At 68.0% G+C, this 57,671-nt stretch carries 47 protein-coding genes and 2 tRNA genes (2 of these 49 running past the window's edge); 30 read left to right on the top strand and 19 right to left on the bottom strand.

Features of this window, described 5'->3' with window-relative positions:
* Together ACZ43N_RS11840 and ACZ43N_RS11835 are read right to left on the bottom strand one after the other, a co-directional pair.
* Positions 1 to 578 carry the 5' portion of a glycosyltransferase family 87 protein gene (locus ACZ43N_RS11840; RefSeq protein ID WP_468096897.1) on the bottom strand. It extends 931 nt beyond the left edge of the window, so 578 of the gene's 1,509 nt are visible here — the first part of the coding sequence; its start codon is at positions 576 to 578; its stop codon lies beyond the left edge, outside the window.
* 185 nt (positions 579 to 763) lie between these two features.
* Positions 764 to 3,427 (bottom strand): transglycosylase domain-containing protein, encoded by a 2,664-nt coding sequence (locus ACZ43N_RS11835; protein WP_468096895.1) that lies wholly within the window; start codon positions 3,425 to 3,427, stop codon positions 764 to 766.
* A gap of 373 nt (positions 3,428 to 3,800) precedes the next feature.
* Here ACZ43N_RS11835 and ACZ43N_RS11830 point away from each other — a divergent pair, with 373 nt between their 5' ends.
* From ACZ43N_RS11830 to ACZ43N_RS11820, 3 genes are all read left to right on the top strand, one after another.
* The gene (locus ACZ43N_RS11830) at positions 3,801 to 4,478 is read left to right on the top strand and encodes a PadR family transcriptional regulator (RefSeq protein WP_468096894.1); all 678 of its coding nucleotides are present in this window, start codon (positions 3,801 to 3,803) and stop codon (positions 4,476 to 4,478) included.
* 44 nt (positions 4,479 to 4,522) lie between these two features.
* Entirely contained in the window at positions 4,523 to 5,605 is a 1,083-nt protein-coding gene (locus ACZ43N_RS11825; RefSeq protein ID WP_468096893.1) for an inositol-3-phosphate synthase, read from the top strand.
* Positions 5,606 to 5,706: 101 nt separating this feature from the next.
* Entirely contained in the window at positions 5,707 to 7,023 is a 1,317-nt protein-coding gene (locus ACZ43N_RS11820; RefSeq protein WP_468096892.1) for an MFS transporter, read from the top strand.
* 129 nt (positions 7,024 to 7,152) lie between these two features.
* On the opposite strand, the gene ACZ43N_RS11815 is transcribed toward ACZ43N_RS11820, so the two are convergent.
* Positions 7,153 to 8,598: a CCA tRNA nucleotidyltransferase gene (locus tag ACZ43N_RS11815; RefSeq protein WP_468096890.1), complete on the bottom strand. Its 1,446-nt coding sequence runs from the start codon at positions 8,596 to 8,598 to the stop codon at positions 7,153 to 7,155.
* 235 nt (positions 8,599 to 8,833) lie between these two features.
* Here ACZ43N_RS11815 and ACZ43N_RS11810 point away from each other — a divergent pair, with 235 nt between their 5' ends.
* The 7 genes from ACZ43N_RS11810 (at position 8,834) to trxA (ending at position 18,555) form a co-directional block, all read left to right on the top strand.
* Entirely contained in the window at positions 8,834 to 11,260 is a 2,427-nt protein-coding gene (locus ACZ43N_RS11810) for a DUF6049 family protein (protein ID WP_468096889.1), read from the top strand.
* Between the two features lie 47 nt (positions 11,261 to 11,307).
* Positions 11,308 to 13,533, top strand: a complete 2,226-nt coding sequence (gene murJ / locus ACZ43N_RS11805; protein ID WP_468096888.1) for a murein biosynthesis integral membrane protein MurJ — start codon at positions 11,308 to 11,310, stop codon at positions 13,531 to 13,533.
* A 118-nt stretch (positions 13,534 to 13,651) separates the two neighbouring features.
* Positions 13,652 to 15,376, top strand: coding sequence for a protein kinase family protein (locus ACZ43N_RS11800; protein WP_468096886.1), 1,725 nt, complete (start codon positions 13,652 to 13,654; stop codon positions 15,374 to 15,376).
* 24 nt (positions 15,377 to 15,400) lie between these two features.
* Positions 15,401 to 16,114, top strand: coding sequence for an RNA polymerase sigma factor SigM (gene sigM / locus ACZ43N_RS11795; protein ID WP_468096885.1), 714 nt, complete (start codon positions 15,401 to 15,403; stop codon positions 16,112 to 16,114).
* Entirely contained in the window at positions 16,111 to 17,043 is a 933-nt protein-coding gene (locus ACZ43N_RS11790; protein WP_468096883.1) for a hypothetical protein, read from the top strand. The genes sigM and ACZ43N_RS11790 overlap by 4 nt, the downstream gene beginning before the upstream one ends.
* Before the next feature lie 166 nt (positions 17,044 to 17,209).
* The gene (gene trxB, locus ACZ43N_RS11785) at positions 17,210 to 18,181 is read left to right on the top strand and encodes a thioredoxin-disulfide reductase (protein ID WP_468096882.1); all 972 of its coding nucleotides are present in this window, start codon (positions 17,210 to 17,212) and stop codon (positions 18,179 to 18,181) included.
* A gap of 41 nt (positions 18,182 to 18,222) precedes the next feature.
* A complete protein-coding gene (trxA, locus tag ACZ43N_RS11780; RefSeq protein WP_045558506.1) occupies positions 18,223 to 18,555 on the top strand; it encodes a thioredoxin in 333 nt (110 codons plus the stop codon).
* Positions 18,556 to 18,662: 107 nt separating this feature from the next.
* Here the strand turns inward: trxA and ACZ43N_RS11775 are convergent, their stop codons facing one another.
* The 9 genes from ACZ43N_RS11775 to rpmH form a co-directional block, all read right to left on the bottom strand.
* Entirely contained in the window at positions 18,663 to 19,280 is a 618-nt protein-coding gene (locus ACZ43N_RS11775) for a GNAT family N-acetyltransferase (RefSeq protein WP_468096881.1), read from the bottom strand.
* Between the two features lie 324 nt (positions 19,281 to 19,604).
* Complete coding sequence (locus ACZ43N_RS11770) at positions 19,605 to 20,705, bottom strand: ParB/RepB/Spo0J family partition protein (RefSeq protein ID WP_468096880.1); 1,101 nt, start codon at positions 20,703 to 20,705, stop codon at positions 19,605 to 19,607.
* Complete coding sequence (locus ACZ43N_RS11765; protein ID WP_468097082.1) at positions 20,702 to 21,775, bottom strand: ParA family protein; 1,074 nt, start codon at positions 21,773 to 21,775, stop codon at positions 20,702 to 20,704. Before ACZ43N_RS11765 ends, ACZ43N_RS11770 begins: the two co-directional genes overlap by 4 nt.
* A gap of 315 nt (positions 21,776 to 22,090) precedes the next feature.
* On the bottom strand, positions 22,091 to 22,807 hold the full coding sequence (rsmG, locus tag ACZ43N_RS11760) for a 16S rRNA (guanine(527)-N(7))-methyltransferase RsmG (RefSeq protein WP_468096879.1): 717 nt from the start codon (positions 22,805 to 22,807) through the stop codon (positions 22,091 to 22,093).
* Positions 22,808 to 22,922: 115 nt separating this feature from the next.
* Positions 22,923 to 23,435 carry a Jag family protein gene (locus tag ACZ43N_RS11755; RefSeq protein ID WP_468096878.1) on the bottom strand — a complete coding sequence of 171 codons (513 nt, stop codon included), beginning with the start codon at positions 23,433 to 23,435 and terminating at the stop codon, positions 22,923 to 22,925.
* Between the two features lie 15 nt (positions 23,436 to 23,450).
* On the bottom strand, positions 23,451 to 24,728 hold the full coding sequence (gene yidC / locus ACZ43N_RS11750; RefSeq protein ID WP_468096876.1) for a membrane protein insertase YidC: 1,278 nt from the start codon (positions 24,726 to 24,728) through the stop codon (positions 23,451 to 23,453).
* Positions 24,729 to 24,731: 3 nt separating this feature from the next.
* Complete coding sequence (yidD, locus tag ACZ43N_RS11745; RefSeq protein WP_468096875.1) at positions 24,732 to 25,085, bottom strand: membrane protein insertion efficiency factor YidD; 354 nt, start codon at positions 25,083 to 25,085, stop codon at positions 24,732 to 24,734.
* Positions 25,082 to 25,453, bottom strand: coding sequence for a ribonuclease P protein component (gene rnpA / locus ACZ43N_RS11740; protein ID WP_079049646.1), 372 nt, complete (start codon positions 25,451 to 25,453; stop codon positions 25,082 to 25,084). The genes yidD and rnpA overlap by 4 nt, the downstream gene beginning before the upstream one ends.
* 21 nt (positions 25,454 to 25,474) lie before the next feature.
* The gene (gene rpmH, locus ACZ43N_RS11735) at positions 25,475 to 25,612 is read right to left on the bottom strand and encodes a 50S ribosomal protein L34 (RefSeq protein ID WP_015659252.1); all 138 of its coding nucleotides are present in this window, start codon (positions 25,610 to 25,612) and stop codon (positions 25,475 to 25,477) included.
* A 419-nt stretch (positions 25,613 to 26,031) separates the two neighbouring features.
* Here rpmH and dnaA point away from each other — a divergent pair, with 419 nt between their 5' ends.
* From dnaA to ACZ43N_RS11690, 9 genes are all read left to right on the top strand, one after another.
* Positions 26,032 to 28,014 (top strand): chromosomal replication initiator protein DnaA, encoded by a 1,983-nt coding sequence (dnaA, locus tag ACZ43N_RS11730; protein ID WP_468096872.1) that lies wholly within the window; start codon positions 26,032 to 26,034, stop codon positions 28,012 to 28,014.
* A 952-nt stretch (positions 28,015 to 28,966) separates the two neighbouring features.
* Positions 28,967 to 30,097, top strand: a complete 1,131-nt coding sequence (dnaN, locus tag ACZ43N_RS11725; protein ID WP_468097081.1) for a DNA polymerase III subunit beta — start codon at positions 28,967 to 28,969, stop codon at positions 30,095 to 30,097.
* A 215-nt stretch (positions 30,098 to 30,312) separates the two neighbouring features.
* Positions 30,313 to 31,188: a phosphogluconate dehydrogenase (NAD(+)-dependent, decarboxylating) gene (gene gnd / locus ACZ43N_RS11720; RefSeq protein WP_468096871.1), complete on the top strand. Its 876-nt coding sequence runs from the start codon at positions 30,313 to 30,315 to the stop codon at positions 31,186 to 31,188.
* Between the two features lie 109 nt (positions 31,189 to 31,297).
* Positions 31,298 to 32,422 (top strand): DNA replication/repair protein RecF, encoded by a 1,125-nt coding sequence (gene recF / locus ACZ43N_RS11715; protein WP_468096869.1) that lies wholly within the window; start codon positions 31,298 to 31,300, stop codon positions 32,420 to 32,422.
* Entirely contained in the window at positions 32,419 to 32,952 is a 534-nt protein-coding gene (locus tag ACZ43N_RS11710) for a DciA family protein (protein WP_468096868.1), read from the top strand. The genes recF and ACZ43N_RS11710 overlap by 4 nt, the downstream gene beginning before the upstream one ends.
* 383 nt (positions 32,953 to 33,335) lie before the next feature.
* Positions 33,336 to 35,405: a DNA topoisomerase (ATP-hydrolyzing) subunit B gene (gene gyrB, locus ACZ43N_RS11705; protein WP_468096867.1), complete on the top strand. Its 2,070-nt coding sequence runs from the start codon at positions 33,336 to 33,338 to the stop codon at positions 35,403 to 35,405.
* A gap of 42 nt (positions 35,406 to 35,447) precedes the next feature.
* Positions 35,448 to 38,045 carry a DNA gyrase subunit A gene (gene gyrA, locus ACZ43N_RS11700; protein ID WP_468096865.1) on the top strand — a complete coding sequence of 866 codons (2,598 nt, stop codon included), beginning with the start codon at positions 35,448 to 35,450 and terminating at the stop codon, positions 38,043 to 38,045.
* 18 nt (positions 38,046 to 38,063) lie between these two features.
* The gene (locus ACZ43N_RS11695; protein ID WP_468096863.1) at positions 38,064 to 38,894 is read left to right on the top strand and encodes a DUF3566 domain-containing protein; all 831 of its coding nucleotides are present in this window, start codon (positions 38,064 to 38,066) and stop codon (positions 38,892 to 38,894) included.
* Between the two features lie 143 nt (positions 38,895 to 39,037).
* Positions 39,038 to 39,114, top strand: a tRNA-Ile gene (locus tag ACZ43N_RS11690).
* Positions 39,115 to 40,063: 949 nt separating this feature from the next.
* On the opposite strand, the gene ACZ43N_RS11685 is transcribed toward ACZ43N_RS11690, so the two are convergent.
* On the bottom strand, positions 40,064 to 40,429 hold the full coding sequence (locus tag ACZ43N_RS11685; protein ID WP_468096862.1) for a DUF6344 domain-containing protein: 366 nt from the start codon (positions 40,427 to 40,429) through the stop codon (positions 40,064 to 40,066).
* A gap of 327 nt (positions 40,430 to 40,756) precedes the next feature.
* Between ACZ43N_RS11685 and ACZ43N_RS11680 the strand changes: the two genes are divergently transcribed.
* Together ACZ43N_RS11680 and ACZ43N_RS11675 are read left to right on the top strand one after the other, a co-directional pair.
* Positions 40,757 to 40,885, top strand: a complete 129-nt coding sequence (locus ACZ43N_RS11680) for a DLW-39 family protein (RefSeq protein ID WP_003999697.1) — start codon at positions 40,757 to 40,759, stop codon at positions 40,883 to 40,885.
* A gap of 313 nt (positions 40,886 to 41,198) precedes the next feature.
* Entirely contained in the window at positions 41,199 to 42,695 is a 1,497-nt protein-coding gene (locus ACZ43N_RS11675) for a hypothetical protein (RefSeq protein ID WP_468096860.1), read from the top strand.
* Positions 42,696 to 42,725: 30 nt separating this feature from the next.
* Here the strand turns inward: ACZ43N_RS11675 and ACZ43N_RS11670 are convergent, their stop codons facing one another.
* Positions 42,726 to 44,591, bottom strand: coding sequence for a serine/threonine-protein kinase (locus ACZ43N_RS11670; protein WP_468096859.1), 1,866 nt, complete (start codon positions 44,589 to 44,591; stop codon positions 42,726 to 42,728).
* A gap of 351 nt (positions 44,592 to 44,942) precedes the next feature.
* The gene (locus ACZ43N_RS11665; protein ID WP_033530590.1) at positions 44,943 to 45,491 is read right to left on the bottom strand and encodes a helix-turn-helix domain-containing protein; all 549 of its coding nucleotides are present in this window, start codon (positions 45,489 to 45,491) and stop codon (positions 44,943 to 44,945) included.
* Positions 45,492 to 45,673: 182 nt separating this feature from the next.
* Here ACZ43N_RS11665 and ACZ43N_RS11660 point away from each other — a divergent pair.
* Positions 45,674 to 45,746 (top strand) — tRNA-Ala (locus ACZ43N_RS11660).
* Between the two features lie 396 nt (positions 45,747 to 46,142).
* Here the strand turns inward: ACZ43N_RS11660 and ACZ43N_RS11655 are convergent.
* The gene (locus ACZ43N_RS11655) at positions 46,143 to 46,844 is read right to left on the bottom strand and encodes a DUF5324 family protein (RefSeq protein WP_468096858.1); all 702 of its coding nucleotides are present in this window, start codon (positions 46,842 to 46,844) and stop codon (positions 46,143 to 46,145) included.
* Positions 46,845 to 47,207: 363 nt separating this feature from the next.
* Between ACZ43N_RS11655 and ACZ43N_RS11650 the strand changes: the two genes are divergently transcribed.
* The gene (locus ACZ43N_RS11650; protein ID WP_468096856.1) at positions 47,208 to 47,741 is read left to right on the top strand and encodes a peptidylprolyl isomerase; all 534 of its coding nucleotides are present in this window, start codon (positions 47,208 to 47,210) and stop codon (positions 47,739 to 47,741) included.
* 153 nt (positions 47,742 to 47,894) lie between these two features.
* Positions 47,895 to 48,788, top strand: coding sequence for a rhomboid family intramembrane serine protease (locus tag ACZ43N_RS11645; protein WP_468096855.1), 894 nt, complete (start codon positions 47,895 to 47,897; stop codon positions 48,786 to 48,788).
* A gap of 300 nt (positions 48,789 to 49,088) precedes the next feature.
* Here the strand turns inward: ACZ43N_RS11645 and crgA are convergent, their stop codons facing one another.
* A complete protein-coding gene (gene crgA, locus ACZ43N_RS11640) occupies positions 49,089 to 49,343 on the bottom strand; it encodes a cell division protein CrgA (RefSeq protein ID WP_468096853.1) in 255 nt (84 codons plus the stop codon).
* 141 nt (positions 49,344 to 49,484) lie between these two features.
* Between crgA and ACZ43N_RS11635 the strand changes: the two genes are divergently transcribed.
* Genes ACZ43N_RS11635 through ACZ43N_RS11610 form a run of 6 tightly spaced genes read left to right on the top strand, consistent with a single transcriptional unit; the run spans position 49,485 to position 53,970 of the window.
* Entirely contained in the window at positions 49,485 to 50,330 is an 846-nt protein-coding gene (locus tag ACZ43N_RS11635) for a DUF881 domain-containing protein (protein WP_468096851.1), read from the top strand.
* Between the two features lie 33 nt (positions 50,331 to 50,363).
* Complete coding sequence (locus tag ACZ43N_RS11630; RefSeq protein WP_468096850.1) at positions 50,364 to 51,050, top strand: class E sortase; 687 nt, start codon at positions 50,364 to 50,366, stop codon at positions 51,048 to 51,050.
* Between the two features lie 53 nt (positions 51,051 to 51,103).
* Entirely contained in the window at positions 51,104 to 51,265 is a 162-nt protein-coding gene (locus ACZ43N_RS11625) for a hypothetical protein (RefSeq protein WP_468096848.1), read from the top strand.
* The gene (locus tag ACZ43N_RS11620; protein WP_468096847.1) at positions 51,262 to 51,912 is read left to right on the top strand and encodes an aminodeoxychorismate/anthranilate synthase component II; all 651 of its coding nucleotides are present in this window, start codon (positions 51,262 to 51,264) and stop codon (positions 51,910 to 51,912) included. Before ACZ43N_RS11625 ends, ACZ43N_RS11620 begins: the two co-directional genes overlap by 4 nt.
* Complete coding sequence (locus tag ACZ43N_RS11615) at positions 51,909 to 53,201, top strand: class E sortase (RefSeq protein ID WP_468096845.1); 1,293 nt, start codon at positions 51,909 to 51,911, stop codon at positions 53,199 to 53,201. The genes ACZ43N_RS11620 and ACZ43N_RS11615 overlap by 4 nt, the downstream gene beginning before the upstream one ends.
* Before the next feature lie 25 nt (positions 53,202 to 53,226).
* Positions 53,227 to 53,970 carry a class E sortase gene (locus ACZ43N_RS11610; RefSeq protein WP_468096843.1) on the top strand — a complete coding sequence of 248 codons (744 nt, stop codon included), beginning with the start codon at positions 53,227 to 53,229 and terminating at the stop codon, positions 53,968 to 53,970.
* Between the two features lie 106 nt (positions 53,971 to 54,076).
* Here the strand turns inward: ACZ43N_RS11610 and pknB are convergent, their stop codons facing one another.
* Together pknB and ACZ43N_RS11600 are read right to left on the bottom strand one after the other, a co-directional pair.
* Positions 54,077 to 56,089 carry a Stk1 family PASTA domain-containing Ser/Thr kinase gene (gene pknB / locus ACZ43N_RS11605; protein ID WP_468096841.1) on the bottom strand — a complete coding sequence of 671 codons (2,013 nt, stop codon included), beginning with the start codon at positions 56,087 to 56,089 and terminating at the stop codon, positions 54,077 to 54,079.
* 169 nt (positions 56,090 to 56,258) lie between these two features.
* Positions 56,259 to 57,671, bottom strand: partial view of a peptidoglycan D,D-transpeptidase FtsI family protein gene (locus ACZ43N_RS11600; protein ID WP_468096839.1) — the 3' portion only. 60 nt of this gene lie beyond the right edge of the window; 1,413 of the gene's 1,473 nt are visible here — the last part of the coding sequence; the start codon falls outside the window, past its right edge — the gene reads right to left on this strand; it ends in the stop codon at positions 56,259 to 56,261.

The raw sequence follows: 57,671 nt of genomic DNA, 5'->3' as shown, positions 1-57,671 counted from the left end.
GCGAAGGCCGGCGCCAGGGCCACCAGCAGGCCGTCCCAGGGGCGCCGGCGGTGGATACGCGCGGAACACACGGCGATGACCGCCGCGCACGCCATCAGCATGCCCGCGTTGACCATCCAGTACCACTGCTCTTGCTCCTGGATGGTCCCGCTGCCCGGGGTGAGCCATGCGGCGACCTCCATGAACACACCGGTCAGCACCGGGTACTCGAGGTACTCCATATCGCCGGGGATCTTGTCGAAGTAGGGCACCAGCCCGTCGGCGAAGCCGCGCCCCTGGTAGAGGTGAGGGATGTCCGAGTAGCAGGCGTGGGTGTACTGGGAGCTGGCCCCGAAGAACCAGGCGCCGTCGTAGCACGGCAGCTTCTGCACCATGCCGATCGCGAACATGCCGATCGCGACGAGGGCGACGACCCGTACCGGGGCCCACCAGGACGTCCCGAGCAGTGCACGTCGCCCGATGGGGCCGCCGATCAGCTCGCTGCCGGCCGCAGCGACCTCGTCCTCCTTGGTCGGCCGCACCGGCTCCGGCTCGTCCACGCTCATTCGCGTCGTCTCCGCACTGGGCATGCCGCACATCCTGCCGTACGTGCCTGGGAATACATCGAGGGCCGCCGCATCCAGCTGCCGCGACGACGGGGGTTTCACGTGAAGCAACCTCTCTGCCGCCCGCCCACATGTCGGCACACACGAGAAGGGCCGCCACACCTCAGCGGTGCGGCGGCCCCTGTTTCACGTGAAACACCCTCTACCGGGACGAAGAGCTATCCGGTGGGTCCTCCGAAGAGTCCCCCGTTCTGATTGCCTTTCGTATCGTCCTCTGGTGCGGTCGGGGTTGGTGTCACCCCGCCGTCAGTGCCACCGGTGTCCGTTCCCCCGGTGTCCGTACCGCCGGTGTCCGCACAGGTCGGGTCGAACGGGTTCTTGCAGGGTTTGTCACTGGGCTTGGGTGACGGAACGGGGGGCTCACTCTCGGACGGCGACGGGGACGGGTCCGGGCTCTCTTCCGGGGACTCGGCCGCCGAGGGAGTCGGCGTCGGGTCCGGGTCGTCATTGACGATCACACCGATGGGCTGCGGCTCCGGGAACGCCTTCGGCGGTACGTTCTTGAGCGCGTCCTCCATGTAGTCGTGCCAGATCTCGGCCGGGAACGAAGCACCATGGATCGTCTCCTGGCCACCCGTGCCGTACATCTCCAAGAACGTGCGGTTCTTGTTGGATTCGTCGTCGTCCATGCGGTACATGCTGATCGCGGTGGACAGCTGCGGGGTGTACCCGACGAACCAGGCCGACTTGTTGCCGTCGGTGGTACCGGTCTTACCGGCCACCTCGCGGCCGGCCAGCTGGGCCGAGGTACCGGTTCCCTTGTCGACGACGGTCTTGAGGACATCGGTGACGTTGTCGGCGACGTCCGCGGTGAATGCCTCCTTGGGGGCAGCGATGTCGTCGTGGTCGAACTTCGTCAGGCCCTCGTACTCGACCTTGCTGACGGAGAACGGGTCGTTCTGCTTGCCGCTGGCGGCGAAGGTCGCGTACGAGCCCGCCATGCGGATGGCGCTGGGGTCGGAGATACCGATCGAGAAGGAGGGATAGCTGGTGCCCGTGAGGCTGTCCTTCTTGAGGCCCGCCTCGATGGCCGCCTCCTTCACCCGGTCGAGACCGACGTCCATGCCCAGCTGCACGAAGGCGGAGTTCACCGAGACCCGCATCGCCTCGCGAAGGTCGATCTGGTACTTCGGTGCCTTGCCGTACGACGCATCGCCGTCATTGGCCTGCAGCCACTCCTTGCCCTCTTCGTTGGTCCAGATCGAGCCGTCGTAGTCCCTGATCTTGAGGTCGTTCTTGCCGCTGTAGAGGCTCTTCGGCGAGACGATGGTGCGCTCGTCCTGGGCCTGGTCCGGATCCAGATCGGGGTCGCGCTTGCCCCAGGTCATGGCCGCCGCCAGGACGAAGGGCTTGAACGTCGAACCAACCTGTGCGCCGGTCACATCGGCGTTGTTGGTGAAGTGCTTGGTGGCGTCCTCACCGCCGTAGATCGCCTCGATGGCGCCCGACTTCGGATTCACCGACGCCCCACCGAACTGCACATGCGTGTCCGTCTTCGGGCGCAGCTTGGGCTTGATGTGCTCCTTGCGCACCTTGTTCACGGCCGCCTCGAGTTCCTTGACCTTGTCCTTGTCGAAGGTCGTGTGGATCTCGTAGCCGCCCCGCTCGAGCTGCTTCGGCGTGATGTCGGTGTTGTTGAGGATGTAACCCTTGGCGGTGTCGACGAGATAGCCGATCTGCCCACCCAACTGAGCGTTGGACCGAGGCCGCTGGATCTTGGGGAATGCGGTGTACTTGGCCCGCTCGGCCGCCGAGAGGCGCTTGTCCTTGACCATCTCGTTGAGGATCCAGCCCCAGCGTTCCATGGCCCGCTTGGTGTTCGCCTCGGGCGTGGCTGCTGGGTCGATCGACGTCGCGCCGGCCGGGTCGTAGTACGTGGCGCCCTTGAGGACGGCGGCGAGGAAGGCACACTGACTCGGATCGAGATCCTCCGCGTCCACGCCGAAGTACGTGCGGGCGGCTGCCTGAAGGCCATAGGCACCACGGCCGAAGTAGGCCGTGTTCAGGTAGCCGCGCATGATGTCCTCCTTCTCGACGGAGGCGCCCACCTTCACCGAGATGAAGAGTTCCTTGACCTTCCGGGAGAGGGTCTGCGACTGGTCGTCGAGCATGGCGTTCTTGACGTACTGCTGGGTGATGGTCGATCCACCCTGCGTCTGACCGCCCTTGGCCATGTTGACGACGGCGCGGGCGATACCCATGGGGTCGACGCCGCTGTCCGTCTCGAACGTCTTGTTCTCGGCCGACATGACCGCGTAGCGCATCGCCTTGGGGATCTTCTCGTAGGCGATGATCTGGCGGTTGATCTCACCACCCGTCGCGACCATCTGCGTGCCGTCGGACCAGTAGTAGACGTTGTTCTGCGCGGTCGCGGCCTCGGCCGGGTTGGGGACCGCCACGACGGCGTACCCGATACCGGCGGCCGCCACCAGACAGCCGAAGAAGCCGATGAACAGCCCCGTCACCTGACGCCAGGACGGCACCCACCGCATGGCCCCGTACTTGCCCGCGCGCGGATAGTCGATGAAGCGCTTCTTGCCCGGGGGAGCGGGCCGCCCTCGTCCCCGGCCCGGTCCGCGTCCCGCGGGCTCTGCCGTTCTACGGCGCCCGCCGCCGGTGCCGGTACTTCTCTGCGCCGCCCGTCGAGCCGCTGCACGGCCCTCGTACGGGGTGTCATCACCTCCCGCCCCATAGGTCTGGGAAAGTGACCCGGTCGTGCCCCGCGGTGCAGCGCGGCGGCCGGAGGACGCCGATTGGCCGCGTCTGGCCGCGGCACGTCCGCCTCCCTGCGGCTGCGGCGGTTTGCGACGGTGCTCGCTCATCGAACGACTACTCCTCGGGCAGGCGCACCCGTGCGCGCCTGGAAACGGCGGCTGGTTTCCGGTCCCCCCGAAGTACGGATGCGGTCGTGTTGGCATTCATCCGTACGGCACTCAGGACGACGACGTGCTCTAACGTCACTCGGCTCCCGGTGGTGTGCATGCCGCACAGACTACGCACCGTCAAACCCCACTGAGCACCGAACTTCATACCAAATCCGGCAACTTGCTTCCTACTAATCGGTGATGTGACCCCGTTCACCGTGCCCCCACTTGTCGCATACGTAGGGGCGTTCTATCGTCGTGATGTATCGAGTCGATACATCAGCTCGGCATAGAGGGTGCCGGGGAGGCCAGCGGGAGAGAGGAGGCGACGATGAGCCGGCGCTCCGGAATCCTCGAGTTCGCCGTACTCGGCCTGCTGCGCGAAGCCCCGATGCACGGCTATGAGCTGCGCAAACGACTCAACACTTCACTGGGTGTGTTCCGCGCCTTCAGTTACGGGACGCTGTACCCCTGCCTCAAGACGCTGGTCGCGAACGGCTGGTTGATCGAGGAGTCGGGGGGTGCCCAGGACGACGCTCCTGCCGCCCTCACGGGCCGCCGCGCCAAGATCGTCTACAGGTTGACGGCGGAAGGCAAGGAGCACTTCGAGGAACTGCTCTCGCAGACGGGCCCCGACGCGTACGAGGACGAGCACTTCGCCGCTCGCTTCGCGTTCTTCGGGCAGACCTCCCGTGATGTGCGCATGCGCGTCCTGGAGGGCCGTCGCAGCCGTTTGGAGGAACGGCTGGAGAAGATGCGTGCCTCCCTGGCACGCACCCGCGAGCGCCTCGACGACTACACGCTTGAGCTCCAGCGCCACGGGATGGAGTCCGTGGAGCGCGAGGTGCGCTGGTTGAACGAGCTCATCGAGAGCGAGCGGGCGGGCCGCGATCTGAAAGGTCGCGCCCATGGAGAACCCGCTCGCGACACCACAGAGGGAGCGCCGGGCGCCCTGCCCCGGCCCGGGGACACCCCCGGTCCGGATGCGCCCGGCGACACCGCCACGTGAGGTCCCTGCCAGGACCTCACTCGTACACACAGGGAGCAACCGGAATGGGTTCGGTTCGCGTAGCCATCGTCGGCGTGGGCAACTGCGCCGCGTCGCTGGTGCAGGGAGTCGAGTACTACAAGGACGCCGACCCGGCGTCCAAGGTCCCCGGCCTCATGCACGTGCAGTTCGGTGACTACCACGTTCGGGACGTGGAGTTCGTCGCGGCCTTCGACGTCGACGCGAAGAAGGTCGGCCTCGACCTCGCGGACGCCATCGGCGCCTCCGAGAACAACACCATCAAGATCTGCGACGTGCCGAGCACCGGTGTGACCGTCCAGCGCGGCCACACCCTCGACGGTCTCGGCAAGTACTACCGTGAGACCATCGAGGAGTCCGCCGAGGCCCCGGTCGACGTCGTCCAGGTCCTCAAGGACAAGCAGGTCGACGTCCTCGTCTGCTATCTGCCCGTCGGTTCCGAGGACGCGGCGAAGTTCTACGCCCAGTGCGCCATCGACGCCAAGGTCGCCTTCGTCAACGCCCTGCCGGTCTTCATCGCCGGCACCAAGGAGTGGGCGGACAAGTTCACCGAGGCGGGCGTCCCGATCGTCGGCGACGACATCAAGTCGCAGGTCGGTGCCACCATCACGCACCGCGTCATGGCGAAGCTGTTCGAGGACCGAGGCGTCGTCCTGGACCGCACGATGCAGCTGAACGTCGGCGGCAACATGGACTTCAAGAACATGCTCGAGCGTGACCGCCTGGAGTCCAAGAAGATCTCCAAGACCCAGGCCGTCACCTCCCAGATCCCCGACCGGGAGCTCGGCGAGAAGAACGTCCACATCGGCCCGTCCGACTACGTGGCCTGGCTCGACGACCGCAAGTGGGCCTACGTCCGTCTTGAGGGCCGTGCCTTCGGCGACGTTCCGCTGAACCTGGAGTACAAGCTCGAGGTCTGGGACTCCCCGAACTCCGCCGGCGTCATCATCGACGCCCTGCGCGCCGCGAAGATCGCCAAGGACCGCGGTATCGGCGGTCCGATCCTGTCGGCGTCGTCGTACTTCATGAAGTCCCCGCCGGTCCAGTACTTCGACGACGAGGCGCGGGAGAACGTCGAGAAGTTCATCCAGGGCGAGGTCGAGCGCTGACCGGACGAGGTGCGGTGCGCTAAGTCCGCTCGTTCTTCGGGCCGTTGAGGGTCCCCGGGTCGTACACCCGGGGACCCTTCCCGTATGTGAGGCTGTGCTCCATGGCTGTCGTACGAGACCTGCGGGTGCTCCTGCGCTTCCGGGACTTCCGGCGTCTGCTCGCCGTACGGCTGCTCTCACAGGGAGCGGACGGGGTCTACCAGGTCGCGCTCGCCACCTACGTCGTCTTCTCCCCGGAGAAACAGACGTCCGCCGCGGCGATCGCCTCGGCCATGGCTGTCCTGCTCCTTCCGTACTCATTCGTCGGACCCTTCGCCGGTGTCCTGCTGGACCGCTGGCGGCGCCGTCAGGTGCTGCTGTACGGCAATCTGCTGCGCGCCCTGCTCGCGTCCGTGACGGCCGTCCTGATGGTGATCCACGTTCCCGACTGGCTGTTCTACATCTCCGCGCTCTGCGTCACGGCGGTCAACCGCTTCGTGCTGGCCGGCCTCTCCGCCGCACTGCCCCATGTGGTCGACGCCGACCGCCTGGTGGTCGCCAACTCCCTCTCTCCCACCGCCGGCACGCTCGCCGCGACAGCGGGCGGTGGACTCGCCTTCGTCATACGTCTGGTGGGCTCGGACTCGGACGCCGTGGTGGTCCTTCTCGGCTCGGCTCTGTATCTGTGCGCGGCCCTCACCTCACTGCGCATCGCCCGGGACCTGCTAGGCCCGGAACCTGCTTGGGCGCAGCCACGTCTGGGTGCCGCGATCGCCGGCACGGCCCGGGGACTGGTCGCGGGGGTACGACATCTCGTCACGCCGGCGCGGCGGCCTGCGGCCTGGGCGCTGGTGTCGATGACGATGATGCGGTTCTGCTACGGCGCCTTCACGGTCATGGTGCTGATGCTGTGCCGGTACGCCTGGCCATCCGCACCCGCCGGAGCGCCTGATTCGGAGGAAGGGCTCGCCCTGCTCGGCCTTGCTCTCGGGATCTCAGGGGCGGGGTTCTTCACCGCCGCCGCGCTGACGCCATGGGCGGCCGGACGGCTGGGGACGGCCCTCTGGATCGTTACGTGCGCCGCTACGGCCACGGTGCTGGAACCCGCTCTCGGACTGCCCTTCACGGAGGGGTCCATATTGATCGCCGCGTTCGTCCTGGGGCTCGTCACTCAGGGAGCGAAGATCTCGACGGACACGATGGTGCAGTCCGCCGTCGACGACGGCTACCGCGGCCGCGTCTTCTCCCTCTACGACGTTCTGTTCAATGTGGCGTTCGTCGGTGCCGCCGCCGTCGCCGCTCTGATGTTGCCTCCCGACGGCCGCTCCGTCGCGCTGGTGGTCACAGTGGCGGTGATCTATGGAGCCGTCGCCGTGGGGATGGCACGCTTCGGGATGCCGAGACAGTCCCCTGAGACAGGTCCACGCTCGATGACGTGAGCCCGATGTTTCACGTGAAACATCGGGCCGTCGAGTGGAGCCAGGAGAGGCCGACGGCTCCTGACACAGCAGTGGGGCGCGATGTTTCACGTGAAACATCGCGCCCCGTCCAGAGAAGTCCTGCGGTCACTAGGTCTGGGGCAACTGCGCCGACCACTCCTTGAGCGCCGCCACCGCCTCGTCGTGCTCCATCGGTCCGTTCTCCAGCCGTAGCTCCAGCAGGAACTTATAGGCCTGCCCGATGACCGGGCCCGGACCGACACCCAGGATCTCCATGATCTGGTTGCCGTCGAGGTCCGGACGGATGGCGTCCAGCTCTTCCTGCTCCTGAAGCTGCGCGATGCGCTCCTCCAGACCGTCGTACGCACGGGACAGCGCGCTCGCCTTGCGCTTGTTCCGCGTGGTGCAGTCGGAGCGGGTCAGCTTGTGGAGCCCGTCGAGGAGCGGACCGGCGTCGCGTACGTAGCGGCGGACGGCGGAGTCCGTCCACTCCCCGGTGCCATACCCGTGGAAGCGCAGATGGAGCTCGACCAGCCGCGAGACGTCCTTGATCAGGTCATTGGAGTACTTGAGGGCCGTCATGCGCTTCTTGGTCATCTTGGCCCCCACCACCTCGTGGTGATGGAAGGAGACCCGGCCGTCCTTCTCGAAACGCCGTGTACGGGGCTTGCCGATGTCATGCAGAAGCGCAGCGAGACGGAGGGTGAGGTCGGGCCCGTTGTCCTCGAGCGCGATCGCCTGCTCGAGGACGATCAGCGTGTGGTCGTAGACGTCCTTGTGCCGGTGGTGTTCGTCACGCTCCAGCCGCAGCGCGGGAAGCTCGGGCAGAACGTGCTGGGCGAGACCGGTGTCCACCAGCAAGGTCAAACCCTTACGCGGGTGAGCGGAGAGGATCAGCTTGTTCAGCTCATCCCGCACCCGCTCCGCCGAGACGATCTCGATCCGGCCGGCCATGTCGGTCATCGCCGAGACGACCTCCGGCGCGACCTCGAAGTCGAGCTGCGCGGCGAACCGCGCGGCGCGCATCATCCGCAGCGGATCGTCCGAGAAGGAATCCTCCGGCGTACCGGGGGTGCGCAGAACTCGCCCGGCGAGATCCTCCAGCCCGCCGTGCGGGTCGATGAACTCCTTCTCGGGCAGCGCCACCGCCATCGCATTGACGGTGAAGTCACGCCGCACGAGGTCTTCCTCGATGGAGTCGCCGTACGACACCTCCGGCTTGCGGGAGGTCCGGTCGTAGGCCTCCGACCGGTAGGTCGTGACCTCGATCTGGTAGCCGTCCTTCTGGGCCCCCACCGTGCCGAAGGCGATTCCGACCTCCCAGACGGCATCGGCCCAGGGGCGCACGATCTTCAGCACGTCCTCGGGTCGGGCGTCCGTCGTGAAGTCCAGGTCGTTGCCGAGCCGGCCGAGCAGCGCGTCCCTGACCGATCCACCGACCAGGGCGAGCGAGAACCCCGCCTCCTGAAAGCGACGGGCAAGATCATCGGCGACAGGGGCGACGCGCAGCAGTTCACTCACCGCGCGGCGCTGCACCTGGCTCAGGGCGCTGGACTGTTCGTTGGCGTTCGGCACAACAGAAAAGGGTACGTGGCCGCCGGGACAGTGGTCGCCTCCATTGAACGTGCACAACGGCTTCGCGCAGATGACCCCGTCCCGACCCCCTTGATACGTGCACATAGGCGACAGTCCGGGCCTCATTTCCCGATCTTGTGGAACGGACCGCGGCACTTCACCTCAGCGCACATCGTTACCATGCGTGGACGCACATTCCGACGACCACTGACGACGACGAGGGACGGGCGAGCGCGTGGCCGAGGCGGCAGACTTCCAGGGGACCGGTCCCTCACCTGCCCGCCGCTGGCTGCTGCGCGCGGGAGCACTGATCGCCGGGGCACCGCTGCTGGCCGGTCTGCTCCAGCTCTCCGCCGCTCCGGAGGCCCTCGCGGCGCCGAAGGCCGCGCCGGCCGATGCCACGGGCACGAACACCGTTGCTGTGTCCTTGGACTCCCTCAGCCCCAGCGTGCCTACCGATGGCGACACGGTCACCGTCTCCGGCACGGTCACGAACAAGGGCAAGCAGACGATCACGGATGCCCATGTGGGCCTGCGGGTGGGCTCGGCGCCCCTGACGACCCGTTCCTCCATCGACAGCGCGGCCAAGCGCAACGGCTTCGACCAGTTCACCGACGGGACGGAGGTCGGCGGGAAGTACGTGCAGAAGTTCTCCAAGCTGGCGTCGGGCGTGGCCCAGCCCTTCACGATCTCGGTGCCCGTCAAGAAACTGGACCTCGGTTCTGACGGCGTCTACCAGCTCGGCGTCTCCCTTTCCGGCCGGACCCCTGCGGCCCAGTACGACCAGATTCTCGGCATCCAGCGCACGTTCCTCCCCTGGCACCCCGACGAGGCGGACACGAGTACGAGGACGACGTACCTCTGGCCGTTGATCTCCACCAGCCATCTCACGGCCGAGACGGGGCCGGGCGAGCGTCAGACGCCCACCTTCCTCAACGACGACCTCGCCAAGGAGATCTCCGCGGGCGGCCGCCTGGAGCAGATGCTGGCGCTGGGCAAGGATCTCGACGTCACCTGGGTGGTCGACCCCGATCTGCTGGCGTCCGTCGTCGCGATGACCGAGAGCTACAGCGTCCAGAGCGGGAACACCACCGTCCCCGGCCGGAGCCAGGCCGTCGCCAAGGCGTGGCTGGCGGAACTCGAGACCGCGGTCCAGGGCAAGGAGGTGGTCGCGCTCCCCTTCGCAGACCCCGATCTGGCGTCGCTGGCGCAGAACGGCAAGGCCGTCACGGGCTCCCTCAGCCGCTTGAAGGACGCCACCGACGTCGCCGCGGACACTGTGGAGAACATCCTCCGCGTGGAGCCGAACACCGAGTTCGCCTGGCCCGTGAACGGCGCCGTCGACCCGTCGATCATCAAGGTCGCCACCTCGGCGGGGGCTGACAAGGTGATCGCGCGCAGCGACAGCCTGGAGGAGAGCCGCGGACTGACCTACACGCCCACCGCAGCACGCCCCATCGGCGGTGGCACCACGGCCGTGGTCGCGGACGCCCAGCTGTCCATGGGGTTCCAGGGCGACATGACGAAGGCGGAGAGCTCCACGCTGGCGGTGCAGAGGTTCCTCGCTCAGAGCCTGATGACGAATCTGCAGACCGACAAGCAGCGCAGCATCGTGATCGCCCCGCAGCGCATGCCGTCGGCCAGCCAGGCCCGGGCGATGGCGCAGGCCCTGACAGCGCTCCAGGGCGGTACCTGGTCACAGTCCCAGGACCTGTCCGCCGCCGCCGAGGCGAAGCCCGACCCGAATGCCAGCACCCGTATCCCGTCCGCCTCGGCGTACCCCAAGTCGCTGCGCAAGCAGGCGCTGCCGAAGTCGGCGTTCGAGGAGATCCACGGCACCCAGAGCGACCTCGACCGCTTCAAGGTGATCCTGAACCGCCAGTCGCGCGTGGTCACTCCCTTCGGCCGGACCATGGACCGGGAGATGTCCACGTCCTGGCGAGGTCACGCCGCGGACGCACGGGCCTACCGCGACGGCGTGCAGTCGTACCTCGACACGCTCACCAGCCAGGTCCGGCTGATCGAGAAGTCCGAGACGAAGCTCTCGGGCCGTAGCGCCAAGATCCCGGTGACCGTGCAGAACAACCTCGTGCAGGGCGTCGACAATCTGACGCTGCGCCTCACGTCGAAGCTGCCGAAGCGTCTGAAGATCGGTGACAAGGCCTACGACGAGCAGTCCATCGACATCTCGGGCGGACACAGCGAGTCCGTGAAGTTCACCACCAATGCCGAGGCCAACGGCAAGGTCGACGTCGTCGCCCAGCTCTACACGAAGGACGGCCAGAAGTACGGCGGCCCCGTCGTCTTCACCGTGAGCGTCACCGAGATCACCCCCACGGTCATGCTGGTCATCGCAGGCGGTGTTCTGCTCCTCGTCCTCGCCGGGTTCCGCATGTACACCCAGCGCAAGCGCGCCGCCGCCCGCCAGGAGACGGAGAACACCTCGCAGGACGAGACCCCGGCGGAGAGCACTTCCCCGGGCGGGGAGGCGAACACCGAGGCGGCCTCGGTCGTACACACTGACGAAGTCGTACACACTGACGAAGGGGAGTCCCCGACCGAGTCCGGGACAGACGCGCCGGAGCACCCGAGTGACCCGGCCACGGACACCGCACCGGAAAACACCGGCCGGTCCGGAACGGGTGAGAGAGTGGACCGTTGAGCGATTGTCGTGGCCGGTGGGCCCGGGGACGATGAGGTGGGGTAACCATGAACGCGCCGTACGACGGTGACCACGGCCAGGGCGCGGCCGACTCGGGCTACCCCGACGGCTCGCTGCCCGCGTCGGCCCAGGTGCCGCCGCAGCCCCCCGCGGACATGTACCTCCAGGACGCCTACGACCAGGACCCCTACCGCGCGAGGGATCTGTCCGCGCAGGACCCCGTGGCCGAGGCGCTCTACGACCGTGCCGCGCACCCTCCACCGCCTCCGGGCGCCCACCAGCCGCAGCAGCCGCTCTACGGGCAGCCCACGCCGTCGCAGTACGCCCCGGACCCGCGTGTGTGGGCCCAGACGCCCGCGCCCGAGCCGGACGGCCCCTCGCGGCATCTGCCGTACGGCGACAACGCCCGTACGACCCAGTTCGTGGGAGTGGACGACCTGGTCACACAGGCCGGCGAGGAGCGTCACGAACCCGACGCGTTCGCCCATCTCTTCCGGGACCAGCAGCAGAGCGGCCATGGCGCCCCCGGACAACCCTCCGTGCCCGGCCCGACCCCCGCTCCGGCCCCGGGCCGCCCGCAGCACGAAGAGCCCTCGCAGGCCCCCGCGGCCGCGCAGGCGGCCGCGCAGGCCCCGAAGAAGGGTGGGCGGGCCTCGGGTCTGCTGAAGTCGAGCGCCGTGATGGCGGCGGGCACCATGGTCTCGCGCCTCACCGGGTTCATCCGCTCCGCGATGATCGTCTCGGCGCTGGGACTCAGTCTCCTCGGCGAGTCCTTCCAGGTGGCCTACCAGCTGCCGACGATGATCTACATCCTGACCGTCGGCGGCGGCCTCAACTCCGTCTTCGTGCCGCAGCTCGTGCGGGCCATGAAGGAGGACGACGACGGCGGGGAGGCATACGCCAACCGACTGCTGACCCTGGTCATGGTCGTCCTCGGCGTCCTCACCGCTCTCGCCATGTTCGCCGCGCCACTCCTCGTCCGCGCGCTGTCGACGCCCCTCGCCGGCAACGCCGAGGCCAATGACGTCGCTGTCACCTTCACCCGGTACTTCCTGCCCTCCATCTTCTTCATGGGCATCCATGTGGTGATGGGACAGATCTTGAATGCCCGTGGCCGATTCGGCGCGATGATGTGGACCCCGGTCCTGAACAACATCGTCATCATCGTGACCCTCGGCGCTTTCCTCTGGGTCTACGGCAGCGCGGCCGACTCACACATGACGGTCGCGAACATCCCGCCGGAGGGTGAGCGGCTGCTGGGTGTGGGTATCCTCTTGGGCCTCGTGGTCCAGGCACTCGCGATGATCCCGTACCTGCGGGAGACCGGGTTCCGGATGCGGCTCCGTTTCGACTGGAAGGGCCACGGCCTCGGCAAGGCCGCGATGCTCGCCAAGTGGACGATCCTCTTCGTGCTCGCCAACCAGGCCGGCGCCCTCGTGGTCACTCAGCTGGCAACCGCGGCGGTCACCGAAACGAAGATCTCCGGTACCGGATTCAGCGCCTACGCCAACGCCCAGCTCATCTGGGGTCTGCCCCAGGCCATCATCACCGTCTCGCTCATGGCCGCCCTGCTGCCACGCATCTCGCGTTCGGCCGCCGAAGACGACGCCGGCGCAGTTCGTGACGACATCTCGCAGGGCCTGCGCACCACGGCCGTCGCCATCGTGCCGATCGCTTTCGGCTTTGTGGCACTCGGTATTCCCATGTGCACCTTGATCTTCGGCTCATCGGGGACCGACGCAGCCACCAACATGGGCTTCATGCTGATGGCCTTCGGTCTCGGCCTGATCCCCTACTCCGTGCAGTACGTCGTCCTGCGCGCCTTCTACGCGTACGAGGACACCCGGACGCCCTTCTACAACACGGTCATCGTGGCCGCCGTCAACGCCGGCGCCTCCGCGATCTGCTTCCTGGTGATCCCGGCCCGCTGGGCGGTGGTCGGCATGGCCGCCTCATACGGGCTCGCCTACATGATCGGTGTGGGCGTCGCCTGGCGGCGGCTGAAGAAGCGGCTGGGCGGTGACCTGGACGGCTCCAGGGTCATGCGGACGTACGCGCGGCTGTCCATCGCGTCGCTGCCCGCGGCGCTGGTCAGCGGCGCGGCCTGTTACGGGATCAGCCGGAGTCTGGGACAGGGCGTCGGCGGCTCGATGCTCGCACTCGTCGGGGGAGGAATCGTTCTGCTTGGTGTCTTCTACGTCGCCGCGCGGCGCATGCGCATCGAAGAGCTCAACTCGATGGTCGGCATGGTCCGCGGACGACTGGGACGCTGAAGCGGGGTTAGGCGCACAACCATCGTCCGTCGTCGTGTGTCGCTCATAGCGGCGGACTGTGGGCACAATTGGCTTTGGCGTCGTAGAGCGCGCAACGGATGGGGAGGCAGGAACGACGGTGGCGGAACGGAGCACGGCTGCCGTCGACGTGGCAGACAACAGTGGCGACGAGCCGCTGACCGCGCAGGCGGACCAGTCCACGGCCGACGGGGAGGCCCAGAACCGGGAGCGGGACACGGAAAGCTCAGCGAGCAAAGAGGCACACGGAAGCGGCGGCACCGAGAGCCCTTCCAAGACGACGCCGCCCGAACTGCACAGCGGTCACAAGCTCGCCAGGCGCTACCGCCTCGAAGAGTGCGTCACCCGTCTGGACGGTTTCAGCAGTTGGCGTGCCGTGGACGAGAAACTGCGTCGTGCGGTCGGAGTCCATGTCCTTCCGGCCGACCACGCACGCGCCCGTGCCGTTTTGGCGGCGGCGCGTTCCTCGGCGCTGCTGGGTGACCCCCGCTTCGTCCAGGTGCTGGACGCCGTGGAGGAGAACGACCTCGTCTACGTGGTGCACGAGTGGCTTCCCGACGCCACGGAACTGACGACGCTCCTCGCCTCCGGTCCACTGGAACCGCATGACGCGTACCAGATGGTCAGCCAGGTCTCGCACGCCATGGCCGCCGCGCACCGCGAGGGCCTGTCCCACCTCCGGCTCAACCCCAGTGCCGTCCTGCGCTCCGCGGCGGGCCAATGGCGCATCCGCGGCCTCGCGGTGAACGCGGCGTTGCGTGGCATCGGCTCCGACACCCCCCAGCGCGCGGACACGGAAGCGATCGGCGCGCTGCTCTACGCGTCGCTCACCCAGCGCTGGCCGTACGAGAACGACGCGCACGGCCTCTCCGGTCTCCCCAAGGACGTCGGGCTCATCGCTCCCGACCAGGTGCGGGCGGGCGTCCACCGAGGACTGTCGGAGCTCGCCATGCGCGCGCTCGCCAATGACGGCGCCACCGCCTCGCGCCACGAGTCTCCGTGCACGACCCCGGAGGAGTTGGTGAAGGCGATCGGCGAGATGCCTCGCATCCGCCCGCCGGAGTCGGCGTTCACCGCGCCGCCCGACTACCAGCGCACGACGTACCAGCAGGGTACGTACGGCCGTCAGGCGCCCCACCCGGGCGTCACGCAGCCCATTCCGGCTCCTCCGCCGCCCCTGCAGAGCCGTACCGGCAAGGTCCTCAAGTGGGCTGTGTCGGCGCTGTTGATCGCGGCACTCGGCCTGGGCAGCTGGCAGCTGGCAGACGCACTGATGAGCCGCGGTGACCAGTCCGACGACACGGACACGGGCCAGACGACGGACAACGACAAGGGCGACAAACCCGCCAAGCCGCCCACGAGGCTCAGCATCAGCGACGCCGTGGAGTACTACCCGGACGGTAAGCCGCAGCACGCGAACGACGTGAAGCTGACCTACGACAAGAGCAGTTCCACGTACTGGCGGACGTACTCCTTCAATGACGGACCCACACTCGCGCCCTACAAGCAAGGTGTCGGCATCGTCTATGACCTGGGCTCCGCCCAGGAGGTGTCGGCGGCCTCAATAGGGCTGTACTACGTCGGGGACCACACCTCGGCCACGCTCTACGCGGCCGACTCCCTCTCGTCGTCCGCCCCCCTCGACTCGATGACGAAGATCGCCTCGAGCACGACCAGCGGGACCAACTTGAAGATCTCCGCCAAGAAGCCGGTGAAGACCCGGTACGTTCTGGTCTGGCTCACCGCCGTGCCCAGTTCGGGGCCCGACCAGTTCAGTGGAGCCGGCTACAAGCAGGCGATCACCGACGTGAAGTTCATGGGCTGAGAGTTCTTCGAGGAAGGGGGCCCGATGGCGCCAGGTGCTGATCACAGCGGAACGAGCGATCAGGATCTCCTGGCCCAGCATGTCGAGGGTGACCCCGATGCCTTCGCGGAACTCGTGCGGCGCCACCGGGACCGGCTGTGGGCGGTGGCGCTGCGGACCCTGGGAGACCGTGAGGAGGCCGCTGACGCCGTCCAGGACGCGCTGGTCTCCGCCTATCGGGCCGCGCACACCTTTCGGGGCCAGTCGGCCGTCACGACCTGGCTGCACCGCATCACGGTGAACGCCTGCCTGGACCGCGCCCGCAAGGCCGCCTCCCGCAAGACCGCCCCGGTCGACGACACCGAGCGCCTGGAGCAGTTGCTGGAGCCGCACGAGTCGGCATCCGCGCCCGCCGAGCGCAACGACGTGCACCGTCAGCTCGTGGAAGCCCTGGGCACACTGCCGCAGGACCAGAGGGCGGCCCTCGTCCTCGTGGACATGCAGGGCTATCCGGTGGCGGAGGCCGCACGCATCCTTGATGTCCCGACCGGCACAGTGAAGAGCCGCTGCGCCCGTGGCAGAGCCAGACTCCTGCCGCTCCTGACCCATCTGCGCAATGACGGAGGGGGTGACGGCGGCGAAAAGTCGGGGCGCGGAAGGAACCGGACGCAGGGGACATCCGTCCCACCCGCAGCAGGACCACATGATGCAGGGCCAAGCGATTCAGCTGCTGTGAAGGGCGGAGGTGGGCGAGCGTGACTTCCACGACCGACGCAGCCGGGCACCCGGACGTCGAGGAGATCTCCGACCTCACCGAAGGTCTCCTGCCGCCGTCCCGCACCGAGGACGTCCGACAGCATCTGGACGAGTGCTCCCTATGCGCCGAGGTGTACGCCTCGCTGGAGGAGATCCGCGGCTTGCTGGGCACCCTGCCGGGCCCTTCGCGCATGCCGGACGACGTGACAGGACGGATCGACGCCGCGCTGGCTGCTGAAGCATTGCTGAACGCCACGGCATCCGACCCGGGGGCCACGGAGACCTCCGGAGCATCCAGCCCGTCTCGTGTGACGTCGCACGCGGGCGACCGTAGGCATGTTTCACGTGAAACATCGACCGCGAAGGATCGTCCCGCCGGCCATGGACACGGGACTACCGGCCCCGGCCGCTCCACGCCCAAGCGGCACGCTCGCCGGATCAGGCTCCTCACCGCTGTCTTCGCGACCGCCGCTCTGGGGCTCGGCGCGCTGATCGTCCAGTCGATGAGCGACAGCGACTCCGGCGACAACCCGCCGAGCGCCCAGAGCCCGGCCTCCGATGTGTTCTCCGGGGTCAAGCTGCAGAGGAAGGTGGACGACCTTCTCGGCAGGCAGACGACGAAGGACGCACCGGGCCGGGATTCGGTCGGCGCCAACACGGCCCCCGGCGATCCGGAGGCCTCCGACACGAACCCCACCACGAAGCTCACAAAGGACGTGCCCCCCTGTATCGCCAAGGGCATCGGCGACGCGACGGGAGCCATCGCGTCGGAACCCGGGACCTATCAGGGAACGGATGCCTATCTCGTCCTGGTGCCCGTCCCGGACGACGCTTCGCACGTCACGGCTTACGTGGTCGACGCCTCCTGCGTGGGCAAGGCCTCCGCACCCGCCGGAGAGGTTCTGCTGAAGCAGTCCTACGCCCGTCCCTGAGACCGCGCGCCGCACCACCTCTGGCATCCCCGTGCGGTGTCACGTCTGCGTGTGCCCGGACACACCGGGAATGCACGCCCCTTAGGATCCGTTGGGTGGGGTGAGAGTTCCGAGAGCAGCTCCCACCGGCAGTACGCAGCAGTCTCCAGAGACGAGGAATCAAGCCGTGAGCGACGTCCGTAACGTGATCATCATCGGCTCCGGGCCCGCCGGCTACACGGCAGCGCTCTACACCGCGCGCGCGTCGCTGAAGCCGCTTGTGTTCGAGGGAGCCGTCACCGCAGGCGGCGCTCTCATGAACACCACCGAGGTGGAGAACTTCCCCGGTTTCCGGGACGGCATCATGGGCCCCGACCTCATGGACAACATGAGGGCCCAGGCCGAGCGCTTCGGTGCGGAGCTGGTTCCGGACGACGTCGTCGCCGTCGACCTGACCGGCGAGATCAAGACGGTCACGGACACCGCGGGCACCGTGCACCGCGCCAAGGCCGTCATCGTCACCACGGGCTCGCAGCACCGCAAGCTCGGGCTGCCCAATGAGGACGCTCTCTCCGGACGTGGTGTCTCCTGGTGCGCCACCTGTGACGGGTTCTTCTTCAAGGACCAGGACATCGCCGTGATCGGTGGCGGTGACACCGCCATGGAGGAGGCCACCTTCCTCTCCCGGTTCGCGAAGTCCGTGACCGTCGTCCACCGCCGGGACACCCTGCGCGCCTCCAAGGCGATGCAGGAGCGAGCGTTCGCCGACCCGAAGATCTCCTTCATCTGGGACAGCGAGGTCGCGGAAATCCAGGGCGACCAGAAGCTCGCCGCATTGAAGCTGCGCAACCTCAAGACGGGCGAGACGTCCGACCTGCCGGTGACGGGCCTGTTCATCGCGATCGGCCACGACCCGCGCACGGAACTCTTCAAGGGTCAGCTCGACCTGGACGACGAGGGCTACCTGAAGGTCGCCTCCCCGTCGACCCGGACGAACCTCACCGGTGTCTTCGGCGCCGGCGATGTCGTCGACCACACGTACCGCCAGGCGATCACCGCGGCCGGCACCGGCTGCTCCGCCGCCCTCGACGCCGAGCGCTTCCTCGCCGCCCTCGCGGACGGCGAGCAGACTGCCGAGCCCGAGAAGACCACCGTCTGACCCCCGTCCGCCCCACCGCACCAACCAGTTAGGAGCCCGCCGTGGCCGGCACCCTGAAGAATGTGACCGACGACTCCTTCGAGCAGGACGTCCTGAAGAACGACAAGCCCGTCCTGGTGGACTTCTGGGCCGCGTGGTGCGGTCCGTGCCGCCAGATCGCGCCGTCCCTCGAAGCGATCGCCCAGGAGTACGGCGACAAGATCGAGATCGTCAAGCTCAACATCGACGAGAACCCGGCCACGGCAGCCAAGTACGGCGTCATGTCCATCCCGACCCTGAACGTCTACCAGGGCGGGGAGGTCGCCAAGACCATCGTGGGTGCCAAGCCGAAGGCCGCGATTGTCCGCGACCTTGAGGACTTCATCGCCGAGTAGGTACCGCTGCCGTCGCACAGCGACGATGTTTCACGTGAAACATGACGGGGCCGACCCACTGGGGTCGGCCCCGTCGCTTGCACACGACCACTCTGCTTCGATCGCTCTCAGAGCGGTCGAAGCGCAGGTTCCTTCTGGACCGCTCCCAGAAGCCGGTCGAGCGCCAACTCGACGTCCTCCTTCCAGGAGAGCGTCGTCCTCAGCTCCAACCGCAGCCGGGGGTACGTGGGGTGAGGACGGACCGTTTTGAAGCCCACAGCGGTCAGATGATCGGCGGGCAGTACACAGGCCGGTTCCTTCCAGCGTGCGTCACCGAAGGCCTCGATCGCCTTGAAGCCCCGCCTCAGTAGATCCTTGGCCACCGTTTGCACCATCACCCGGCCGAGCCCCTGTCCCTGAAAGCCCGGCACGATGAAGGCGGTCATCAACTGAACCGCGTCCGGGGAGACCGGGCTGGTGGGGAACGCCGTGGAGCGTGGCACGTAGGCCGGCGGTGCGTAGAGCACGAAGCCCGCCGGGACGTCGTCCACATAGATGACCCGCCCGCAGGATCCCCAGTCCAGAAGAACAGCGGAGATCCAGGCTTCCTTCTCCAGCGCGGGAGTACCGGCCTTTACTGCTGCCTCACCGCTGACTGGGTCCAACTCCCAGAAGACGCACGAACGGCAGCGCTTGGGAAGGTCCTGAAGGTTGTCCAGCGTGAGCGGTACGAGCCGACGCCCCATGAAGGCTGTTCCTCGCTTCCTTCGCCCGCAGCGTCGCGAGCGGCTGTCAGAGCGCTTCGCTCCCTGAGCAGGCTGCCGACGAAGCCGCCGACCGCGCCCAGTCCCAGACCCACGGTCACCAGACCGGAACGGCTCACGGTTCGCATTGCCCCCGCCTCCCATGAAGGTGCCACAAGGTGGATGCGCCATACCCAACCGCATCGTATCGACGATGTGATGGCCTAGATACTGCCCGCAAGCAAAGAGCGGGCTGTGTCCGGTATACATCGGACACAGCCCGCTCAGGCAGTCGACCAGCCGAAAGGCGTCCCACCCTTCGAAGATTCAGGCTTCCTTCTCCTCACCGTCGTCATCCAGCAGACTCCGCTGCAGAACGGGCCCTTCACCGGGGGCAAGCGAGGACAGAATGCGTTCCAGGTCCTCCATCGAGGCGAACTCGACGGTGATCTTGCCCTTCTTCTGACCCAGGTCGACCTTCACCCGGGTCTCGAAGCGGTCCGAGAGCCGGGTCGCCAGATCGCTGAGCGCGGGGGAGACACGCGTACCGGCTCGAGGCCCCTTGGCGCGGGAGGCCGTCTTGGGACGCGAGCCCATGAGGGTGACGATCTCCTCGACGGCTCGCACCGACAGCCCCTCGGCCACGATCCGGTGGGCCAGCTTGTCCTGCTCCTCAGAGTCCTCGACCGAGAGCAGCGCCCGCGCATGCCCGGCGGAGAGCACACCGGCGGCCACACGACGCTGGACAGCCGGCGAAAGCTTCAGCAGACGCAGGGTGTTGGAGACCTGAGGGCGTGACCGGCCGATGCGGTCCGCCAGCTGATCGTGGGTGCAGTTGAAGTCCCTGAGCAGCTGGTCATAGGCAGCCGCCTCTTCCAGCGGGTTCAGCTGAGCCCGGTGAAGGTTCTCCAGGAGCGCGTCCAGAAGAAGCTTCTCGTCGTCCGTGGCCCGCACGATCGCCGGGATCGCCTCCAGGCCGGCCTCTCGGCAGGCGCGCCAGCGCCGCTCACCCATGATGAGCTCGTAGCGGGCAGGCCCCATGTGCCGTACGACGACGGGCTGGAGAAGACCGACTTCCTTGATGGAGGTGACCAACTCCTGGAGGAGGTCCTCATCGAACACCTCACGGGGCTGCCGCGGGTTCGGCGTGATGGAGTCGAGGGGCAGCTCGGCAAAGTGGGCCCCGATGGGGGCAGCAGGCGCCTCGAAGCCGCCGTTCGGAGGCAACTCCTCTGTTTCACGTGAAACATCGGGCAGCGTAGCCACCCTCGCGGCAGCCACCCCACGTTCCTGGGGAAAGACCGGTACCGCTGCCGGTGGAGGGGAGGCGGGTCCTCCGATGGCCGGCGGTGCGGCCTTCTCCCCCGTCGGGGCTGCTGGGATCAGTGCGCCGAGACCACGACCCAACCCCCTCCGTCGCTCGCTCACTGGATCCCCTCCACCATGCTCTGGTTGTTCTGTGCGCCGATGTGGGCGTGCGTCGGGTCGTAGCCCACGCCGACACCCTTCAGCGCGATTTCTCGTGCCGCCTCAAGGTAAGAGAGGGCACCACTCGATCCTGGATCGTAAGTCAGCACGGTCTGCCCGTAGCTGGGTGCCTCCGAGATACGGACAGAGCGCGGAATGCTCGTCCGCAGCACCTCGTCGCCGAAGTGGTTGCGCACCTCGTCGGCGACCTGGGAGGCAAGGCGCGTCCGGCCGTCGTACATGGTGAGCAGGATGGTCGACACATGAAGCGCGGGGTTGAGATGTCCCCGCACCAGGTCAACATTGCGGAGCAGCTGTCCGAGGCCTTCCAGCGCGTAGTACTCGCACTGGATCGGGATGAGGACTTCCTGGCCGGCGACCAATGCGTTGACCGTCAGCAGGCCGAGCGAGGGGGGGCAGTCGATCAGGATGTAGTCCAGCGGCTGCTCGTACGCCTGAATCGCTCGCTGGAGCCGGCTCTCCCGGGCGACCAGGGACACCAGCTCGATCTCCGCACCGGCGAGATCGATCGTGGCGGGAGCACAGAAGAGCCCCTCGACATCAGGAACAGGCTGGACGATCTCCGCCAGCGGCCTGCTCTCGACCAGCACGTCGTAGATGGACGGCACCTCGGCATGGTGGTCGATCCCCAGTGCGGTGGACGCATTGCCCTGGGGGTCCAGGTCGATCACCAGGACACGGGCGCCATGCAGAGCCAGCGAAGCGGCGAGGTTGACCGTCGTCGTGGTCTTGCCCACGCCGCCCTTCTGGTTGGCGACCACCATGACTCGGGTCTGCTCAGGCCGGGGCAGCCCCTCCCCGGCGCGGCCCAGAGCCTCTACCGCCAGTTGGGCAGCACGACCGATGGGAGTGTCGTCCATCGGGGGCGGTGTTTCACGTGAAACATCCTCCCCCATCGATTCGGTACGGGGACCGGGGACCGGATCGGTCATCGGTCCCGCGATGTTGGCGTCGGACCGCACGGATTCACTCTCCTCGACTTCAGGCTCGCAATGAACAGAGCCTCCCATGTCTTCGGGGTCGCGAACCAGTGAGGCCTGGGGTTCTGTGGAGAAATCCACCTCTGTGGAAACCTCCGCTACCTCTCTGAGTGACCCGAGAGGCTTCCGGTCGCGCGGTTCGGCCGCGGCGCGGCCACGGCCGATGATGCCGTGTAGCAGTGAGCGACGTTTCACGTGAAACACGATGCCTAGCCACTCAGGCCACCACCGCGCGACACTCCGGGATGCGCAGGTTTGGGGGCTTGTGTGGAGTATGCCTCACCGTCAGGGCGGATCAGTCAACGTTCAGGTCAACGACGTCAGTGATCAGGTGAAGCGCTGCCCTCAACGACGCCGACGCACGCGCCCCGTCCGGGCAGCCTTCGCTCGCTTCGCCGCGAAGCGCACGCCGCCCGGGCTTTCGCCGACTTCCACGCGGACGACCGTGGACAACGGATCCACGACGCCCTCCCCGACATGAAGGATCGAGGTCTCCACTGCGCCGAGCTTGCTCAGTGCTGTGGCCGCACTCTTCAGCTCCTCCTCAGCGGTGTCACCCTTGAGTGCCAGCATCTCTCCGTACGGACGCAGGAGCGGGATGCCCCAGGTGGCCAGTCGGTCCAGTGGTGCCACGGCCCGTGCTGTCACCACATGGACCGGATGCAGCGTGCCGAGGACCTCTTCGGCACGGCCCCGTACCACCGTGACATGGTCGAGGCCCAGCAGCTCCACGACCTCGGTCAGGAAGTTCGTGCGCCGCAGCAGCGGTTCCAACAACGTGATCTTCAGGTCGTCCCGGACGAGCGCCAGCGGGATGCCGGGCAGTCCTGCACCGGAGCCGACGTCGCAGACCGTCACTCCCTCGGGCACGACCTCCGAGAGCACCGCGCAGTTCAGCAGGTGCCTCTCCCACAGGCGAGGCACTTCCCGTGGGCCGATGAGCCCCCGCTGCACTCCCGCTTCCGCCAGCAGTTCGGCGTACCGGACCGCGTCCGCGTAGCGATCACCGAATACGTCGCGCGCCTGCTCGGGCGCAGGGGGAAGCTCCGCTGCCTCCGTCACGGGGACCGTCCTTCCGTACCGCAAGAGCGCACTGGGCGCTGACACCAGAACAACAGGCTGACAAAGTACGGCCCCGCCTGCGGGCAGACGGGGCCGGAGAAACGTACGTACCGAATCAGACGGGCAGCACGACGACGAAGCGCTGCGGCTCCTCGCCCTCGGACTCGCTGCGCAGGCCCGCGGTCTTGACCGCGTCGTGCACGACCTTGCGCTCGAAGGGCGTCATCGGCTTCAGCTTGACCGGCTCGCCGGTGCTCTTCGCCTCGGCCGCGGCCTTGGCGCCCAGCTCGGAGAGCTCGGCCCGCTTCTTGGCTCGGTAGCCGGCGATGTCGAGCATCAGGCGGCTACGGTCACCGGTCTCGCGGTGCACGGCCAGGCGGGTGAGCTCCTGGAGCGCTTCGAGCACCTCGCCTTCCCGGCCGACGAGCTTCTGCAGATCACGGCTGCCGCTGTCGCTGATGATCGAGACAGAGGCACGGTCGGCCTCGACGTCCATGTCGATGTCGCCGTCGAGATCGGCGATGTCCAGCAGACCTTCCAGGTAGTCCGCCGCGATCTCACCCTCCTGCTCCAGGCGGGTGAGGGTGTCTCCACCCTCGGAGGCGGCGGAGGTGGTGCCTTCCGTCACGGGATGGGCTCCTTCTTACTTCTTGGACGGGGACTTGGGGCGCTGCTGACCCTTGCGCTGACCGGACTGTGCCTTGCTGCGGCCGCCGGTTCCGGGCTTGGGCGCCGCCTTCTTGGCTGGAGCCGCGGGCTCGGCGTCCTCGGGCTCGTCGGACTTGGTGAGCGAGGTGGGCGCGCTCTTCTGTTCGGCGTCGTCGGTGGTCTTCACAACACCGGACTGACGCTGGGCCTTGGTCTGACGCTTGGGCTGCTGCCGCCGGGCAGGAGTCGACGTACCGTCCTCGGCTGTGGCGACGGCCGAGGCCTCGGCCTTGATCACGGTTCCGTCGGCCTGGGCCGCGAGGCCCTCCTTGCTCAGACCGTTGATGAACTTCCGCTCGTACTCGTTGCGGTCACGGCCCTTGACGACGATCGCCTTGACGATGGCGCGCTCACGCCGGTTGCGGGTCTTGCCGTGGCGCGTGACGTGCTTGACGAGACGCTCCAGGTACGCGGCCTGGGCCTTGGAACCCGGGGTCGGGTTGTTGTGGATGACGTACATCTGCTGGCCCATGGTCCACACGTTGGTGGTCAGCCAGTAGACGAGGACACCGACCGGGAAGTTGATGCCGAAGACGGCGAACATGATCGGGAAGATGTACATCAGCATCTTCTGCTGCTGCATGAACGGCGTCTTCACCGTGGTGTCGACGTTCTTCGTCATCAGCTGACGCTGCGTGTAGAACTGCGACAGCGACATCAGGACGATCATGATCGCGGTCACGATGCGGACCGTGGTGATCGAGGCGTCGAGCGCCGACGCTTCCGCCGCGCTGTCCGTGAAGGTCGCGGCCAGCGGGGCGCCGAAGATGTGCGCCTTCTGCGCGCTCTGCAGCAGGCTCTCGTTGATGACACCGATGGTGTCGTTGTTCGCGATGCTGTTGAGCACGTGGTACAGGGCGAAGAAGAACGGCGACTGCGCCAGGATGGGAAGGCACGAGGAGAGCGGGTTGGTGCCCGTCTCCTTGTACAGCTTCATCATCTCTTCGGACTGACGCTGCTTGTCGTTCTTGTAGCGCTCCTGGATCTTCTTCATCTCGGGCTGGAGCGTCTGCATGGCCCGGGTCGCCTTGATCTGCTTCACGAAGAGCGGGATCAGGCAGATCCGGATCAGGATCACCAGGGACACGATGGACAGGCCCCAGGCCCACCCGGTGTCATCGCCGAAGAGGGCGCCGTACACCGTGTGGAACTGGACGATGACCCAGGAGACGGGTGTCGTGATGAAGCTGAAGAGACTGGCAATCGTGTCCACTAATCATGCTCCTTGGGCATGGGACGGGCTCTCGGCGGCCGGGCTCGAAGGAACGTGCCCCTCGGTGGCCGGTTCGGCGGCGGAGGACCCGCCCTTGCGTGCGCGCCACGCACCACGCACCATCTCGTGCCACCGCGGACGCTTGCGCGGCGGGACATGATCCACACCGCCGAGCGACCACGGGTTGCACCGCAGGATGCGCCAGGCCGTGAGGGCTGTGCCCTTGATCGCACCGTGGCGGTCGATGGCTGTGTAGCCGTAGTGGGAGCACGACGGGTAGTACTTGCACACCGGCCCGAGCAGCGGACTGATCGTCCACTGGTACAGCTTGATCAGTGCCAGCAGCGGGTACTTCATCGTGCGCCCCCTCCCAGCAGCCGTCGTATGGCGGCATCCAGGTCTTGGGCCAGTTGTACGTGGTCGGCGTCGCCCGCACCGGGCAGCGCTCGTACGACTACCAGGCTACCGGGGGGAAACTGGGCGACTCGATCGCGCATGAGATGGCGAAGCCTGCGCTTCACCTTGTTGCGGACGACCGAACCGCCGACGGCCTTGCTCACGACGAAACCCGCACGCGTCGGGGGAGCGCTCTCCCCAGGCGCGTGCGGGTCCATGGAACCGCTACGTAGGTGAACGACGAGGAGCGGGCGTCCGGCCCGACGCCCTCGTCGTACCGCGGTCGCGAAGTCCTCGCGCCGCCTCAGCCGGTTCTCGGTGGGCAGCACGACGGCATGACCTGACCGGGATCAGGCGGACAGGCTCGCGCGACCCTTGGCACGACGGTTCGCGAGAATCGCGCGACCGGCACGGGTACGCATCCGCAGACGGAAGCCGTGGGTCTTCGCGCGACGACGGTTGTTCGGCTGGAAGGTGCGCTTGCTCACTCGGGGGCTCCAGAAATAAATCGGTAGTTGCGGGGTGCCGTCCTGGCTGTCACCGTGCGCCCACGAGTAGCTCGTATTAACGCCCGAGTGCACCGCTTTCCGATCACCTGACGCGATCTGTGCCCATCGGAGGCAGGCGGCAGCAGCCATCGACAACTCGACCTGGTTACGGTACGCGCGGCTGCGCCGTCCGGTCAAACCAGAGGTCACGGAGAGACACTATCCACAGGCTGGGGACAACAACTTGAACCGTACCGGCCGCCGTGACTACCGTGACGGAACTTCGATTCGTTCCCTTTCCCCGGCTGCTGGGTGACCGACCCGCCCACCAGACCTGGTCCCGAGCGCACCACCCGAGTTCCGTCCCGACCCCCGTCCCTGAACCACACGTTCGTGGGACCCGTGAGAGAGCGTGCCCTGTGGCTGACGTACCTGCCGATCTTGCCGCAGTGTGGCCACGAGTACTGGAACAACTCCTGGGTGAGGGCCGCGGCCAGGGGGTCGAGGTCAAGGACGAGCGCTGGATCAGACGCTGCCAGCCACTCGCGCTGGTCGCGGACACCGCTCTGCTCGCCGTTCCCAACGAGTTCGCGAAGGGCGTACTCGAAGGCCGGCTCGCGCCGATCGTCAGTGAGACCCTGAGCCGGGAATGCGGCCGCCCGATCCGAATCGCGATCACCGTCGACAGCTCCGTCGGCGAGACGCCGACGCCGCCGGTCCAGTCCCGCTTCGAGGAGCCCGAACTCCCCTCGGGCCCGTCCCAGAGCCGCGACGGCTACGACAGCAGGGACACATACGACGGCGGGCGGGACGCGCGCGGTCCGTACGACAACCAGAACTCCTACGAGAGCCAGGGCCGCGACCCGTATGAGGGTTACGGCCGCCACCGCGCCGACGACCGGGGCAACGGTGGGGTGGGCGACCAGCTGCCGCCGCCCCGCACGGAGCAGCTGCCCGCCGGCCGCGCGGACCAGCTCCCCACCGCACGCCCCGCCTACCCCTCGGAGTACCAGCGCCCCGAGCCGGGCGCCTGGCCCCGGCCGTCGCAGGACGACTACGGCTGGCAGCAGCAGCGACTCGGCTTTCCGGAGCGGGACCCGTACGCCTCGCCGTCGTCGGACTACCGTCCGCAGTCGATGGAGCGGCCGCCGTACGACCAGCGCCCGGAGTACGACTCGCCGCGCGCCGACTACGACCAGTCCCGTAACGACTACGACCGGCCGGGCGGCGACTACGACCAGCGGCCGGACCGGCGTGAGCTTCCCGAGCCGTCGCCCGGGGGCCCCGGTGTGCGCCGGGGCGGTCCGGGCGGCGGTGCCCCGGGTCCGCTGGCCGCGCAGCCCGCGCCGGCGACCGGTCCGGGCGAGCCCACGGCCCGCCTGAACCCCAAGTACCTCTTCGACACGTTCGTCATCGGTGCCTCGAACCGCTTCGCGCACGCCGCCGCGGTGGCCGTCGCCGAGGCGCCGGCGAAGGCGTACAACCCCCTCTTCATCTATGGCGAGTCGGGGCTCGGCAAGACGCACCTGCTGCACGCGATCGGGCACTACGCGCGCAGCCTCTACCCGGGCACACGGGTGCGGTACGTGAGCTCGGAGGAGTTCACCAACGAGTTCATCAACTCCATCCGCGACGGCAAGGGCGACAGCTTCCGCAAGCGCTACCGCGAGATGGACATCCTGCTCGTCGACGACATCCAGTTCCTGGCGGACAAGGAGTCGACGCAGGAGGAGTTCTTCCACACCTTCAACACGCTCCACAACGCGAACAAGCAGATCGTGCTCTCCAGCGACCGGCCGCCCAAGCAGCTGGTGACCCTGGAGGACCGGCTGCGGAACCGCTTCGAGTGGGGTCTGATCACCGACGTCCAGCCGCCGGAGCTGGAGACGCGTATCGCGATCCTCCGCAAGAAGGCGGTGCAGGAGCAGCTGAACGCCCCGCCGGAGGTGCTGGAGTTCATCGCCTCCCGTATCTCGCGCAACATCCGCGAGCTGGAGGGCGCGCTGATCCGGGTGACGGCGTTCGCGTCGCTCAACCGGCAGCCGGTGGACCTCGGCCTGACGGAGATCGTCCTGAAGGATCTGATCCCCGGCGGCGAGAACGCGTCCCCCGAGATCACCGCGACGGCGATCATGGCGGCCACGGCCGACTACTTCGGGCTCACGGTCGAGGACCTGTGCGGCACCTCACGCGGGCGCGCCCTGGTGACCGCCCGGCAGATCGCCATGTATCTGTGCCGTGAGCTGACCGATCTGTCGCTGCCCAAGATCGGCGCGCAGTTCGGCAACCGGGACCACACCACCGTGATGCACGCCGACCGCAAGATCCGCGCGCTGATGGCCGAGCGGCGCTCCATCTACAACCAGGTGACCGAGCTGACGAACCGCATCAAGAACGGCTGAGGCACGGGCGGCCGGCACACCGGCCGACGGGCGCGTCGTACGCCGTCATGCGCCGCCGACAAGCCCCCTTACCCACGCCGCAGAGGGCGCCCCGGGACGAGTTCCCGAGGGCGCCTTCGTCGTTTCCGGGGGTCTTCGCGGGGCGCCCGGCGTCGCCGAGTCGTCAGCCGGTGTTCGAATAGTCGCCGGGTTACGGCCGTCCTCCACAGATTCGGGGACTTTCTCCCGTCCACACCCTGGGGACCGGGAAGTTATGCAGATCATGTCCACAGGGCGGTCCGTCGAGGGATCATCAGGCCAGGTCAACAGCCTGTGGATTGGTGGACGAACGATCTCCACAGACTGTGGACGAAGCGAAGATCCACAGACTGTGGACAGAGTTGTCCACCGGCAACCCACAGGCTGTGGCTGGTTGTCCCCAGTGATCCCCAGCTTCTCCACATGCCTGTCCACTGTTCGGCAAGGAAACCGGCCTTCTCACTGTGTCGAGTGAAAGCCGTCACATGAAGTTGCCCGGTTGGGCTGTGGGAAAGGTGGGTAAACCTGGGGACACGGTTGGGGAGAAGTGCCGCCCGGCTGTGCACGGGGTGTGCAGAACTTTCTGTTCTCCACAGACAGGCGTGGTTGTCCACCGCCTCCGCCCACAGGCCCCGTGGACAAAATCTCCTGCCTGAGCTGCGCAAACGCAGTTATCCACGGTTTCCACAGGCCCTACTACTACTCCCAACTAGAGAGAGCTGGGAATTCGTTTCGAAGGGGGCCCTGTGCACAACTCGCTCTCGGCTGCCCGACCGCGCCTCGTCACGACTTGACCCCGGAAGGCCCCGAGTGTCAGTGGCGTGCGTCAGACTGTTCCCCGGTGTCCTTCCCCCTCACAGGAGCCAGCGACACCGCGACAGACGACGAAGCCAGGCAGGGCGAGAAGCGCCGGCAACAGCAGGAGGCGGCAACAGTGAAGATCCGGGTGGAACGCGACGTACTCGCGGAGGCCGTGGCCTGGGCGGCGCGCAGCCTCCCGGCCCGTCCGCCGGCGCCTGTCCTCGCCGGCCTCCTTCTGAAGGCCGAGGAAGGCCAGCTGAGCCTGTCCAGCTTCGACTACGAGGTCTCGGCCCGGGTGTCCGTGGAGGCGGAGGTCGAGGAGGAGGGCACCGTCCTCGTCTCGGGCCGTCTCCTCGCGGACATCTGCCGAGCCCTCCCCAACCGCCCGGTGGAGATTTCCACAGACGGTGTACGGGCGACCGTGGTCTGCGGCTCCTCGCGGTTCACCCTCCACACACTGCCTGTGGAGGAGTACCCGTCCCTGCCCCAGATGCCGAACGCGACGGGCACCGTCCCCGGTGAGGTCTTCGCCTCGGCCGCCGCCCAGGTGGCCATCGCCGCCGGGCGCGACGACACGCTGCCCGTCCTCACCGGTGTGCGCATCGAGATCGAGGGCGACACGGTCACGCTGGCCTCCACCGACCGCTACCGCTTCGCGGTGCGCGAGTTCCTGTGGAAGCCGGAGAACCCGGACGCCTCCGCGGTCGCCCTGGTGCCCGCCAAGACGCTCCTGGACACGGCCAAGGCGCTCACCAGCGGCGACAGCGTCATCCTGGCGCTCTCGGGCTCGGGCGCGGGTGAGGGTCTGATCGGTTTCGAGGGCGCCGGACGCCGGACGACCACCCGCCTTCTCGAGGGCGACCTGCCGAAGTACCGCACGCTTTTCCCGACGGAGTTCAACAGCGTGGCCGTGATCGAGACCGCCCCCTTCGTGGAGGCCGTCAAGCGCGTGGCCCTGGTCGCCGAGCGCAACACCCCGGTGCGGCTCAGTTTCGAGCAGGGCGTGCTGACCCTGGAGGCGGGCTCCAGCGACGACGCCCAGGCTGTGGAAAGGGTCGACGCCCAGCTCGAGGGCGACGACATCTCGATCGCCTTCAACCCGACGTTCCTGCTGGACGGTCTGAGCGCCATCGACTCCCCGGTCGCCCAGCTGTCCTTCACGACGTCCACCAAGCCCGCGCTGCTCAGCGGAAAGCCGGCGGTGGACGCCGAGGCGGACGAGGCCTACAAGTACCTGATCATGCCGGTGCGGCTCAGCGGCTGACCCGTCGAGCGACCAGCCGTAGCCGCCGTCGGGCGGCCGGAGGTCGTCCACAGCGCACCGAGGGCCCGGTGGATCACCGGGCCCTCGGTGCGAAAGCGCAGGTCGGGGCGTACGTATGAGCGGGTATGCCCACAGGTGTGCGTGAGCGTCCGGGTTTAGGCTCGTGCATGGGTACGCAGTGCCCTCATGCCACGTCGCAACCTAAGGAACAACTGATGGAGCTCGGTCTCGTCGGCCTCGGCAAGATGGGCGGCAACATGCGCGAGCGGATACGCCGCGCGGGCCACACCGTCATCGGATACGACCGGAACCCGGATCTCGCCGATGTCCACAGCCTCGAAGAGCTTGTGGGCAAGCTCAAGGGCCCCCGCGTCGTGTGGGTGATGGTCCCGGCCGGGGCCCCCACCCAGTCGACCATCGACGAGCTGGCCGAGCTTCTGGAGCCCGGTGATGTCGTCGTGGACGGCGGCAACTCGCGCTGGACGGACGACGAGAAGCACGCCGAGGAGCTGGCGGCCAAGGGCATCGGCTTCGTCGACTGCGGTGTCTCCGGCGGCGTCTGGGGCCTGGAGAACGGCTACGCGCTGATGTACGGCGGCGCCGCGGAGAACGTGGCCAAGGTCCAGCCGGTCTTCGACGCGCTGAAGCCCGAGGGCGACTCAGGTGCGGTGCACGCCGGCAAGGTCGGCGCCGGGCACTTCGCGAAGATGGTCCACAACGGCATCGAGTACGCGATGATGCAGGCGTACGCCGAAGGCTGGGAGCTGCTGGAGAAGGTCGACTCCGTCACGGACGTCCGTGAGGTCTTCCGCTCCTGGCAGGAGGGCACGGTCATCCGCTCCTGGCTGCTCGACCTGGCCGTGAACGCACTGGACGAGGACGAGCACCTGGACGGGCTCCGGGGGTACGCGCAGGACTCGGGCGAGGGCCGCTGGACCGTGGAGGCCGCCATCGACCACGCCGTGCCGCTGCCCGCGATCACGGCCTCCCTCTTCGCACGGTTCGCGTCGCGCCAGGAGGACTCCCCGCAGATGAAGATGATCGCGGCGCTGCGGAACCAGTTCGGCGGCCACGCGGTCGAGAAGAAGTAACCCACACCCCACGGCCCGCAGAACGCACGAACACCACTACGGTCGACGAGAAGTCATCCACAGGACCGCGCGGCGGTCCACAACCCCTGGGGGAGGTCGGCACCCGACCATGCACGTCACGCATCTGTCGCTGGCCGACTTCCGCTCGTACGCCCGGGTCGAGGTCCCGCTCGACCCGGGCGTCACCGCGTTCGTCGGTCCCAACGGACAGGGCAAGACGAACCTGGTCGAGGCGGTCGGGTACCTGGCGACCCTCGGCAGCCACCGCGTCTCCTCCGACGCGCCCCTGGTGCGCATGGGCGCCGACCGGGCGGTCATCCGGGCCCAGGTGCGCCAGGGCGAGCGCCAGCAGCTGGTCGAGCTGGAGCTGAACCCCGGCAAGGCCAACCGCGCCCGCATCAACAGGTCGTCGCAGGTCAGGCCGCGTGACGTGCTCGGCATCGTACGGACGGTGCTGTTCGCGCCGGAGGACCTCGCCCTGGTGAAGGGCGACCCCGGGGAACGGCGGCGCTTCCTCGACGAACTGATCACCGCGCGGGCGCCGCGCATGGCGGGCGTGCGCTCCGACTACGAGCGGGTTCTCAAGCAGCGCAACACCCTCCTGAAGACCGCCGCGCTGGCCCGCCGCCACGGCGGTCGCACGATGGACCTGTCCACACTCGACGTCTGGGACCAGCACCTCGCGCGCGTCGGCGCCGAACTGCTCGCCCAGCGCCAGGACCTGGTCGCCGCGATCCAGCCGCTGGCCGACAAGGCGTACGAACAGCTGGCACCCGGTGGCGGCCCCATCGGTCTGGAGTACAGACCCTCCTCCCCGGCGATCGTCGGCCACGCGCGTGAGGAGCTGTACGAGCAGCTGATGGCCGCCCTCGCCGAGGGCCGCAAGCAGGAGATCGAGCGGGGCGTCACCCTCACAGGCCCCCATCGCGACGATCTGGTTCTCAAACTCGGACAGCTGCCGGCCAAGGGATACGCCTCCCACGGGGAGTCCTGGTCGTACGCCCTGGCGCTGCGCCTCGCCTCCTACGACCTGTTGCGGGCCGAGGGCAACGAGCCCGTGCTGATCCTCGACGACGTGTTCGCCGAGTTGGACGCGCGGCGGCGCGAGCGGCTGGCCGAGCTGGTCGCTCCGGGCGAGCAGGTCCTGGTGACGGCCGCGGTCGACGACGACGTGCCGGGCGTACTGACGGGGACGCGGTTCGCCGTGGCCGACGGGACGGTGGAGCGCGTATGAGCGGATCCGACGGGAGCCCGAGGATTCCCGAGCCGTCCGGTGTGGATCTCGCGCGCGTGGCGCTGCGCGCCGCCAAGGAGGCCGCACGCGCGCGTGGGGACGCCGCGCAGCAGCAGAGTCAGGCGCGGCGCGGCGGTGGTCTGCGTTCCGGCGCCCGCACCGACGGCCGGGACCCGATGGCCCTGGGCTCCGCCATCAACCGTCTGATCACCGAGCGGGGCTGGGAGACGCCGGCCGCCGTCGGCGGGGTGATGGGCCGCTGGCCGCAGATCGTCGGGGAGGATCTGGCCAGGCGCTGCGTTCCTGAGCGGTACGACGAGGACGAGCGGGTCCTGCACGTGCGGTGCGACTCCACGGCCTGGGCGACGAACCTGCGCCTGCTCGCCCCGCAGCTGGTCGCCCGGCTCAACGAGGACCTCGGCCATGGCACCGTCCGGCTGCTCAAGGTCCACGGACCCGGCGGTTCCGCCCATCGCTACGGCCCGCTGCGGGCCCCCGGAAGCACCGGCCCCGGCGATACCTACGGGTGACCGTAGTCACATTTTGACGCTCGTCCGGAGGCCGTCGGCCGCTCGGTCACACGCTCCTGTGACGTGGCGTGCACATTCGCACGCGGTTGCGAACATCGACCTGACCCGGGGGTAGCAAAGGGTTGACACCCGGAAGCGCTGAGTGCCTCCGTGAGCCTCTTGGAGCCCCGCTCCGCATATGGGGAGTCGGGAGAGACCGGTTGAGGGCGGCACATGCGGACTCAGGTACCGGCAAACCCCCATCACTGTCGGCGCTACCGGTAGACTGGAAGCAATCCCGCCCCATTCGTGGGGACCGCTTCGGAAACACTGTGCAACGCTGACAAAGGCTTCCACCGCAACATGCCGCAGCCGCTCCGGCACACCCGCCGGGAGCCTGGCTTGTGCTGTGCCAGAAAGGGCGCTTCGTGGCCGATTCCGGCAACCCCAACGAGAACATCCCGTCCACCGAGGCCCTGGCCGGAACGGCCGAGGCCTCAACCTCGGCGTACGACGCCAGCGCCATCACCGTCCTCGAAGGGCTGGACGCGGTCCGCAAGCGGCCCGGCATGTACATCGGCTCGACCGGTGAGCGTGGCCTGCACCACCTGGTGCAGGAGGTCGTCGACAACTCCGTCGACGAGGCCCTGGCCGGGCACGCCGACACGATCGACGTGACGATCCTGCCCGACGGCGGCGTCCGCGTCGTGGACAACGGCCGTGGCATCCCCGTGGGCATCGTCCCGTCGGAGGGCAAGCCGGCCGTCGAGGTCGTGCTGACCGTCCTGCACGCGGGCGGCAAGTTCGGCGGCGGCGGCTACGCGGTCTCCGGTGGTCTGCACGGCGTCGGCGTCTCCGTCGTCAACGCCCTGTCGACCAAGGTGGCCGTCGAGGTCAAGACCGACGGTCACCGCTGGACGCAGGACTACAAGCTCGGCGTCCCGACGGCCCCGCTGGCCAAGCACGAGGCCACGGAGGAGCACGGCACCTCGGTGACCTTCTGGGCCGACCCGGACATCTTCGAGACCACCGACTACTCCTTCGAGACGCTCTCGCGGCGCTTCCAGGAGATGGCGTTCCTCAACAAGGGTTTGACGATCAAACTCACTGACGAGCGCGAGTCCGCAAAGGCCACCGCCGGGGCGGACGAGGCCGGCGAGGACGAGAAGCACGAGGTCAAGACGGTCACGTACCACTACGAAGGCGGCATCGTCGACTTCGTCAAGCACCTCAACTCCCGCAAGGGGGACGTGGTGCATCCCTCCGTCGTCGACTTCGAGGCGGAGGACAAGGAGAAGCACCTCTCCGTCGAGATCGCGATGCAGTGGAACAGCGGTTACAGCGAGGGTGTGTACTCCTTCGCCAACATCATCCACACGCACGAGGGCGGTACGCACGAGGAGGGCTTCCGTGCGGCGCTCACCGGTCTGATCAACCGCTACGCGCGCGACAAGAAGCTGCTGCGGGAGAAGGACGACAACCTCACGGGTGACGACATCCGCGAGGGTCTGACCGCGATCATCTCGATCAAGCTGAGCGAGCCGCAGTTCGAGGGCCAGACCAAGACCAAGCTGGGCAACACCGAGGCGAAGACCTTCGTGCAGAAGGTCGTGCACGAGCACCTCACCGACTGGCTGGACCGCAACCCGAACGAGGCCGCGGACATCATCCGCAAGTCCATCCAGGCGGCCACCGCGCGCGTGGCGGCCCGCAAGGCCCGTGACCTCACCCGTCGCAAGGGCCTGCTGGAGACGGCCTCGCTGCCGGGCAAGCTGAGCGACTGCCAGTCGAACGACCCCACCAAGTGCGAGATCTTCATCGTCGAGGGCGACTCCGCCGGCGGCTCGGCCAAGTCCGGCCGCAACCCGCAGTACCAGGCGATCCTCCCGATCCGCGGCAAGATCCTCAACGTCGAGAAGGCGCGGATCGACAAGATCCTGCAGAACCAGGAGATCCAGGCGCTGATCTCCGCCTTCGGTACCGGGGTCCACGAGGACTTCGACATCGAGAAGCTCCGCTATCACAAGATCATCCTGATGGCGGACGCCGACGTCGACGGCCAGCACATCAACACCCTGCTGCTGACCTTCCTGTTCCGCTTCATGCGGCCGCTGGTCGAGGCCGGACACGTCTTCCTGTCGCGTCCGCCGCTGTACAAGATCAAGTGGGGCCGGGACGACTTCGAGTACGCCTACTCGGACCGCGAGCGCGACGCCCTGATCGAGCTCGGCAGGCAGAACGGCAAGCGCATCAAGGAAGACTCGATCCAGCGCTTCAAGGGTCTCGGCGAGATGAACGCCGAGGAACTGCGCATCACGACCATGGACCAGGACCACCGTGTCCTCGGCCAGGTCACGCTCGACGATGCCGCCCAGGCCGACGAACTGTTCTCGGTGCTCATGGGCGAGGACGTCGAGGCCCGGCGCCAGTTCATCCAGCGCAACGCCAAGGACGTCCGCTTCCTCGACATCTGAGTCGGTCTCAGCTGACCGCACCAGGAAGGATTCCCACCAGCAATGGCCGACGAGATCACCCCAGTCACGCCTGAGCCCTCCGAAGGCGAGACCACCGTGCGCATCGAGCCCGTCGGGCTCGAGACGGAGATGCAGCGCTCGTACCTGGACTACGCGATGTCCGTCATCGTGTCCCGCGCGCTGCCCGACGTGCGCGACGGTCTCAAGCCCGTCCACCGCCGTGTCCTGTACGCCATGTACGACGGCGGCTACCGGCCCGAGAAGGGCTTCTACAAGTGCGCCCGCGTCGTCGGCGACGTCATGGGCAACTACCACCCCCACGGCGACTCCTCGATCTACGACGCGCTGGTCCGCCTCGCGCAGCCGTGGTCGATGCGGATGCCGCTGGTGGACTCCAACGGCAACTTCGGCTCTCCGGGCAACGACCCGGCGGCGGCCATGCGCTACACCGAGTGCAAGATGGCGCCGCTGTCGATGGAGATGGTCCGTGACATCGACGAGGAGACCGTCGACTTCACGGACAACTACGACGGCCGCTCCCAGGAGCCGACCGTCCTGCCGGCCCGCTTCCCGAACCTGCTGATCAACGGTTCGGCCGGTATCGCGGTCGGCATGGCCACCAACATCCCGCCGCACAACCTCCGCGAGGTCGCGGCCGGCGCCCAGTGGTACCTGGAGAACCCGGAGGCCTCCCACGAGGAGCTCCTGGACGCCCTGATCGAGCGCATCAAGGGCCCCGACTTCCCGACCGGCGCCCTGGTCGTCGGCCGCAAGGGCATCGAGGAGGCGTACCGCACGGGTCGCGGCTCCATCACGATGCGCGCGGTCGTCGAGGTCGAGGAGATCCAGAACCGCCAGTGCCTGGTGGTCACGGAACTGCCGTACCAGGTCAACCCGGACAACCTCGCGCAGAAGATCGCCGACCTCGTCAAGGACGGCAAGATCGGCGGTATCGCCGACGTCCGCGACGAGACGTCCTCCCGTACGGGCCAGCGCCTGGTCATCGTGCTGAAGCGGGACGCGGTCGCCAAGGTCGTGCTGAACAACCTGTACAAGCACACCGACCTGCAGACGAACTTCGGCGCCAACATGCTGGCGCTCGTCGACGGCGTGCCCCGCACGCTCTCCCTGGACGCGTTCATCCGCCACTGGGTCACGCACCAGATCGAGGTCATCGTCCGCCGTACGCGCTTCCGGCTGCGCAAGGCCGAGGAGCGTGCGCACATCCTGCGCGGTCTGCTGAAGGCCCTGGACGCCATTGACGAGGTCATCGCGCTGATCCGGCGCAGCGACACCGTCGACATCGCGCGAACCGGCCTGATGGAGCTCCTGGAGATCGACGAGATCCAGGCCAACGCCATCCTCGAGATGCAGTTGCGACGGCTGGCTGCCCTGGAGCGTCAGAAGATCCTCCAGGAGCACGCCGAGCTCCAGGCGAAGATCAACGAGTACAACGAGATCCTCGCCTCGCCGGTCCGTCAGCGCGGCATCGTCAGTGAGGAACTCGCCGCGCTCGTCGAGAAGTACGGCGACGACCGCAAGACGATGCTGGTGCCCTACGACGGCGACATGTCCATCGAGGACCTCATCGCCGAGGAGGACATCGTCGTCACGGTCACCCGCGGCGGCTACGTCAAGCGCACCAAGACCGACGACTACCGGGCGCAGAAGCGCGGCGGCAAGGGCGTGCGCGGCGCGAAGCTCAAGGAAGACGACATCGTCGACCACTTCTTCGTGTCCACGACCCACCACTGGCTGCTGTTCTTCACCAACAAGGGCCGTGTCTACCGGGCCAAGGCCTACGAGCTGCCGGACGCCGGACGTGACGCGCGTGGACAGCACGTCGCCAACTTGCTGGCCTTCCAGCCGGACGAGGCGATCGCGGAGATCCTGGCGATCCGCGACTACGAGGCCGCGCCCTACCTGGTCCTCGCGACCAAGGGCGGTCTTGTGAAGAAGACGCCTCTGAAGGATTACGATTCGCCCCGTTCCGGCGGCGTCATCGCGATCAACCTCCGCGAGAAGGAGGACGGTTCCGATGACGAACTGATCGGAGCCGAGCTCGTGTCGGCAGAGGACGACATCCTTCTGATCAGCAAGAAGGCACAGTCGATCCGCTTCACGGCGACCGATGACGCGCTGCGGCCCATGGGCCGTGCGACCTCGGGTGTCAAGGGCATGAGTTTCCGTGAGGGAGACGAGCTGCTCTCGATGAATGTTGTTCGACCCGGTACGTTCGTGTTCACTGCCACAGACGGTGGGTACGCGAAGCGGACCGCCGTCGACGAGTACCGCGTCCAGGGTCGCGGCGGCCTCGGCATCAAGGCCGCCAAGATCGTGGAGGACCGTGGTTCGCTCGTCGGCGCGCTGGTGGTCGAGGAGACCGACGAGATCCTCGCCATCACGCTGTCGGGCGGTGTGATTCGTACGCGAGTCAATGAGATCAGGGAAACCGGCCGTGACACCATGGGCGTCCAACTGATCAACCTGGGCAAGCGCGATGCCGTGGTCGGCATCGCCCGTAACGCCGAGGCGGGACGCGAGGCGGAGGAGGTCGACGGCGAGGACGCCGCCGACGATACCGCCGAAGGTGTCGCGACGACCGGCACGGACGAGGGTGAGGCGCCCTCGGCCGAGTAGCACGAGGAGTGAGTCAGCGTGAGCGGAGCCACGGGCGCCGGATCGTCCGGTAGTTCGTCCGGCACTTCGACCGGTGCGGAAGCGGACGGCGGCGGCCGTGGCTCCGCCGCGCGTGCAATGGATACGCACACGACGCAGCTGAAGGCGATCAAGCCGAACCCGACCGATTCGGCTTCGCCCTCACCCTCGTCCGAGAAGCATGGATCGCAGGGGGGAAGTGTGACGGACACGAGGGGTGCGCAGGCCCAGCCGCCCGCGCCGGGAAGCCCGGCCGCGGCGCCGGGCGGGAGCGGGCGCCAGGCGCCGGCGCAACCCCAGCCGCAGGCTCCCGCCCAGTCGCAGGCCGCCGGCTCGGCGCTCCCCGGTGAGCGCGGTCCGCAGCGGCAGGCGGGGCCGTACCACCCGCCGCAGGCCTACCAGCCGGCGCCGGGCGAGGGCGCCTCGCGCAAGCCGCGTACAGGGGCCGGTACGGTGCCGCGTACGCGCAAGGCGCGGCTGCGGGTGGCCAAGGCCGACCCGTGGTCGGTGATGAAGGTCAGCTTCCTGCTTTCCATCGCCCTCGGCATCTGCACGATCGTCGCGGCCGCGGTGCTGTGGATGGTCATGAACGCGATGGGCGTCTTCTCCACGGTCGGCGCCACCATCTCCGAGGCCACCGGCTCGAACGAATCCAACGGCTTCGATCTGCAGTCGTTCCTGTCGCTGCCCAACGTGTTGATCTTCACCACGGTCATCGCGGTCATCGACGTCGTCCTCGCCACCGCCCTCGCGACCCTCGGCGCCTTCATCTACAACCTGTCCGCGGGCTTCGTAGGCGGCATCGAGCTGACGCTGGCGGAGGACGAGTAAGGGCGACGGCACCCTGAAAAGGAACCTCCTGCGGGGTGTCCCACTGCGTCGCGGGCCCTCTCCGGGTATCGATTTTGGGACTGCCCACGTCGTGCGCTAATCTTCAGGAGTCAGCGCGCGGGACACACACCGCAGAGCGCGGCGGGGCTATAGCTCAGTTGGTTAGAGCGCATCCCTGATAAGGATGAGGCCACAGGTTCAAATCCTGTTAGCCCCACCAGCGAAAAGACCCCCGGTCCACTAGGACCGGGGGTCTTTTGACGCCCATGGTTGACACCAACGGGAGTGAAACGGCGGCGGTCAGCCGATCAGCGGGTCCTCCAGCAGCTCTGCGAGCATCGTCACAGCTTCGCGCTCACTGACTCGTGGATAGGGCCAGTGGCCATGAGTCGATCACCGCATGGCGCGTGGCCTGCGGTCAAGACAATGCCTCCGGCGGGAGATCGGCCGGCACCGGGACGGAGGGGGCGCCAACGCCGACTGGGGGCCCGTAGTGGCGTGCGCTGGGAAGCTCCCATCCTGCCCACCGGCGACCCAGGCAGAGCCGAGCAGACACGGCCCCTGGCGTCCAGGTCGTTCGTACAGTGGCGCGCTCCGCCTGGATGCCAGGAACCACGCCCGCTCCACGGTGTGTGTCGACGGCGGACGGGATGGGAGCTGTCGGAGCGGCGGCGTACCGGCTCTCCGGGCGTCTCACACCGGACCGGCTCCGGACGGTGGACCGTCGGTTGTACGACAGGATGCGTGCCACGGACACCAAGGGCTTCGCCTGCGATGTGTGGGTCAACGAATCCGGCCGCGTCGTGCGCTTCGAGCAGTGGCTGGAGATGTCCGGCAACGCGGCGCGCAGCGTCGTGACGTTCAAGGAATGTCGTGACGTTCAAGGATTTCGGAAAGCCGGTGTCTGTGAGCGCACCCGAGTAGCTCCAGGCGGACCTGCCTGGGCTCTTCTGCGTGCTGTCCCGGCGCGCTGAACAGCGCCGGAGTCTGTGCCTGTGTCTGTGCCTGTGTGGACAGGTTGTGCTGGATGTCGGAAACCCCCGGATGGGAGCCGGGGGTTTTCTCTTGGTCTCGAGGCGCCGTACGCAGGGATCGCCGTGGTGTACGGGTGGACGTGGCTGGGCGCGGTCTCCGCGGGTTGTGGCTGGTCGCGGTCTCCGCGGGCGGGATCAGCGCTGAAGGCGTGTGACGCGCTCGGCGGGCGAGGAGGGGGCCGCAGGGGCGGCCGGCCGGACGGTGAGGGCCGATGCGTCGTTCAGAGGGCTGCTCGGGGCCGTGAGATGGCGGCAGGAGGGTGAGGAGCCGTGTGCCTCCGCGCGGATGCGCTGCTTCATCGTGGGTGGCAGTGCGTGGGCGCGGGGGCGGGAGGGGAGGGGCAGAGCCGCGGTCGTCGTACGGGCCGCGCAGTTGCGGGTGGTCTCGGTCTGCGGTACCGCGGCGGTCGCCGTGGTCGTGGCGAGTCCGAGCGCCGCGCACAGCGCGAGGAAGGCGGTGACGATGGTGGTCCACAGCTTCATGACCGTGTTCTGGGCCATGGCCCCTCACTTTCGGGTCGGGCGATTTGCGTACTTTCCTCATGATGTGTATGTGGACCGCGAAGTGGGGGACCGACGCCCGTGGCGCGTCGATCTTCAGATCAACACCACTCGGATGGACGCAAGGGGCTGCGAAAGTTCTCCGGAGCCGCGAAGCCGGGCGGGAAACCCGTGTGATGAACCTGCGATAGGAACGGCGGCATCCGGTTCTACTGGGGTCTTCCCGCCGGGAGTTGAGGGGCCGACGCAGGTCACCGATCGATATCGGTCGGTGTGTATAGTCGGGCGCCAGAGGTCCCCTACGTCAAGGAAAGACGAGGTCGCGCGGTGAAGAAGCTTCTCCTGGTCGCACTGGCCGCCATCGGCGGGCTCCTCGTGTACCGCCAGATCCAGGCGGATCGCGCCGAGCAGGATCTGTGGACGGAGGCGACTGACTCCGTGCCCACGGGTTCGTGAACATCGACATCAGTCTCAGAGCAGACCCCGGCCGTGCTTGCGGCCGGGGTTTTGTGTCACCTGGGCACGTCGTTCGGAAGACGGCGGAGGTCTCACGGACACCTTTGCTTCGCCTCCGCGAACATTGTGCTTCCGGTAGTGATTTGCCGCTCTTCTGAGAGCGCGATTTCGGCCGCTCGTCCCTGAGAAGGCGCGCACAAGTGCGGATGGAACGGCAGGATGGGCGCGTTCGGGCTACGACGAGGGGTGGCGCGTGATGGGGCGGCGCACGGTCTGGTGGCGTACAGCGGCAGCCGTGGGAGCGGCCCTGTGGATGACGACGGCACAGCCCGGTCCCGCCATGGCGGCAGACGCGCCGACGCCGTACTCCTACGCCGAGGACGCCACGACGGTCGACGGCTCGACGGGCACCACGCAAGCAGTACGGCTGGTACCGGGGCGGACGTACCGGAGCTCCATCGCCCCGGGCGAGAAGCTCTACTACCGCCTCGACCTCGACGCCACCGCCAACGCCTATGTCTCGGGTACCGCCGTCCCCCCGGCGGGGGCGACCGTCGCCTCCTCCGACGGGCTCAGGGTCTCCGTCGAGGACGTCGACGCCCACCGCTGCTCCTACGGGAACGCCCGCTTCGGCCCGACCCGCAGCGCCCACCCCGTGACCGCCTGGGCCTCGCGTGAGATCGGTGCCGACGAGTACATGTGCCAGGCGGCCGGGGCGTACTACCTCGTCGTCGAACGCGTCGGTCCGGGCGCGCCGTCGGGGACCTCGTCGGGTGTGCCCTCGAGGGCGGCCTCAGGTGGGTCGTCAGGTGGGTCGCCGGCTTCCGGCGGGAGGGGCTCGTCGTCGCAGGAATGGGGGCTCGAACTCGGCTACGTGTGGGAGCCCGCTGTGCAGAAGGCCGGCTCGACGGCCGCCCCCGAGAACTGGAACTCCGCGTCGCCCGAAGCACTGCAGGGAGATCCCGAGCGTCGACGCGGGGGGAGCGGCTTCGCCTCGGCCGGCCCCGTCGCACAGGGGATCTGGCAGGACGAGTCCGGGATCAGGGCCGGGGCCACTCTCTACTACAAGGTCCCCGTGGACTGGGGGCAGCAGCTCTACGCCACCGCCGAGCTGGGCAGCACGACCGGCGGCGGCGGGTATGTGGGCAACGCGCTGGTCATGTCGCTGTACAACCCGGGCCGCGGGCTCGTGGACGACGTCCTCGTGAACTACGGCGGTGATCAGCGCTCCGCCGCACTCGACCCGCTCCCTCCGGTCGCCTACGACAACCGGTACTCCCTGGACGACGAGGTCAGCGGGATGCGGTTCGCCGGCTGGTACTACCTGGCGGTCCACCTCGGTTCGGCGGTCGCCGAACGCTTCGGCGACAGGCCGATCGGGCTGACCCTGCGGATACGGGTGTCCGGCCGGCCCGGGGCCGGGCCGGGATATCTGGGCGCGGCCGAACCGCGCGGTGTCTTCGACGTCACCGACCAGGACCAGCAGGCCGCGGAGAAGGGGGTGGGGGACACACCGGAAGGGGCCGGGGACGCGGGAAGGCCCGGTGGCGAGGCGAGCGCCGGTGGCTCGGAGGGGGCCACGATCAGCGGGGGCAAGCGTCTTGCCATGACGGCGGTCGCCGCGGGCGGGATCGGTATGGGGAGCCTGCTGGTGCTGGGGTTGGTGCTGTGGACGCTTGTGGCACGGCGCCGCGCCGCGGCGGAGCGGCCGGTGGGGCAAGCGGGGTCGGTGGGGCCGGTGGGGTCGGGGGCGCCGCCGGGCGGGGGCAGGGCTTCGCGGCGCGGGCGGCATGGGCCGTCTCGGAGGTAGCACGCGTTCCCGGAGATGACCGCCCGGCGGTCAGAGCTGGCTCAGCGCCCAGAAACCCACGACAAAGCAGGCCAGGGCCAGCAGGAGGACAGAGACGACCACCTTCGCGGGCGGGCCGGGGCGCCGCCGCGCGATCGCCCTCGATCGGCGTGGAACCCGCGATGCCTGAGCGGTGTAGGAACCATGTGCAGCATATGCAGGCTGCACCGCCGGGGGCGAGACCTGAGAGAGGTCAAGGGGCGGTTGCGGCTGAGGGGAGGGCACATGCGTGGGCTCGTGGAGCGGAGGGTGCAGGGGCGTCCCGGCGGTGGGAGTGGCCTGCCGGTCCACCTGCGACTGGAGATGGCCGAGAGCGTGGTGCCGTCGCTCCGCACCGTGCGGCTCCGCACCCGGGGGCTCGGCGTACTGCGGCCCTGTCCGACGCGGTGGAGCATGGGTGGCCAGCACCTGCGGTGGTGGCAGAAGAAAGCTGCCGGTGTCTGACATCGTGGACGGCTGGGGTGGAACGGGATCGCGCTCGGGTCGTGGGGGTGCAGGGTCGGTGCGCGACGGTATGGGTTCGGACTGCGACGATATGGGTTCGGACTGCGACGGTACCGGTTCGGACTGCGACGATATGGGTTCGGACTGCGACGGTACGGCAAGGGAGGGCGGCTCGGAGGCCGCCTGGCCTGGGCGCTCCGCAGAGGGGGAGCCCGCACCCTCGTACCACTGCCCGGTGCCGGCCCCCGAGCTGCTGCTTGAGCTGGTCCGGGGCGGCGCTGTGCGAGGCATGGGCGGTGGCAATACCGAGCCGCTGTAAGGAGGTTGAGGCAAGGAGCCGTTGGGCGGAGCCGGAGGAACGGCGCCCGGACCGGGCCGCGCGAGCGAACCCTGGGACGGCATGGCCTCGGGCAGCTGAGCGGGGAGTGGTGGAGCAGGGGGAGGCGGAGGCGTCGAGTCCGTCCCCCGCCCGGAAACCGACGAGGACGTGGCGCCCGTGCTCGGCCCACTCGGATCCAGCCCCGACGCCCGCTGCAGCGGGCCCTCCTGACCGAACCCCGTGGGCAGCGGCCCCAGTTGGTCGAACACCTCCACCAACTCGTCGTCGGGGCCGGGCTCGGGAAGCAGCTCGGTGGCTGCGGCGAGTGCCTTGCGGGCGCCTGTGGCCGTACGGAAACGGGCATGGGGGTCCGGCTGGAGCAGCGTGGCGATGATCTGCCACAGGGGCTCCGGGATGCCTCGCGGGGCCTTCGGTGTGCCGTGGGCGGCGAAGTGTTCGATGAGCGCCTTGGAGTCGGGTTTGGCGCCCTCCAGGAGGTACAGGGCGACGAGGCCCACCGCGAAGAGGTCGGCGGGGAAGTCGGGGTCCGCGCCCAGCATCTGCTCGGGGGCGAAGTAACCCGGCGTTCCCACCACGTAGTTGGTCTCGGTGAGCCGGGGCTCGCCCAGGCGCATGGCGATGCCGAAGTCGGACAGGCGGAGGCGGGGCCGGGCCGTGCCGGTGGCCTCCAGCAGCACATTGGCGGGCTTGATGTCGCGGTGGATGACGCCTTCCGCGTGCACCGCGGCGAGGCCGGACAGCAACTGGTCGAGCAGGGCGCAGACGTAGGCGGGCGGAAGGGGGCCGTAGTCGTTGACGAGATTGACCAGGGAGCCCCCGGCGACCAGGTCCATGGTGAACAGGACCTTGTCGTCATCGGCGGCCCAGCTGGCGGGCGCGAGCACGTGGGGATGGTCGATCCGCACGGCCTGTTCACGGACGAAGCGCAGCAGAGCGTGCGCGTCGCGCTGCTGCAGGACCTTGGCGGCCACGTACCGACGGCGTCGGTGGTCCCATGTGCGCCAGACGGCGCCGACTCCCCCGCGTCCGATCGGGTCGACCAGTTCGTACCGGCCGGCGAAGACCTCACCCATGGTTGTGCGTCGTTCCCCCTTCGGCTCCCCCCCCAGGCTGCCCGTCGGCGGAGGACACGGCTTCCGAGCCAGCGGCCTCCGCGGAGTCGGCTTCTGCCTACCGGTTTCCCACGGAGCTCGTTTCCGTACCTCTGTCGCCCAGTCGCCTTGTGCGGCTCTTCCCCTCGGCCTCCTTTGCCGTCTCTGCCTCTCCGCCCTGGCCGGTCTCTCCGCCGGCCCGTTCCCTCTCGGCTCTCGTCGAGCCTACGTTCGCGTCTTCGTGACTCCAGTGGGCCTGTTCGGCCCCGCGTTCCTCGCCCGCTCCGGCCGCGGCCCGGTCGCCGACCCCGTCTCGGTGACCGGGCCTCGAACTCAGTTCTGGTGGGACTGGTAGTGAGCCACCGCGTCCGAGGTGCGGCCCGCGCCGTACACCCGGAGGAACTCTGCCAGTTCGGGGTGGGTCGGGGCGAGGGTGTCCGCCGCCTCGATGATGTCGCCCGCGGCCGCCACCGAGCGCAGCAGCGACTGGATCTCGCGGACGACCCGCTTGACCGTGGGTGCCCCGGAACTGGTCGTCGACTGCGTGGTGTTGCTGAGCACAGATCCCCCCTGCGACTTCTTGATCTCGTCCATGCGCTCGGTCGCCTCGGCGGCGCTCACGCTGCCGTCCGCGACCTGCCCCGCCAGGTCCTGCAGCAACTGCACCCGCTGAACCACGGCCGGGTTTCCGATCTTGGCCCGCTGACCACTCATCAACTGCGACAGCATCGGTGCGGAAAGGCCCAGTACCCCCGCGAGACGGGCCTGGTTGAGACCCAGGTCCTCGATGAGCCTACGGAAGAGCGCCCCCAGTGGCTCTCCGTACCAGTTCCGCTGCAGCTCCCGGGCTCTTGCGGTCGCTTCCTGCTGTGCGGCGTCCATTGCGTCTCCCCATCGCTTCCCCAAAAACTGCGGTTCGCTGTCGCGAACCACGACGAGCATCTTACGGAGAGTGGTCGTTCACGGGGACCCCCAATCTTTTTGCGAGATACCGGGGGTGACCCGGTACTCTGGTCTGCGGCGCCACCCGGTGGTCGGTACTTCCGGGCGGACGCTTCCCTTCCGGGGCCTTAGCTCAGTTGGTAGAGCGCTGTCTTTGCATGGCAGATGTCAGGGGTTCGACTCCCCTAGGCTCCACAGTGGATGGACCGGGCCGGACGTCGTAGGACGTCCGGCCCGGTCCTTTTTCTGTCGCCCGCCGCCCGCCCGTCATCCAGGGCTCCGGAGGGGCCTCGTCGCGATCGCGATCTGTGCAGTGGACGAGCGGACTGCCCCTGGAGCCGTGAGACGGGTAAAGGCATGTGCCGACGTGCGCATATGCGAAAACCGTGTGCTGCGTCACAGGGGCGGAAGGTGGAAGGGGTTCATCACCCTTCGCAATCGGACCGACACATTCCGGGGTGCTCGAGAGTCCGTTATCCGTGCGTGTTTCACGTGAAACAGCCCTGCGGGCCGCAAGACCGTCAAGTCTTCCGGCCCGCAGGGCTGTTCAAAGGCTCCTCGCCTCGGCCCTCGGTCGCGGCGAGGCTCGTCTCAGCGGCGGTCGTCCCGGTCCGCGGCCTCGTCCTCGGCCTGCTTGGCCTCGACCTCGGGGTCGAGGGCGGACTCGCCGCTGCCGTCCACGGAAGACAGCCGACCGGGCTCGGAGACCTCCGTGGCGGCGGGGGGCTCGACCAACCAGTCGGGGTTGGCCTGCTTGTCCCACCACTTCCAGGCGGCGAAGGCGCCGCCCGCGAGGACACCGAGCACGGCGACACCCTTGAAGGCGCGGCCGGCCTTGGCGCGACGCTGCTGCTTGCGCAGCAGCTTCTGGATCTGCTCGGGCGACACCTGGCCGCGCAGCGCGGCCAACGCCGCCACGCTCCGGGCCGTCGCCTCCTCCCGCATGGGGCCGGCAGCGGCCACTGCCTGCTCGAAACGCGGGCGGGAGTAGTCGGCGGCCTGGCGGGCCGCCCTGCGGGTGCGGGCGGCGGCCTCATGGGCCGCACTGTCGATCTTCGGCGGTACATGCGTGCGTGCCTGTTCCAGACGCGGGACGACAAGGGCGCCGTACTGGACGCGTGCCTGTTCCGCGGCCTGCGACACCTTTGGCGCGATCTTGACGCGCGCCTCATGTGCGTAGTGCGAGGCCTTCTCCTTGGCCGTGTCGGCGTAAGGCGCCACCACTTCCGCGGCGTGCAGCACGCTGTCCTTCGCCGAACCGGTCGCGGCGCGCACGCTGTCGATGCGGGTCACGGGATCCTCCTCCTCGGTGGCGTACGGTATTTCGACTTTCCACCCTTTTGGGGATCATGCCTCTCGGAACGCTCTGGGGCATGTGAGGGCGGGCATCCGGGTCATGCGTGTCGACTCCGCGTGATCAGGGATCAGGGAACCGCTCAAGATCCGGTGCTGTGCAATTGCGGATGAATACGGGGCAACGGGAGCTTGTCCACGACAGTGCCGACAATGCCACGGATCGTCGCCAAGCGCGCCGATACCGGGGGTACTCGACCGGTTTTCCGCGCGCATGCCGTACGAGGGTGTGGCCGTCGGGCGACTCCGGGCGCCGTCCGTGCGAGGATCGGAGGAGTCACAGAGGACAACGGAAGGCAGATCGTGGCTGAGCAGCTGTACGCCACCCTGAAGACCAACCACGGCGACATCGAGGTGCGGCTGCTGCCGAACCACGCGCCCAAGACGGTGAAGAACTTCGTCGAGCTCGCCAAGGGCGAGCGGGAGTGGACCCACCCGGCGACCGGCCAGAAGTCCACGGACAAGCTCTACGACGGCACGGTCTTCCACCGGGTGATCAGTGGATTCATGATTCAGGGCGGTGACCCGCTGGGCAACGGCACCGGCGGCCCCGGTTACCAGTTCGGGGACGAGTTCCACCCGGATCTCGCGTTCGACAAGCCCTACCTGCTGGCGATGGCCAACGCCGGTCCGGGCACCAACGGCTCGCAGTTCTTCATCACCGTCGCCCCGACGGCGTGGCTGAACCGGAAGCACACCATCTTCGGCGAGGTCGTCGACGCGGCCAGCCAGAAGGTCGTCGACTCCATCGCGAGCGCCCAGACCAACCCCCGCACCGACCGCCCGGTCAAGGACGTCGTCATCGAGTCCGTCGTCGTCGAGACCCGCCAGGGCTGAGCCGGCCAACGGTCCGCCGGGCCGAGGCGTCAGGGGCACCGGCGCATGCCGAACCCGAAAGGTTCGCAAGGTCCCTAAGGGAACCATTCGCCCCGCTCATCCGTAAGGATGGGCGGGGCCGATGCGTTCCACACACGAGACGGAGGGGACCCGATGGACCAGGTGCCGAGCAGCCCGCAGGACGCGCAGAGCCTGCCCACCTGCTACCGGCACCCGGAGCGCGAGACAGGCATCCGCTGCACCCGCTGTGAGCGCCCGATCTGCCCCGAGTGCATGGTGAGCGCCTCCGTCGGCTTCCAGTGCCCCGAATGCGTCCGCAACGGCTCGGGTACGGGCCATGCGCCCTCCGCCTCCCAGCCCCGCACTCTCGCGGGCGGCACGGTCAGCGCGGATCCCCGCCTTCTCACCAAGATCCTGATCGGCGCGAACCTGCTGCTGTTCCTGGTGCAGATGTCGCTGGGCGACCGCTTCACCGACCGGTTCTTCCTCGTCGCGCGGTTCTGGGACCCGGAGTTCGGCACCTCGCTCCAGGGCGTCGCCGAAGGCCAGTGGTACCGGATGGTCACGTCGATGTTCCTGCACGGTGGCGTCACACACATCCTGTTCAACATGCTCAGCCTCTGGTGGATCGGCGGCCCCCTGGAGGCGGCCCTGGGCCGCGCCCGCTATCTGACGCTCTACTTCGTCTCCGGCCTTGCGGGCAGTGCCCTCACCTACCTGCTCGCCGCTCCGAACCAATCGTCCCTCGGTGCGTCCGGCGCGATCTTCGGTCTCTTCGGCGCCACCGGTGTTCTCATGCGGCACCTCAACTACGACATGCGCCCGCTGGTCATCCTGCTGGTGATCAACCTGATCTTTACGTTCAGCCCGTTCTTCAACATCTCCTGGCAGGCCCATGTGGGCGGCCTCGTCGGCGGTGTCGTGGTCGGCTACGCGATGGTGCACGCTCCCCGCGAGCGGCGGGCCCTGATCCAGTTCGGGGTGTGTGCCCTCGTCCTGGCCGCCGTGGTGATCATGACCCTGGTCAGGACGGCACAGCTCACCTGACCAGCCCTGAAACGTCCGTGGGCGGGCCTGGCGCCTCTCGCTTCAGCACTGTTGTCCACAGACTGTGGCGGATCTTGTGCATAGGGTGCGGGAACAGGTGTGCCCCCTGCCGCTCACCTGCGTTTCTGCAGGTCAGGCAGGGGGCGAACATGCTTTCGGGTGTCGGTGGATCAGTCATACCGGCGTCAACGCCCGATGAGTTATCCACAGATCGTCGTTCTTTTTCCCCACTGTGGACAACGCCTGTGGATAACTCCGTGGATAGCTCTGGGGAGGGCTAGTCACACGGCGTGGAAACTGCTACTTCCACTGGGTCGAGACACCGAATCCGGCGGCGATGAAGCCGAAGCCCACCACGATGTTCCAGTTGCCCAGGGAGTCGATGGGCAGCGAGCCGTCGGTCACATAGAAGAGGACGATCCAGGCCAGGCCGATGAGGAACATGGCCAGCATGACGGGAGCCACCCAGCCACGGCTGTTCAGCTTGATGGCAGTGGCCTGCTTCGACGGCGGCGGCGTGTAGTCGGCCTTCTTGCGGATACGTGACTTCGGCACGAGGGTCTCTCCTGTCGATGCGCTGCGTGGCCGCGCAGGGAATGGGGCGGGCTCCGGGGCAGCGTACAAGGGGACACTGAATGCTCCCCCGGGCGTCCGTTAGCGTAGTGCTTCCGCGCCGCCTAAGGAGATAAGGGTACGTTGAGCAATTCAGCCGACTCCCCCGAGGCCGGTTCCGGCAACTCCTCCGGGACGGGTTCCGGGGCCATCGAACCGGACGGCGCCTCGTCCCCGGCGACCGGTGACGCTTCCGCCCGGGGCGGTTTCCGGCCCGCGCGCGTGCTCACCGTGGGGGTCTTCGCCCTCGCCGGGCTCATCTTCTTCACCAGCTTCGACACGGCCAAGGGCACGAATATCCGTACGGACGCCTCGTTGCTCAAGCTCTCCGACCTGATCCAGGAGCGCAGCCACAAGAACGGGCAGCTCGACGAGTCGAACGCGGTGCTCCGGGACGACGTGGAGGCCCTCGCCGAGCGGGACGACGGCAGCACCGAGGCCGACGACGCACGGCTCACCGCGCTGGAGAAGAACGCCGGCACCCAGAAGCTCAAGGGCGACGCCATCACCGTCACCCTCAACGACGCCCCGCCGGACGCCACCGCCAAGCTCCCCGGCTACCCCGAGCCGCAGCCTGACTACCTGGTCATCCACCAGCAGGACCTGCAAGCGGTGGTGAACGCCCTGTGGCTGGGCGGCGCCAAGGGGATCAAGGTCATGGACCAGCGGCTCATCTCCACCAGCGCGGTGCGGTGCGTCGGCAACACCCTGATCCTCCAGGGCCGCGTCTACTCACCCCCGTACAAGATCCAGGCTGTCGGCGACCCCGAGAAGCTCCAGAAGGCGCTGGCCGAGAGCAAGGCGATCCAGAACTACATGGTGTACGTCAACGTCTACGGACTCGGCTGGAAAGTCACCGAGGACGGCCCGGTGACTCTTCCCGGTTACTCGGGCACAGTGGATCTGCAGTACGCGAAGCCCGTGGAGTAGAAGCCCGTAACGGCGGCCGGGGGACCTGTGTCGGTGCGTGTGATCGTCAGGACCGTCAGCGAACTCTGCATCACCGTCGGCACCGTGATCGTGCTCTTCGTCGTCTATGTGCTCTTCTGGACGGGAGTGAAGGCCGACACCGAGATGGACCGCCAGGTCGACCTGCTCCAGGACCAGTGGGCGAGGCAACCGGTGCGGCCGACTTCCGCTCCGGGGACCACGGCCGCCCCGAAGCGGCCCGCGCCGTACGAGGACGCCACGCCCTTCGCCCTCATGTACATCCCGCGTCTTGGTTTCACGTGGAACAAGCCCGTTCTGGAGGGCACCAGGACGAGCACCTTGAAGAAGGGGCTCGGACATTACGCGAACACCGCTCAGCTGGGACAGAAGGGAAACTTCGCGGTCGCGGGCCACCGCCGTACCTACGGCGATCCCTTCAAAGACTTTCCCAAGCTGCGCCCCGGTGACGCGGTGGTCCTGACCGACGGCGCCCAGTGGTTCACCTACGTCATCGACAAGGGGCCCCATCGGACCTTGCCCACGGATGTCCAGGTCATCGACCCCGTACCGGAGAGCTCCGGCTACACGCGCGCGGGCCGCTACCTCACGTTGACGACCTGTGACCCTGAGTGGGGCCACAGTCATCGGCTCATCGTGTGGGGCCATCTCGAATCCATGAAGCCTGTGGAGTCAGGGAAACCTGAGGCACTACGCCGTTAGTCTGGTGGCGGTACGGCGTGAGTCCGGTGCCGTGGTGTGAAGGAAGGGACGGCATGTACGGCTGGATCTGGCGGCATCTGCCCGGCAATGCATGGGTGAAGGCGCTGCTCTCCATCGTGCTCGCCCTGGCCGTCGTCTACGTCCTCTTCCAGTACGTCTTTCCCTGGGCGGAACCCCTGCTGCCCTTCAACGATGTGACGGTGAACGACCAGTGAGTGCCGCCCGACCCGCCCGCATCCTCGTCGTCGACAACTACGACAGCTTCGTCTTCAACCTGGTCCAGTACCTGTACCAGCTGGGCGCGGAGTGCGAGGTGCTGCGCAACGACGAGGTGGCGACCGCCCACGCCGAGGACGGCTTCGACGGTGTCCTGCTGTCCCCCGGACCGGGCACCCCCGAGGAGGCCGGCGTCTGCGTCGACATGGTCCGTCACTGCGCCGGGACCGGGGTGCCCGTCTTCGGTGTCTGCCTCGGCATGCAGTCCATGCAGGTGGCCTACGGAGGTGTCGTCGACCGGGCTCCCGAGCTGTTGCACGGCAAGACGTCGCTGGTGGAGCACGAGGGCAAGGGCGTCTTCGCGGGCCTGCCGACCCCCTTCACCGCGACCCGCTACCACTCGCTGGCCGCGGAGCCCCGGACCGTGCCGGTCGAGCTGGAGGTCACGGCTCGCACGCACGACGGGATCATCATGGGGCTCAGGCACCGTGAACTGCCGGTCGAGGGCGTGCAGTTCCACCCCGAGTCGGTGCTCACCGAGCACGGCCACCGCATGCTGGCCAACTGGCTGGTGGAATGCGGGGACGAAGGGGCGGTGGCGAGGTCGGCGGGGCTCGCCCCGGTGGTGGGCAGGGCCACGGCGTGACAGCCCTGCGCCCCGAGCGTGAAAGTGCCCCCTACGGCGGCGAGGCCGCGTACGGGGGCGCCGAGTCGTTCGAGGCGGAGGACTTCCGCACCCAGCCCCCGGCCCAGCCGCCCCAGCAGTGGTACGTCCCGCCGCAGCCGCAGGCCCAGGCCCAGGACATGGATTACGCCCAGGGCGACTGGTACAGCCGACGGGACCATGCGGAGCCCTCGTACCAACCGCACCCGAGGACGCCCTACGGAGAGCCGTACGAGAGCTACGAACCGCCCGCCTACGAGACGGCACGGCCCACCGCCTATGAACCGGCCGTGCACGAGCACCTCATGGTCGACACCGCCCAGGAGCACCCGCCGATCGACGAGGAGACGGTGGCCCTCCGGGTGGAGGAGGCCCGGCGCCTGGCCGCGGAGGCCGAGGCGATACCCACGCCGCCCGCTCCGGGGGGCCGTGCCGCGCGCCGTAAGGCCGCGAGACGGCACGGGAGGCACGGAGGGTCCCCGGGAGCCCGTACGGGCCCCGGGGCCGCTCAGGGGCTCGACAAGCCCTTAGGCGCGGCTGGAGAGGCGCCGACGCCTCTCTCCCGTGTCGAGGCCCGGCGGGCCGCGCGGGCGCGCAAGCCCAGCATGGCCGTGGTCGCGAGCCGGGCGATCGGCGAGGTGTTCATCACCACCGGCGTGCTGATGCTGCTGTTCGTGACCTACCAGCTCTGGTGGTCGAACATCCTGGCCCAGCAGCAGGCCGGCCGCGAGGCGACGAGCCTTCAGGAGGAGTGGAAGAGCGGCAAGCGCGCGCCGGGGGCGTTCGAGCCCGGGCAGGGCTTCGCCATCCTGCACATTCCGAAGCTCGACGTGGTCGTGCCGATCGCCGAGGGCATCAGCAAGTCGAAGGTCCTGGACCGCGGGATGGTCGGACACTACGACGAGAACAGCACCAAGACGGCCATGCCCCAGGACAAGACGGGCAACTTCGGGGTCGCGGGACACCGCAACACCCACGGAGAACCGTTCCGGTACATCAATCGGCTCAAGCCGGGCGACCCGATTGTCGTGGAGACCCAGGACACGTACTACGTCTACGACATGGCCTCGATCCTGCCGGTGACGGCGCCGTCAAACATCAGTGTGCTGGATCCGGTGCCCCCGGGCTCGGGATTCACCGGACCGGGCCGCTACATCACGCTCACCACGTGCACCCCGGAGTTCACCAGCAAGTACCGCATGATCGTGTGGGGCAAGATGGTGGAGGAACGGCCGCGCAGCAAGGGGAAGCCCGACGCGCTCGTCCAGTAGGGGCTCGACCAAGGGCGGATGAACTGTGGCAGTGACCACCGACGAGACCGAAGAGCAGACGGAAACGTCCGAGACCGCGCCGAAGCGTCGTCGCATGGGACGGATCGCGATGGCGGTCAGTGTCTTCGGTGAGCTCCTCATCACCGCGGGCGTGGTGCTGGGCCTGTTCGTCGTCTACTCGCTGTGGTGGACGAACGTCCTGGCCGACCGCGAGGCCGGCGAGGAAGCCGACAAGGTCCGCGACAACTGGGCGGCGGCGGACGAACGCCCGGGCGCCCTGGACACCAAGGACGGCATCGGCTTCCTGCATGTGCCGGCCATGGAGAACGACGAGGTCCTGGTCAAGAAGGGCACCTCGGCCAAGGTCCTCAACGGCGGTGTCGCCGGCTACTACACGAGCCCGCTCAAGGCGACCCTCCCCACCTCGGGCAAGAACGGCAACTTCGCCCTCGCCGCCCACCGCGACGGCCACGGCGCCAAGTTCCACAACATCGACAAGCTCGAGAAGGGCGATCCGATCGTCTTCGAGACCCGCGACAACTGGTACGTCTACAAGGTCTACGAAACCCTCTCCGAGACGTCGAAGTACAACGTCAAGGTCCTGTCGAGCATCCCCAGGGAGTCCGGCAGGAAGAAGGCCGGCAAGTACATCACTCTCACCACCTGCACTCCCGTCTACACCTCCCGCCACCGGTACATCGTGTGGGGCGAGCTGGAGCGAGTGGAACGGGTGAACGCGGAACGCACCCCGCCGAAGGAACTGCGCTAGCGGCCCGTGCGCCGGTCGTGGACCGGGCGAGCAGTCCGGAAAGACCGATGCCCGGCCCCTCTTGAGAGGGGCCGGGCATCGGTCTTCGTGCGGGACGAGGTGGTGATCAGTCCTCGAACCGGGCGCCGGTGAGACCTCCGAAGAAGCCGCCGTTGTTGCCCCCGTTGTCATTGCCGCCGTTGTTGTTGCCGCCGAAGCTCACGGAGGCGAGGGTGATCGTCGTCTGGCCCGGCACCACGTCCCTGCCGCCGTCCGGGTCCTGATCGGTGACCAGCGCGGTGTCACTCTGGTCACTGCCCGGGGCGAACTGGATGTTGGTGAAGCCGTTCTGCTGCAGGATCTGCTTCGCCTGGCCCACGGTCTGGCCGACCACGTTCGGGACCTTGGACTTCTTCTCCTCGGCCTTCTTGCCGATCTGGATGGTCACCGTGTCGCCCGGGTTGAGCTCGGTGCCCGCCTCGGGGTTGGTGGCGATGACCTTGCCGACGAGGTTGTCGTCGTCGGTCTCCACATCGGTGCAGGTGCCGACGAGGCCGTTGGCCTCCATCTGGGCCTTGGCGTCGTCGCAGCTCCGGCCGGTGACGGTGGGCACGACGGACTTCTCCGCCTCCTTGGCCACCGTCAGCGTGATCGTGGAGCCCTTCTCGCGCTTACCGCTGTCGGGGTCCTGGCTGATCACGACGCCGGGCTTGCGGTCGGACTCCTCGTTCTTCCGCTCGACCTGGAAGCCCTTTTCCTCCAGCTGGGCCTTGGCGTCGCTGAACTGGATCCCTGTGACATCGGGGACGGAGACCTTCGGTGCGCCCGTCGAGATCACCAGGGCGATGGTGTCGCCCTTCTTAACGGAAGCTCCGGCGGCGGGATCCTGCCTGCAGACGTTGCCCGTCTTCTGGTTCTCGCACGCGGCCTGGGTGGTCGTGACCTTGAGGTCGACGTTGGTCGCCGACTGCCTGGCCTCCTTCTCCGTCTGACCGATGAAGTTCGGGGCCTTGAGGGTGTCGTTGCCCGCACCCCCGCCGGTGAACATCCACCGTCCGATGAGGATCGCGCCCACCAGCACCAGCACACCCGCGACGACCAGGAGGATCGTGGAGGTGTTGTTCTTCTTCTGCTGGCGGCGGCGGCCCTGGCGGTCGTCATAGCCGTAGCCGTCGTCCCCGTTCATCGGGGGCAGCATCGTGGTGGCGCCGGCGTCCTGGGAGCGCAGGGCGGTGGTCCCCTGGTCGTCCGGGTAGCCGCCATAGCCGACCGAGCCCATGGCTGCGGTGGCCGCGACGGGCTGGCCGTCGAGGCAGGCCTCGATGTCGGCGCGCATCTCGTCGGCGGACTGGTAGCGGTAGTCCGGGTCCTTGACCAGGGCACGCAGGACGATGGCGTCCATCTCCGGCGTGATCTCCGGGTCGAAGACGCTCGGGGGCTGCGGCTCCTCCCGTACGTGCTGGTAGGCGACCGCCACGGGGGAGTCGCCGACGAACGGGGGACGGACCGTCAGGAGCTCGTAGAGGAGGCAGCCCGTGGAGTACAGGTCGGACCGGGCGTCCACCTGCTCGCCCTTGGCCTGCTCGGGGGAGAGGTACTGGGCGGTGCCGATGACGGCGGACGTCTGCGTCATCGTCATGCCGGAGTCGCCCATGGCGCGGGCGATACCGAAGTCCATCACCTTGACCTGGCCGTTGCGCGTCAGCATGACGTTGGCCGGCTTGATGTCACGGTGGACGATGCCGTTGCGGTGGGCGTACTCCAGTCCCTGGAGGATGCCGATGGTCATCTCCATGGCGCGCTCCGGCAGCAGCTTGCGGCCGCTGTGGAGAAGCTCACGGAGGGTGGAGCCCTCGACGTACTCCATGACGATGTACGGGATCGAGACCCCGTCGATGTAGTCCTCGCCCGTGTCGTAGACCGCCACGATCGCGGGGTGGTTGAGCGAGGCGGCCGACTGGGCCTCCCGGCGGAACCGGGCCTGGAAGGTGGGGTCGCGCGCGAGGTCCGCTCGCAGCGTCTTCACCGCCACGGTGCGGCCGAGGCGGGTGTCCATCGCGAGGTAGACCTCCGCCATGCCACCACGGCCGAGCACCTGGCCCAGCTCGTACCGGCCGCCGAGGCGACGCGGCTCTTCCATAGCTTCCTACCAGCCCTCTCCGTCGGTCCCGACCGCACCTTTGTGTGGTCCGGCGGCTGTGCTCCGGGCATACGGTACCCGGCTCGCCTTTCATGACCTGGCCAACCGCGTCACCCGATACAGGACCGGTATCGCAACGTGCACCGATGTGGAGGTGACGTGAGCGGGGTCACTTCTTGCTGTTGATCACTGCCTGCATCACGCTCTTCGCGATCGGGGCGGCGAGACCACCGCCGGAGATCTCACCGCGGTTGGCGCTGCCGTCCTCCACGACCACGGCCACGGCCACCGGCGAGCTGCCGTCGCTGAGCTTGGCGTAGGAGATGAACCAGGCGTACGGAAGCTCCTTGTTGTCGACGCCGTGCTGGGCGGTGCCGGTCTTGCCGCCGACGGTGACGCCCTCCGCGGCGATCTTGGCCGCAGCACCGGTGCCGCCCGGGTCGTTGACCACGGTCTCCATCATCTCCTGCAGCTTCTGGGCGGTCTCCGGCGAGACGGCCTGGGAGAGCGGCTCGGGGTCGTGCGCCTCGATGACGTCGAGGTTGGAGGCACGCAGCTGGTCGACCATGTACGGCTTCATCAGCTCGCCGTCGTTCGCGATGGCCGCGGAGACCATGGCCATCTGGAGGGGGGTGGCGCGGTTGGAGCCCTGGCCGATGCCGTCGAGCGCGTTCTGCGGTGCGTTGTCCACGGGGTAGACGCTCTCCGCGGCGCGGACCGGGATGTCCAGCTCGGCCTCGTTGAAGCCGAACTTCTCCGACTGCTCGATCATCTTCTCGTTGGTGACGCTGTGGCTGAGCTTGGCGAAGACGGTGTTGCAGGAGACCTTCAGGGCCTCGCGCAGGGTGGCGTTCTCACACTTGCCGTGCTGGTTGGTGAGGTCGGTCTTCGTGCCGGGCAGCTGGTACGGGTCCGGGGTGTCCGTGGCCTTGTCGATGCCGTCGACGACGCCGTTCTCCAGCGCGGCAGCGGCCGTGACCACCTTGAACGTGGAGCCCGGAGGGTAGGTCTCGCGCAGCGCCCGGTTCAGCATCGGCTTGTCCTTGTCCTTCTCCAGCTTCGAGAAGGCCTCGCTGTCCTTCTTGCTGATGCCGGCGAAGGTCGACGGGTCGTAGGACGGCGTGGAGGCCAGGGCGAGGATGGCGCCGGTCTTCGGGTCGATCGCGGCGACGGCGCCCTTCTTGTTGCCGAGGCCCTTGAAGGCGGCCTTCTGGGCGGCGGCGTTGAGGGTGGTGACGACGTTGCCGCCCTCCTTCTTCTTGCCGGTGATCATGTCCAGCGTGTTCCGGAAGAAGAGCCGGTCGTCGTTGCCGGTGAGGATGCCGTCCTCGAGGTTCTCCAGCTGTGTGGCCCCGACGATCTGCGAGGAGTAGCCGGTGACGGGGGCCCACATCTCGCCGTTCTTCCAGGTGCGCTTGTACTTGAAGTCGAGCCCTTCGGAAGCGACGGACCCCGTGATGGCCTTGCCGTCGACGATGATGTCCCCGCGAGCCGTGGCGTAGCGCTCGATGGCGACGCGACGGTTGTTCTTGTCGGTGGCGAGGGAGTCCGCCTGGACGTACTGGAGCCAGTTGCTGCGGAT

It is taken from the genome of Streptomyces sp. NPDC030814 (assembly GCF_055572155.1).
The sequence above is the reverse complement of the archived record's forward strand: the minus strand, read 5'-3'. Positions and strand labels throughout refer to the sequence as shown.

Excerpts from the sequence above, each read along its gene's own strand:
- ACZ43N_RS11835 (WP_468096895.1), bottom strand. The coding sequence starts at position 3,427 with ATGAGCGAGCACCGTCGCAAACCGCCGCAGCCGCAGGGAGGCGGACGT.
- ACZ43N_RS11830 (WP_468096894.1), top strand. The coding sequence starts at position 3,801 with ATGAGCCGGCGCTCCGGAATCCTCGAGTTCGCCGTACTCGGCCTGCTG.
- ACZ43N_RS11825 (WP_468096893.1), top strand. The coding sequence starts at position 4,523 with ATGGGTTCGGTTCGCGTAGCCATCGTCGGCGTGGGCAACTGCGCCGCG.
- ACZ43N_RS11820 (WP_468096892.1), top strand. The coding sequence starts at position 5,707 with ATGGCTGTCGTACGAGACCTGCGGGTGCTCCTGCGCTTCCGGGACTTC.
- murJ (WP_468096888.1), top strand. The coding sequence starts at position 11,308 with ATGAACGCGCCGTACGACGGTGACCACGGCCAGGGCGCGGCCGACTCG.
- sigM (WP_468096885.1), top strand. The coding sequence starts at position 15,401 with ATGGCGCCAGGTGCTGATCACAGCGGAACGAGCGATCAGGATCTCCTG.
- ACZ43N_RS11775 (WP_468096881.1), bottom strand. The coding sequence starts at position 19,280 with ATGGGGCGTCGGCTCGTACCGCTCACGCTGGACAACCTTCAGGACCTT.
- ACZ43N_RS11765 (WP_468097082.1), bottom strand. The coding sequence starts at position 21,775 with ATGGGAGGCTCTGTTCATTGCGAGCCTGAAGTCGAGGAGAGTGAATCC.
- yidD (WP_468096875.1), bottom strand. The coding sequence starts at position 25,085 with ATGAAGTACCCGCTGCTGGCACTGATCAAGCTGTACCAGTGGACGATC.
- gnd (WP_468096871.1), top strand. The coding sequence starts at position 30,313 with ATGGAGCTCGGTCTCGTCGGCCTCGGCAAGATGGGCGGCAACATGCGC.
- recF (WP_468096869.1), top strand. The coding sequence starts at position 31,298 with ATGCACGTCACGCATCTGTCGCTGGCCGACTTCCGCTCGTACGCCCGG.
- ACZ43N_RS11710 (WP_468096868.1), top strand. The coding sequence starts at position 32,419 with ATGAGCGGATCCGACGGGAGCCCGAGGATTCCCGAGCCGTCCGGTGTG.
- gyrA (WP_468096865.1), top strand. The coding sequence starts at position 35,448 with ATGGCCGACGAGATCACCCCAGTCACGCCTGAGCCCTCCGAAGGCGAG.
- ACZ43N_RS11685 (WP_468096862.1), bottom strand. The coding sequence starts at position 40,429 with ATGGCCCAGAACACGGTCATGAAGCTGTGGACCACCATCGTCACCGCC.
- ACZ43N_RS11675 (WP_468096860.1), top strand. The coding sequence starts at position 41,199 with ATGACGACGGCACAGCCCGGTCCCGCCATGGCGGCAGACGCGCCGACG.
- ACZ43N_RS11670 (WP_468096859.1), bottom strand. The coding sequence starts at position 44,591 with ATGGGTGAGGTCTTCGCCGGCCGGTACGAACTGGTCGACCCGATCGGA.
- ACZ43N_RS11665 (WP_033530590.1), bottom strand. The coding sequence starts at position 45,491 with ATGGACGCCGCACAGCAGGAAGCGACCGCAAGAGCCCGGGAGCTGCAG.
- ACZ43N_RS11645 (WP_468096855.1), top strand. The coding sequence starts at position 47,895 with ATGGACCAGGTGCCGAGCAGCCCGCAGGACGCGCAGAGCCTGCCCACC.
- ACZ43N_RS11625 (WP_468096848.1), top strand. The coding sequence starts at position 51,104 with ATGTACGGCTGGATCTGGCGGCATCTGCCCGGCAATGCATGGGTGAAG.
- pknB (WP_468096841.1), bottom strand. The coding sequence starts at position 56,089 with ATGGAAGAGCCGCGTCGCCTCGGCGGCCGGTACGAGCTGGGCCAGGTG.